The organism is Anabaena sp. UHCC 0451 (assembly GCF_034931405.1).
Classification (GTDB): Bacteria; Cyanobacteriota; Cyanobacteriia; order Cyanobacteriales; family Nostocaceae; genus RDYJ01.
This window is the reverse complement of the sequence record NZ_JAYGHA010000011.1, coordinates 1-52,360: the sequence shown is the minus strand read 5'-3', so window position 1 is coordinate 52,360 and position 52,360 is coordinate 1. Positions and strand designations below refer to the sequence as shown.

Here is a 52,360-nt window from a genome sequence, read left to right as displayed (position 1 = left end):
AATTTCTACCCGTTTGATGGAATCAATTCCTAAGTCGGCTTCCATGTCCATGTCGTATTCGAGCATTTCGATGGGGTAGCCTGTTTTTTCGCTGGTGATGTTGAGGAGATTTTTACCTATTTCGTGAATATTAATACTGGAGTTTGTTGGTTCTGAAATTAAGGCTATAGTTGCTACTGGCTCAGGTTGAGTTTCTACAATTGGGTCTGGTATTTCTATTACAGGTTCTGCAATTTTAGGACTAACAGTAACAACTGATTCTATTACTGGTTCTATTGCTGTTGCTGGAGTTTCTACAATTTTGGCGGTAGGAGGAACAACTGTTTCTGTAGTAGTTGGTTCTGGTTTTGGGGGCATCAATTCCCGTAGACTGTTGGTGTGTGTCTCGGTAAATTGAGGGGGAATTACGGGTTGAGTTGTTTCTGTCCCGTCAATTAGTAGAGAATATTCTTGTTGAATGAGTTGGAAAAAGTTTTTGGTGTATTCTACTTGTTCGCGCAGGTATTGTTCATGAATGCGGAGGGTTTCAGTTTGTTGGCTGTGAAACTGCATCATGCTCCGCTCGAAAGTTTCCATGACGACTTGCTTAAGTTGGGCAGTTTCTGAAGGTTTACTATTAATAAATAGGGCGTTCTGTTGCTGCATCAGTTGGAAAAATGTTTTGGCATATTCCATTTGATGATTCAGATATGTGCCGTGAATTTCTAGGTTATCACTTTGGTTTTCTTGAAACTGGTTCAAGAGGTTTTCTAAACTTTCCAAAACCTGATGAAAGTTATGTTGTTTATCTGGTGTTTCCATTTTCCCTCCTGGACGCTCTGCGATTGCATAAAGGGCTGTAGGTAATAATTCTTTGGTTGTTTGATTTGCAGGGTTAACAGAATTCATCTGAGGCTGATGTAAGGAAGTAACTACTGGGGTTTTCTTGTGTCCGTTGCCGTTATGGCCATTTTTAGTAGGAATTACAGGAGTTGTAGGAATTAGAGAATTCTTAACTTCTAAAGCTTTAGATTCTGGAATTTCTAAAGGTTTAGATTCCTGAATTCCTTGGATTTTGAAACCATCTTGCAATGCTTCTGTAAAGGCATTTTTGGTTTTTTCAGAAATGTAGTTAATGCCTCTTAATTTGACGTTTAAGGCTTTTTTTGTTTCAGCTACGGGTATGTTTGGAGGTAGTTGGTAAGGATCAAGATTATTCAAATTCATCCCAATAACGCGCAGTTGTATAGCTGCTTCTTTGAGGGAGCGATCGCTGTTTTTCTGTGTACTAGGATTGAGAGATATGGTAAAATGTGGACGTTCGCCTAAAATATCTTTTACCAAGTTGGTAAGAATTCGCTTTGGTCCAAATTCTACGAAGCAATAACCACCAGCAGCATAGATATTTTCAATCTCTTGCTTAAACTGCACTGAGCTAGAAAGATGACTTCCTAAAACTCTTTGAATTCCTGAAGGTTCTTGGGGATATTGTTTACCAGTGACGTTGCTGAAAACGGGAAATTTGGGATTTTGAAAGGCTACGGATTTAGTCGCAATCGCAAATGATTTTTGAGCAAATGCAATTAAAGGTGTGTGGAATGCAGCGGAAACTGGTAACAATACTGCCCCATATCCTAATTCTTGAAACCGCTGGTGAATTTTATTAATTTCCGCAGTTGCACCTGCTAAAACAACTTGTGTGGGAGAATTAAAGTTAGCGATCGCAATTTGGGGAAAATTCTTCAGCACTGCTTCTACTTTGCTGATATCTTCCTTCACAGCCAACATACTACCCGCATCATGGTCAGGGTCTTTCGGTGCAGCCATCGCTTGACCTCTAGACTTAACCAAGAATAAATAATCTTCCTCAGTCAGCACTCCCGCCGCCCACAAAGCCGTCAATTCACCAAAACTATGTCCGGCAGCAAAATCTGATTTAAACCCAGCTTGTTGGAAGATAGAATACAGCCCTGCACTAAACACCCCAATGGCAGGTTGTGCATATTCAGTTCTTTGTAAAGCTGCAATTTGAGCAGTTTTTTCCTCTTCTTCAAAAGTTGGATTCGGGAAAACAATTTGCGAAATTGGCTGCAAATTATCCTGAATTAACAAACTATCCATCTGTCCATAAAGACGACGTAAAGCCGGGAAATTCATCACCGCTTCTTTACCCATTTCTAGGTATTGAGAACCTTGTCCAGAGAATAAAGCGACAACTTTCCCGCCTAATTCCATCCCAGAAGAACGGTAATAAATACCTTGAGGATGTTCCCAAGAAACTGCTGAAGGTTTATTTTTCAGCAACTCAATACTAACTTTTAGTAACTTACAAGTTTCTGGTAAATTCTCAGCTACAAACCCAATTCTGGCGGCAGTTTTGGGAATAGTTACAGATTTCGATTCTTGAACTAATTGAGAGTAATATCTTTCCCCATCGTTAGATTGCAAATTATTAAAAGTTGCTTCTAACTTGTTGATTAATTCACTGGGATTGGCAGCAAATAATAACATCTCACTCGCCGCATTATGTAAACGATAAGCCTGTTGTTGTTCCGCTTCGTATTCTTCCAAAACAACGTGATAATTAGTGCCACCAAAACCAAAGGAACTTACACCCGCTCGTCTTGGTGTCTCCCCTTCTGCACGAATCCAAGGTCTAGTTTCTGTGTTCAAATAAAACGAAGAATTTTGAATATCGAGCTTAGGATTTGGCTCAGTAATATTGATAGTTGGCGGTAAAATCTTATGATGTAGCGCCAGTGCAGTTTTAATTAAACTTGCTGCACCTGCGGCGGCTTTAGTATGTCCAATTTGCGATTTTACACTACCTAAAGCAATATGCTGTTTTTTGTCATCATATTGACTAAAGAAATCCCGCAAAGAGCCAAATTCTGTGGGGTCTCCAGCCATTGTTCCTGTACCATGTGCTTCCATTAAACCTACAGTCGCAGGAGAAAATCCAGCATCATTGTAAGCACGTTCTAAGGCTTTAACTTGTCCTTCTTTACGGGGTGCATAAATACTCTTGTAGCGCCCATCGCTAGAAGTGCCAATACCTTTAATAACTGCATAAATTTTATCACCATCTCGTTCCGCATCTTCGAGACGTTTTAACACAATCATCCCGATACCTTCACCTAACATCATCCCATCAGATTTAGCATCGAAAGGTTTGACATTTTCGCTAGGAGTAACAGCGGGAGTTTTGCTAAAAGAAATGTAAGCCATGATGGTGTTATCGGTATCCACACCACCAGTTAGCATCATATCGCTACGATACTCAATTAGCTCACTAATTGCCATTTTTAAAGCACCGAAAGAACTAGCACAAGCTGCATCAACTACACAGTTTGTACCGCCAAAATTTAAACGATTGGCAATTCTTCCCGCCACCACATTGGCTAACATTCCAGGGAAAGCATTTTCATCCCATTTAATGTAGGCACTTTTGATTTTATCGACGATTTTTTTAGTATCTTCGTCAGACAAACCGCTGCTTTTGAGGACTTTTTCCCAAATCGGATATTCTAATCTGGCAGATAATGGCATCCCTAGCTGTTTAGCCATAGCCACACCTAAAATTACCCCTACATTCTCGCGGCTAAATTCACGAGATTGTCCATAACCAGCATCTTCCATTGCTTCTTTTGCAACTACTAAACTTAATAGTTGCGATACATCAGTAACTTCTAAAATGCTGGGAGGAATGCCAAATTCCATCGGATTAAAATCAACTTCAGGAATAAAACCACCACGTTTACAATAGGTTTTATCCTCTGATGTTCTGGGGTTAGGATCGTAGTAATCTTTAATGCTCCAATGGGTGTCAGGAACATCGGTAATACAATCAATTTTATTAACAATATTCGCCCAGTATTGTCGGAGGTTTCTGGCTTGTGGTAATAAAGAAGCCATCCCCACAATGGCGATAGGATTTTGTTGCAGTTGTCTGTTAATTTTGTGTGTTGACATTTGATTTTCTGACTTCATTTTTTTTCCCTCTATAAACCTAATCAAATCCTTTTCACAACTGTTAATAAGGCTCTCTAACTCTACCAAGGCAGTATTAATTGAATCAGCAGACATAATTGCATAGAGTAATCTTGGGGACTGTGAATTTTTTAGCTACAGAATTTCTGTAGCTTACGAATACATAATGAAGCTATTTCTTCTTAACAGTAGTAGTGACTTAGCTACATAAGAAATCAGACCGTTCATCTATCAACACCAGATGGTAAATACTGCTTTGATTTTCTATCTAAATAATTGCCATTTATGGTGTATTGATGAATTTTGGTAACTCTGTCATCCTGGAAAAATACTATACAATATTGTCTTCCCTTTTCTTGTTTTTTTAGAGACATTATGAGTAAATACTGGAGCATCGGAGAAAGATAAATTCTGTCCGCAGGATTTAGAAAACTCTACACAAAAAACTCTGGATATTGTAGAAACTGGTAAAATTTTCTGGATGTGCTTTAGGTACTAAATTGGTAAATTGCATCCCAATCAAGGGAAACTGAGGAGTAGGGATGAAATTAGAAATGTGTTTTTTTCTTGCCCTATCTGGATGATCTAGCTTGAATACAGAACTGTAATTAGTGTTAATCATAACGTCCTGTCTCTTGATAAATACCATAGCCAGTTTCACCGTCCAGGATAATCTATTTTATGCTATTCAACCAATAAAAGCTGCCAAATTCGTTACAGAAATAACACAACCTTGAATCTAAATTCATGCCATGTGAAAAAATACTTAAAGGGGTTTCTCATGAAAAACAGGGATGAGGTGATAGTATTTTTTCCTTTTTACTCTCAATTAATTTACTACTGGCCTTGCTGCTTTTAAATATTGAATTAATACAAAGACTAGCATGGTTTATAGAAATTGAATAGTTCATTTAATGTAAGTTTAGAAAAATATTTTTGGCGGTTGCGCTCACTTTTCAATACTCAATTAACAAAAACGTATTATATTTGACTATAATTCCTGTGGCAAAGGTCTGGGTAATTAGGTGTAATTTAGTCATTTTACCTGAGTTAATCAAGCTTTTTAGCAGAATTGTCTAGTTAGTCACAAAACATTAAATACACAGATAGTTATTTTGAACATAAATATCTATTTTTCAGAGAAACATCATAATTTAGCTTGAGTTTTTGAGGAATTTATAAGATAACTCAATTGGCTAATTAAAGTAGTTATTTATAAAGCAAATATTAATTTAAGGGATGTAATAGTATCAACACAAATAACTTCTTTTATCCTGTGCAAATGAGTGAATTTGTGATGAAATCTGGACATTATCACTTTTAAAAGCCTTGTTTGATAAGAGAAATACAGAATTAATGGTTAATTCATGAGCTTTTAATAGAATAGTCTATCTAAAAGAAATATTTTGAGTTATGTTTTTGAGTACAAGTTTTATTATTAATGCCCGCAGAATTAGGAGGATTTGATTGGTTGACAAATTTCGATATTTTTGGCAAAATTGAATTTGAGTTAATTAAGGTTTTTTGCTAGTTCATTGCCTCAACAATAAGTTACATCTGGAAAATAAAATTTTCAATTAGCAATCTGGTATTTCACGCTACTTCATGAAATGCCCCGTAAAGAATAAACTGAGGATAATTGGAAATAATATCACTGTTGATTGTAGCCTTTATCTTGTTACCTAGAGCGTCGATTCAGTAATGCTAGGTAATCTGTTTTTACCTTGTAGGGGCGAAGCATTCGAGTGATAACCTATCGCTGAAACCATTGATATTCTGTCCGAATGCTGATGCTTCCAGTCCCGTCAGGGATACGCCCTTACGATTAATGAATCGGTGTTCTAAAATAGCTACAAGCCCTAACAACAATTCATACAAAATAAATTCGGCTTATCTACTGACTCAAAGTTAAACCATAGAGAATAATTTCTCTTAGATAATCTCAGGATAAGTTGGCGACATTGCTATTAAGAATATCCCAAAGTAAAATAATTGGAATAAAAAGATGGCAGTAAAAAAAGAAAGCCAGTTCTTGAAAAAATCCGCTAGAAATTGGAAAATAATTTTAGCAGCTTCAGTTACTTTAGTTGCTGGTTTAGCCTCTTTCTATAGTTTTTCTCAATTGAAGGTCAAGCCTAATTCTCAGATTCAATCTGCTGCAATCAATTCTTCAACAGTAACTCCTATCAAATTAGCTGTAACTGCTTTGGGACGTTTGCAACCACAAGGCAAAATTACTTATTTATCTGCTCCCAAATCTATCAACGGTGTGCGTGTAGAAAAACTCTTGGTAGCTGAAGGAGATGAAGTAAAAGCAGGACAAAAATTAGCTTATTTAGAAGACTATGCTCGTTCTCAAGCTGCTATCAAACAAGCTTTTGATCAATTGCTAGTAGCGAAAGCTAAACTTGCACAGATAAAAGCTGGAGCAAAACCCGGAGATATTAATGCTCAAAAAGCAACAATTACCCGTTTAGAGTCACAATTAAAAGGTGAAGTTGCTGCACAAACAGCGGCAATTAACCGTATTCAAGCAGAAGTAGATAATGCTGAAAAAGAAAGCGATCGCTATCAGCAATTATACAAGGATGGGGCAATTTCCGCCTCCATTGCAGATACTAAAGCTTTACAACTAAAGACAACACAACAACAGTTAACGGAAGCTAAAGCGACTCTTGTCCGTATTCAAAACACATTACAAGATCAAATTAAGGAAGCAACAGCTAGACTCAATAGCATTAAAGAAGTACGTAATGTAGATGTGGTATTAGCAGAAAGTGAAGTCAAAAGTGCGGAAACTGCCATTCAACAAGCCAAAGCAGACTACGATTTAACTTACATCAAATCCCCCATAGATGCCAGAGTTTTAAAAATTCATGCCAAAAATGGCGAAGTCATCGCTACTTCTGGTTTTGCTGAACTCGGTAAAACATCAGAAATGAATGTAATTGCTGAAGTTTATCAAACCGATATTCAAAAAGTACGTGTTGGTCAAAAAGCAATTATTACTAGTGCCACATTTTCCGAAAAATTACAGGGAACAGTTAGGGAAGTAGGTTGGCAAGTTGATAAACAAAGTGTCTTTAGCATTAACCCCAATTCAGATACAGACCGCAGAATAGTCGAAGTAAAAATATCTGTTGATAATCCTGCTGACAGTAAAAAAATATCCCGTTTAACTAACTTGCAAGTAGATGTTTCTATCCAAATCTAGTCATTATAAATAGGAAACAGGTAATAGGGAAAATGGGATAAATAAATAACCCAATTACCGATTACCAGTTACCAATTACAAACTCCAAATTACCAAATATATGAATGTAAAAATTCCTTTAGCATGGCTACAGTTAGCCCAGCAAAAGTTTCGTTTTGTCGTAGCTGTAGCTGGAATTGCCTTTATTGTGCTGCTAATGTTCATTCAACTTGGTTTCCAAGATGCACTTTATTCTAGTGCTACAGCAGTACATCAAAATCTCAAGGGCGATTTATTTTTAGTCAGTTCACAATATAAATCCTTGACCTCTAATCAAAGCTTTTCTCGCAATCGTTTATACCAAACATTAGGTTTTAATGGTGTCGAGTCAGTTAGTCCCATGTATTTGCAATTTGCAAAATTAAAAAATCCTGCTACTGGTGAGAAATATTCAATCTATGTTATTGGTTTTGACCCAGGAAAACCAGTGATGAATATCCCAGAAGTTGAGCAGAATTTAGATAAACTCAAAATTCCTGATGTCATGCTATTTGATAGAAATTCGCGCCCAGAATTTGGACCAATAGCAGAAAAATTTGATCAAGGAGATACAGAGCAAACAATTGAAATCTTTCCCTTTGATTCTCTGCAAGGTTATCGAGTCAGAGTAGGTGGTTTATTCGGTTTAGGACCTTCCTTTGGTGTAGATGGAAATCTAATTGTTAGTGACTCAACCTTTTTCAGAATCAATCCTAATACTCGTCACCCAGAAAAGATAGATGTAGGTATTATTAAACTTAGCCCAGGTGCTTCCACAAATCAGGTTTTAGAAAATTTAAAAGCTAGTTTACCTAATGACGTACAGATTTTTACTCGCCCACAATTTATTAATTTTGAAAAACAATATTGGGCTGCCAGAACACCCATTGGTTTCATACTTAATCTGATGCTAACAATGGCTTCTGTGGTGGGTGTAGTTATTGTTTATCAAATTCTTTACAGCAACATTGCCACTCAATTTATTGCCTACGCAACTTTAAAAGCTATCGGTTACGCCAATGGTTATTTATTAAATGTGGTTTTTCAACAGGCATTAATTTTAGCTTTATCAGCCTACATACCAGGGTTTATTGTTTCTGTAGCTCTATATGATTTTGCTATGCAAGTAACTAAATTACCTATCATCATGACTTCCAATAATGCCCTAATTGTTTTAACTTCTACAGTTTTAATCTGCATAACTTCTGGAGCGTTAGCTATTAACAAACTCCGCTCCGCAGACCCGGCTGATATTTTCTAAATAAGTTAGATTCACCTCAGCCATTCTAGCTAAAAAAGTCCCTAAATTTTATTTACTCATCAATACTATGAATCTCAACAACAAAACTATTCTCATCACAGGAACTGACGAATTTATCGGTTTACGTGCAGCCGAGTTAGCTATAGCTCAAGGTCTAAAAGTACGCGGTTTACAAACTTCTTCAATACAGGATCAAAACCTGCAAAAATTAGGGGTTGAAATTATAGTTGGTAGCATCACTGACCCCAAAATTGCTCAAAAAGCTTGTCAGGGAGTAGATATTATTTTACACACTGCTCAACTGGCAGAAGAAGCGGGAGAACTTAAACATTTTCGGGAAATTAATGTTAATGGAACTTTGAATATAGCTAAAGCTGCTAAAGCCGCTGGTGTGAAAACCTTTGTGCATCTTTCTACTGTTTTGGTTTATGGCTTTAACTATGACAATGATATTACAGAAACTGGGTCAGTTTCTAGTGAAAATAACCCCTACTGTCAAACCAAAATTGAAGCAGAAACAGAAGTTTTAAAACTAAATTCATCACCGGATTTTGGTGTCATTATTATCCGTGCTGGAGATGTTTATGGACCAGGAAGTATTCCTTGGATAGTGCGTCCAGTATTGATGATGCGACAAAAATTATTTGCCTATGCAAATGATGGTAAGGGTGTAATGAATCATTTGTATGTAGATAATTTAATTGATGCTATCTTTTTAGCTATCGAAAAAGAAGCTTATGGTGAAATATTTAATATCACAGATGGTAAAGAAACTTCGTGGAAAGACTATTTTATTCACCTAGCAGCAATGGAAGGTTTACCTGCACCGATGTCTCTGCCTAAAGAGGAAATGAAGTTATTTTTGCGTGTGCGTCATCAAGGACAAAAGCTATTTCGGAAAAAAGCTGATATTCTTCCAGAATCAGTAGATTTTATGAGCCGTCCATACCCTTATTCTATTACTAAAGCTACAAGTATTTTAAACTATCAACCCAAAATTGACCTCGAAGAAGGCATGAAACGCACTCATCAATGGTTGCAAAAAACTGACCTTCAAAAATTGATGAAGTAGTAGCAATAAGATCAATGTGTGGGGGAATAGCGTATGTATAAATCTCATCCTCAATTAAGTATTGGACTACCTGTATACAACGGCGAAAAATTTATTCAAGCATCTCTAGATGCTCTGTTAAATCAGACTTTTAGTGATTTTGAATTAATTATCTCCGATAATGCTTCTACAGATAATACTGAAGAAATTTGTAGAAATTACGCCGCAGAAGATCAACGAATTCGTTACTATCGCAATCCTAGTAATATCGGTTGTGCTGGTAATTTCAATCGTGTGTTTGAGTTGTCTCAGAGTAAATACTTTAAGTGGGCAGCTTATGACGATTTACACGCTCCTGATTTTCTTAGTCAATGTATACAGATACTTGAGGAAAACCCGAATTATATCCTCTGCCATTCTCACACATATTTTATTGATCAACAGGGTGATTTTCTCCAAAACTATGATATTAAGCTCAATACTAATTCAGAAAAACCACAAGTTAGATTTGATGAATTACTAACTAAGCATCTATGTTATCAAATGTATGGAGTAATTCGTCAAAGTGCCTTAAAAAAAATTCCTCCTATGGGTGGTTATGGTAATGCAGATGGGATTTTATTATTAAGGCTGGCTATGATTGGACAGTTTTATGAAATTCCCCAATACTTATTTTTTGCCAGAATTCATCCCCAACAATCTCTAAGTATGTTTTTTCCTAATTACCTATCATTCACTAACAATCATCCTCAATACTCATTAGATATGCTACCAGATTTCTATGAGTATTCTATCTGGTTTGATTCAAGTAACAAAGGTAAAATTTTGTTTCCCCATTGGCGAATTTTCCGGGAATATCTACTTTCAATTATTCAGAGTCCACTAAATTTATATGAACAATTATCCTGTTGTTTAAGCATTGCTAAAAAGTTAGCTGGGACTGAATCTTTATTACTTAAAGATTTGTGGATGGCTGCTAAAATGCTGCACTTACACAAGTTAGCAATCAAGGATGCTTTAAGTTGAGCTAATTAATATTTAATCAATTAATCCACACTCACATATTTAGCTGCTTATGTTGAAGATATCTCGTGTTTCTTATCTATTGTTGGCGACTTTGTTAAGTCTCAGTTGTACTAACACTGTTCATGCAGAACCAACTACAGCATTAACTGTAGTCGTGAATGGTATTCGTAACCAAACAGGTCAAATTTGCTTGAGAGTTTACGACTCTGAAAAAGGATTTCCTCTGAGCAATTCTAGTGAAGTCAGAAGTGGCTGTACAAAGATTACTGGTAATTCTGTCAAGCAGGTATTTTCTGGTTTAAAACCTGGTACTTATGCAGTTGCAGTAGTTGACGACCAAAATGGCGATAAGAAACTTAATAAAGATTTTTTTGGTATTCCCCAAGAAGGTTTTGGGATTTCCAAAAATCCCACTGTTTCTATCCAAACTGGTACACCAAAATTCCGCAATGCCAGTTTTAAAATGACCAAAAATACAACTGTTAATATTACCATGAAATATTCTCTTGATCCATAAGGAACAGGGAATAGGGAACAGGTAACAGGGAATAGGTAAAGAAATTTCACCCCATCTCCCTATCCCACCAATCCCCAATCCCCAGTCCCAAATCCCCTAATTCTATGCAAGATTTGACCGCATTTCTATCTAAGTCTTTGATAAGTTGGCTAGTAATTCAGGTCTGTTTAACGCTGATATTTTTATTGTATCTGCGTTCATACAAACAACCATTACTATCAGATGACCAGCTACCAAAAACGGCAGTAATTCTTTGTTTACGAGGTGCTGATCCGTTTTTACCTAATTGTGTGCGATCGCTCTTAAAACAAAACTACCCAGAGTACGATTTAAAGTTGATCGTCGATAGTCCAGAAGATCCAGCTTTTAAAATCGCTAAAGAAGTCATCACTGAAATGGGTGCAACTAATTGTCAAATTAGCACCTTGAGAACAGTCCGCCACAATTGTAGTCTCAAATGCAATTCTTTAGTGCAAGCTGTTTCCGATTTAGATGACTCTTACCAAGTAGTTGCATTAGTCGATGCTGATACTATAGTTCATACCAATTGGTTAAGAGAATTAGTGAGTCCCCTCACCAATGAAAAAGTAGGACTAACAACAGGAAACCGTTGGTATGTACCCACAGGTAAATATTGGGGTTCCTTAGTACGCTATGCCGGTAATGTCTCCACCGTCGTGCAAATGTTCCTATTTCAAGTTCCTTGGGGTGGTAGTTTAGCAATTAAAAAACAAGTGCTAAACCAAACAGAACTACTGGAAAAATGGGGAGAAGCTTTTGGGGACGATATGCTCCTGCACAAAGTTATCAAAAAACACAAATTGCAGATTAAATTTGTCCCTTCCTTGTTAATGTTAAACCGGGAAGAAAGCGATTTACCCAACTTATTGATATCTCTCAAACGCTTAATACTTTGCTCCCGACTTTATCATCCCAATTGGTTAGCTTTAGTTAGTGATGCTATTTCTAGTATTCTATTTCCCATGCTCACTATCATCTTAGCTTTAGGATTGTTGTTAGCAACAGAATGGAATCAGGCATTTTCCTTATTTAAATCCTACAGCATCTACACCATCGGACTACTCTTATTAATGCTAGTCATGGAACTAGGAGTACAAGAAATAATTCGCGCTCAAGATCAACCAGTTCCTCAAGTTTCACTGACCACAATCATGAAAATGTTGCTTGCTATTCCCTGCACACAATGGGTTTATGGTTTAGCAATGTTATCTTCCATCAGGATGTCAACAGTTACATGGCGCGGACTTACCTATCGCATTCAAAGTCCTTGGCATATTCGCTTAGTTGAATATCATCCTTATCAATGGTTAGACCAACCAATTGATCCTAAAATTTCTCTGTAATTTCATTCGGGCATTTTATTAATTATCAGCGCAGAAACCAAGGGTTTCATGATAGTTGCTGCGTAAATCCTAAATCCAGCACATTCATGAAATAATTTCCCGCAACCATGACAAAACAACCTCTCCGCATCGCCTTATTTACTGGCTTATATGCTCCCTTTTTAACAGGAGTATCAGTTGCAGTGCATCAACGAGTTTATTGGTTGCTTGAGCAAGGACACGAAGTTTTTCTCATCCACCCACAAATCAATAATAAGTATTCTAAACAAGTCGGTAATCGTCCCATGTCGGGACTAGAAGAACTCCAACATTTTCCCAACTTCTCATCTTACGCTTTTCCCACAGAACCACTGATTCTCTATAAATCTCTACCCCAACCATTGAACTATCGCCATTGGAGCGATACCAAACTACTAGAAAAGTTTCAGCCTGACATCATCATCGTTGAAGAAGCTGCACAGATGAGAGGGTTATACTCATTTTTCCTACAAGGTTATGGACGGCCTGTAGGAGTTAATTATGCAAAACGAACTAAAACCCCAATCATCTCCATTTTTCATACCGATATCGTTGCCTATATCCGATATTATTTAGGTGATGTATTCTTCGGATTACTACGTCCCATAGTTCCTATTTTAGTTAAGCAGTTTAGTGATGCTTATAGTCTCAACTTATTTTCTTCTAGAGAACAACTAACTAAATATCAACAACTTAAATGTCAACGGGGTGAATACGTTCCCTATCAAGGCATTAATTGTGAAAAATTCCATCCCCGCAATATCTGTTATGATCCCATTCCTGACGATAAAAGACCAACACTTTTATTTGTTGGCCGGATCACACCAGAAAAAAATGTTACTCAACTTTTAGATGCTTATCCTTTGATTGCTGCTAAAATTCCTGATGTTCATTTAGTCATTGTTGGTAGTGGACCATTAGACAAGGAAATTAGTCGCCGCGCTCAAAATTATCCATCTGGTGTCACTATTTGGGGTGAATCTCACGGTACAGAACTTTTGGGATGGTTCGCCAGAGCAGATATTTTTATTAACCCTTCCGTCACAGAAAACTTCTGCACTACAAATAACGAAGCTTTAGCTTCTGGTACTCCTGTAGTTGCTGCTCTAGCTCCTTCAACTTCTGAACAAGTAATAGTTGGTTATAATGGCTTTCTTGCTCAACCCAACAGTCCCAAAGATTTTGCAGAAAAAATCATTGCAATTCTGGAAAATCCTGAACTAAAAGCTCAATTATCTCAGCAAGCTCGTCCTTCTATCTTAGAATTCGATTGGTCAGCCTGTAGCCAAAAATTTGAAGATAAGCTTTACCAGTTAGTGGATGTAACCCAAAAAGTTAAGTTGTCTTCATAATTATGATTGACCATAGGTCTAAAACAACGCCAATGTGGCTACATTTATTTGATTAGCTCTGGTAGAGTATTCAGGTAATTGACCTGTGGGTTTTTAGGTCGCCAGTTTGAGATATTCGCCAACTTGGACGGAGTTTTATCAGTAGAGTAATGACCTACTCTCACCTGATACAGCTTGATCGAAAATCAGTGCTAACTGATCAATGATCACTAGCAAGTTGCTTTAATTAGTATTTCTCTTAACTGTACCTAAAAATCGTTAGACCTTATAAGTTGTTACTTATAAGGTCTTTTATTATTTTCAGATGAATAGGGAAAATTATAGACAAAATATCTTTAATTATGTCTGAGTGTTTACGCAACTTGCACATTGGTAGGGTGCGTCAGACTGCATAAATCCCGCAAATAAACCGATTGTTGATATCTGACGCACCCTACAACAGATTTTTGGTGTAACACTTGCATAAGTCCTATTTATGAACAAAAATATCCCTGATTTTTTCAAGAAGTAGGATTTATGAGCTTGAAAATGTGTTATTTCTCAGACATAATTGCTGTAGTTATGTCTTAAACATTACTTTCATAAACTTGATTTTTTATATTTAGTCAGCAAAAATATAAACAGGTCTAACATCTTTTAGGCTCTCTTGGTGACAAATTAACCTTATCCAATGTCCATAGTCCGCAAATGCGGACTTTTTTTCTAACTGATAATTTTTGCTCTAAGCTGGTATTATTTTTTACCTTGGCAGTGATTTTACTTGTAATTTATTAAAGTCAGTCAAAAAAAAACTTGAAGTTACATATATTCATTTAGAAAAAATTCCAAAAATACCAAATATAATAATTTTGCCAACTGTAAATTCAGAAATTTTACTGATAACGTATAATGGAATAGTGAGTAAAATAGATTCTAAGTGTTAAATAAGTTTAAATACTTAAATATTGCTCTTTAGCCAATCCAATGGCTTAACCATTTATTCTCAAAAATATCAACAGGGTGTAAAGTATTAAATCAAGACCAAACAGATATTGTAAAACAATTACATAGGAAAACAAAGGATGCTATTCAGATCGTGAAAACAACAAACATATTATATTTTTGTCAATTTTTAGATCATGACTTACTTCTGGGTAGCTAGTATTAGATTCTCTAGAGGCTGACTTATTGATTCCAAGGAACAAAGTATGACCAACTCAGAACTCATAGAATCTCATAACTTATTAAATGAGTTTAAAACCTGCACTCAATTTCAATACAATGGCAAATTAAGTATTAAAGGTGCTAAAGACCGTCAATGGGCTTTCTACTATCGCCTCGGACGCATCGTTTGGGCTACAGGTGGTACTCATCCCTTTAGACGCTGGCGTAGACAAATGGCTCAATATTGCCCCGATATTGACCTAGAGAAGATTCGCTGTCGAACTGAAGATTTTGCTATCGACTACTGGGATTATAACCTCTTGGATATCTTGTACAAAAGGCAGAAAATCCAAAGAGAACAAATTCAATCTATTGTCGAAAACACAATTGCAGAACTTTTTTTTGATTTAGCACAAGCGGTTGATTTTGCTTCTGTAACTTGTCATCTCAGTCAGGACGTGATCTTAGATATGCCCATGAGCTTTACAAGTGCAGATATGTCTATTAAACAAATGCAGGACTCATGGGCAGTTTGGTCACAAGTCGGATTGGCTAATGTTTCTCCTAACTCATCACCAATCCTGCGGAGACCAGAACAACTCCAACAGATGGTTAGTGCCTCTGTATACAAAAACTTTGTCAATTTAATTAATGGCAAATACACTCTGCGAGAACTGGCAGTCAAAATGAAACAGGATGTAATGCCTGTCGCTCGTTCCTTGCTTCCCTATATACTCAAAGGAATTATTGAGTTAGTCGAATTACCTGATTTACCTCTACAAGCTAGTGATGGTGAAAACTCTACTCCTAGACAAGCCAGAAATCCAATGAATCGGAGAATTGTACCCCTGATAGCTTGTGTGGATGATAGTCCGCTGGTTTGTAAAATGCTGGAGGATATTATCACCACCAATGGACTCAGGTTTACTAAGGTTCAAGATGCTATTCAAGCTTTACCGATTCTGATTCAGGAAAAGCCAGATTTAATTTTCTTGGATTTAATTATGCCTGTAGCCAGCGGTTATGAAATTTGTACTCAATTACGGCGCATTCCAGCCTTTGCTAATACACCAGTAATTATCTTAACTGGTAATGATGGTCTTTTGGATCGAGTACGTGCTAAGGTAGTTGGCTCAACAGATTTTATCTCTAAACCAATAGTGGCTGATCGAGTTATGGGTATAATCCGTAAGTATTTACCCGTACAGGCTCAATCAAATGTTAGAAATACAGCTAATTTAGAAACTTCTAGTTAGGCTGATGTTTAATTTATACTTGGATTAAGTTTATCTATAAACTATACATTTGATTGTGAGACACTTGTAATCAAATTGTCTTTTATTCTCTGTTGAGCTTTTGAGGGAGTTTTTAATAGCACTGACAATCATGAACTTAGATCATGTAAATTTATGTTGAACACGTAAGTTTCCTGATGGAAATATCTATACAATGGTTCAAGATATAATAACAGTACAGACTAGTGCTATATTAATCTGTCTGATTTCATATCTAAGTCTTTATTTCCCCGTTGAAAACATAATTTAATAGGTAGTTATCATGAGTACTGTTTTAGTGGTTGAAGATGGCTTGACTGATATGGAAATTATTAGTAGTTACTTGAAGCAAGCAGGTTATTCTGTAATTTCTGCTACTAGCAGTGAAGAGGCACAAACAAAAATAGATGCTAATAAGCCTGATGTCATTCTACTGGATGTCATTCTACCTGGTAAAAGCGGTTATGAAATTTGCAGAGAATTACAAAATAACCCCAATACTAATCAAATACCTGTAGTTTTCTGCTCTACCAAAAATAGTGAAGTAGATAAAATGTGGGGTAATTTGTTGGGCGCTAAAGCCTATTTATCAAAACCAGTAGATAAGGAAGAATTAGAAAAGACTTTGAAACAATTGATCAACAAATAGAAAATAGCTGAAATTCAGGAGCGAATATTCAGAAGGTTTGTCAAATTACAAATTTTCATGATCAATTTTTTCTGAACTCTATTAATATTAGCTTCTGAATTTTATGTTTTACCAGCAAATTTCAGGAATTACCCCAAAAAATGGTCACTATTTATAATTTAGTTTTCAACATTAAATAGAATAGTGACTGCAAAATCATCAAGGAAGAAGAAAAGTGACTTTGGAAACCAAACAAAAATTTTTAAGTTTTAATTTGGGAGTTAGAGACCAAGCCATAATTTCGTTACAGCATATCACGGAGGTATTACGAATATCACTAACTGAAATATGCGTAGTTCCACAGATGCCTAATTGTGTATTGGGTATTTATAGTTGGCGTGGCGAAATGCTGTGGTTAGTTGATTTAGAAGAAATGTTAGGTTATCCACCTCTGTTGCAAGGTTCAAATTTACTCACTAAAATGATGGCAGTTGTGCTAGAACATGAGGGTAAATACTTGGGTCTTTTGGTGCGTCAATTGACAGATATTGAGTGGTTGGATACCCAAGAAATGAAAATTCCCTCTCCTGATTTATTTTATCCAGCCATGTCACCTTTTTTGCAGGGATACTTGACGAATGGCTCAGAGCAGATGATTTTCAATTTAGATGCTATGGCGATTATCCAATCGCCAATGTGGAGTAGCCATAACTAACAAATATCCTTGTGACAACTAATAAAATAGTTAAATTGCATCGTAGGATTGAAGATTTTGTGACTCGAAAGTTCCAATTATTAGTAACTTAAAAAGTATTGAGGTTAAGCAAATGACAACTTTATATCAAAGTAATGAAGACCGAGGCAATATCTTTGCTGAAGTAGAGAAATCAGACAAACAAAATGGTAACACAGGCGAAAATATTAATCGTAATGATGTGTTGACATCTCATGCTATTTCTCAGGAATTTAAAGTCTGGCGACAACGTTTTCAATATATAACATCGCAGATGCGTCAAGCCCCAGACTTAGATTCTTTACTAAAGGTAACTGTTGCCCAAATTAGGGAGAAAATTGGTAATGATCGCGTTTTAATTTATCAATTTACTAACTCTGATGCTGGTACGGTTTTAGCAGAATCAAGAACCACAGGTTGGACACCATCCTTAAGTGAAAATCTACCGGCTATTTTGTTTGGTTTATATACCAATCAAGATTATATTGAAGCCGTAGTCATAGACGACATTAATCAAATTCAAGTTACCCCATATCAAAAGCAACTACTAGATAAATTTCAAGTTAAAGCCAGTTTAAGTCTGCCGATTTTGATAGATAATACAGTATGGGGTTTATTGGTACTCCATAGTTGTGGATTAGAACGACAATGGCAAGAGGCAGATATTACTTTACTTGCCCAAATTAGCACAGAAATTACCTACAGATTGCAGGGACTAGAACTACAAAAAGAACTGAAACAATCAGTATTAGCCAAACAATCAGTAGCTAAAGTTATCAACAAGATTTTACAACAGCCAGATGTAGATAAAATCTTTCAAACCACGACACAAGAAGTCCGTCAATTACTAAAATGCGATCGCGTTGGTGTTTACAAATTTAACCCAGATTGGAGTGGACAATTTGTCTCCGAATCAGTGGGTAACAATTGGATAAAAATCGTCACCCCTGATTACAAAATGGTTTGGGAAGATACCCACTTACAGGAAACCAAAGGTGGAAGATACGCCAAGGGTGAAACATTTGTTGTTAATGACACCTATAAAATTGGTTTAGCCCAGTGTCATATTGAAATCTTAGAACAGTTTGAAGCCAAAGCTTATATCATTGCTCCCATTTTCTCAGGAGAAAAATTGTGGGGTTTACTAGCAGCTTATCAAAATACTGGAGCGAGGGAATGGCAAGACTGGGAAGTTAGCTTTTTAACTCAAATTGGTTTGCAATTTGGTGTGGCTATCTCCCAAGGAGAATATCTAGAACAAGTGCGAAAACAATCTGAACAATTAGAACAGATTGCTAAACAAGAAAAAGCCTTAACTAAGATAGTTAACCGCATTCGTCAATCCTCAGCACTAGAAGAAATCTTCAAAACCACCACTCAAGAAGCTCGTCAAGCTCTTAAATGCGATCGCATCGCCATTTATAAATTCAACCCAGATTGGAGTGGTAATTTCGTTGCTGAATCAGTAGCAACTGGTTGGGTAAAACTTGTCGGTTCAGATATCAATACCTTAGTGGAAGATACCTTCTTACAAGAAACTCAGGGAGCTAGATTTGGCAAAGGTGAGAGCTTGTGGGTAAATGATATCTATCAAGAAAATATTACTCCCTGCTATCTAGAACTATTAGAGACATTTGAAGCCAAAGCCTATATCAATGTCCCCATCTTTTTTGGTGATCAATTGTGGGGATTACTGGCAGCTTATCAAAATTCTGCCCCTCGTCAATGGCAAACCTCAGAAGTCAACTTTCTGACTCAAATTGCCTTGCAGTTTAACCTAGCTAAATCCCAAATAGATTATCTGCAAACAGTCCGCTTAAAAACAGAAGAATTAGCACAGATAGCGGAACAAGAAAAAACTATCAACAAAATAGTTAACCGCATTCGTCAATCCTTAGATGTAGAAGATATATTCAGAACTACAACGCAAGAAATTCGCCAATCTCTAAAATGCGATCGCGTTGCCGTTTATCAATTTACACCTGATTGGGGTGGAGAATTTGTAGCTGAATCAGTCGGTACTGGTTGGACAAAATTAGTCGGGCCAAATATTAAAACCGTCTTGGATGATACCTACTTGCAAGATACCAAAGGTGGTAGGTATGCTAAAGGGGAAAACTTTGTGGTTAATGACACCTATAAAATAGGTTTAGCCCCTTGCCACATTGCAATTTTAGAACAGTTTGAAGCCAAATCTTATGTAATTGTGCCGATTTTCTTTGGTGATCAATTATGGGGTTTATTGGCAGCTTATCAAAACACTGGACCCCGTGAATGGAAAGATTCAGAAATCAACTTTTTGCAACAAATTGGTTTGCAATTTAGTCTAGCTAAATCACAGTTAGATTATATAGAACAAGTAAAATTGCAATCTCAGGAAATCAGTCAACTGGCTGAACAGGAAAAAACTGTCAACAAAATCGTCAACCGCATCCGTCAATCTTTAGATTTAGAAGAAATCTTCAAAACAGCTACACAAGAAGTCCGTCAGGCACTAAGATGCGATCGCGTCGGTGTTTATCAATTTAGCCCTGATTGGAGTGGACAATTTATTGCTGAATCAGTAGCAAGTGGATGGATAAAAGTTGTCACCCCTGACTTTAAAATGGTTTGGGAAGATAGCCACTTGCAAGAAACCCAAGGTGGCAGATATGCCAAGGGTGAAAACTTCGTTGTCAACGACATTTATAAAGTTGGTCATGCCCAATGTCACGTAGAGATTTTAGAACAGATTGAAGCTAAAGCTTACATGATAGTTCCCATCTTCTATGGAGAAAAATTGTGGGGCTTACTCGCAGCTTATGAAAATTCTGGAATGCGTGAATGGCAAACCAGGGAAATTAACTTTTTAGAACAAATTGGCTTGCAAATTAGTCTAGCCAAATCACAGATAGATTATCTAGAACAAGTACAGTCTAAATCTGAAAAACTAGCTCAGATAGCTGAACAAGAAAAATCCTTCACCAAAATAGTTAACCGCATCCGTCAGTCTTTAGAAGTAGAAGAGATATTTAAAACCACTACTCAAGAAGTAAGACAATTACTAAAATGCGATCGCACAGTTGTCTATCAATTTAAGTCCGATTGGGGTGGAGAATTTGTTGCTGAATCTGTCGCTAGTGGTTGGGTGAAACTGGTGGGTCCAGGTATCAAAACAACCCTAAATGATCCTTGTTTACAAAAAACTCAGGGAGGCAACTATAGCAAAGGTCAAGCCTTGGTGGTGAATGACCTTTATCAAGCTAGTCTTGACCCCTGCTACATTGAGATATTAGAAGGTTATGAAGCCAAAGCCTATATCATCGTTCCCATCTTCTTTGCAGAAAAACTTTGGGGCTTACTCGCAACTTATCAAAACTCAGCACCTCGTGAATGGGAAGAATCAGAAACTAACTTGCTCTCACGGATTGGTGATCAATTGGGACTAGCTTTACAACAAACAGAATACTTAAAACAGCTACAAACTCAATCTGCCAAACTTTCAGAAGCCGCCCAAAGAGAAAAAGCCGCCAAAGAATTACTGCAACAACGTTCCATCCAACTACTTAGAGCCATTAGCCCCGCACTTAGTGGTGATTTAACAGTCCGCGCTCCCATTACCGAAGATGAATTAGGTACAATTGCTGATGCTTACAATGGCACGCTGCAAGCATTACAGCAAATCGTCATTCAGGTACAAACCGCTTCTCAACAAGTTGCCCAAACCTCTATTACCAGTAATTCTTCACTCATAGGATTGACTGATTTAGCCAAGGAACAGTCCGACGAAATCACTCAAGCTTTAAGCGATCTGCAACAGATGGTAGATTCTACCCAAGCGGTAGTAGCCAACGCCCAACTAGTACAAGTCGCCGTACAACAGGCCAACAAAACTGTAGATTCTGGTGATACCGCCATGAACCAAACAGTAAATGCTATTCAGGCCATTCGTGAAACCGTCGCTCAGACCAGTAAAAAGATTAAACGTCTGAGTGAATCATCACAAAAAATCTCCAAAGTTGTGAACTTGATTAGCAACTTTGCCTCACAAACCAACGTACTGGCTTTGAATGCTGCCATTGAAGCTACTCGCGCCGGTGAATATGGTAAAGGCTTTGCAGTCGTAGCGGATGAAGTGCGTTCTTTATCTCGTCAGTCAGCAGCAGCCACCATCGAAATTGAAAAATTAGTCCAAGAAATTCAAGCTGAAACTGGGGAAGTTGCTGTAGCAATGGAAATGGGTATTCAGCAAGTAGTAGAAGGAACTAACTTAGTGAGTGAAACCCGTCAAAACTTAAATGCCATCGTTTCTGCAACTGCGGAAATTAGTCAACTAATTGAGCGTATTACTGAAGCAACTCAAAAACAAATGAGCCAGTCAGTAACGGTAACAACATCAATGAATGATGTAGCCTCAATTGCCAACAAAGCCTTTGGCGAATCTCAGGAAATTGCGACTGTGTTCCAAAATTTATCGGGAATGGCACAGGATTTATTAACGACTGCTGGCAAATTCAAAGTCAAGTAAAAGATGGGTAATAAGGAGCAGGGAACAGAGAACAATTACATTTTTCCTGACTCCTGTACGGGCGAAGCATTCGGACTTCAATATTGGGCAAAAATTGAGAATTGATCAACCGAATGCTTCGCCCCTACGATCCTGACTCCTTTGTTAATTCCTACACTTAAAATCAAAACTTATGATTACAGACACTGAAATTCGCGAACAAGGTTATGCCTATTTTTTGGCTGAAGCCCCAGAATTATTACAAGCAATTGAACAAGATTTATTTGGCTTTTTAGAAGATCATAGCAAAAATAAAGTTCATAACTTAATGCGGGCAACTCATACAATCAAAGGAGGTGCAGCTACTGTTGGGTTAGATACAATTAAGATGATCGCCCATTCTTTAGAAGACATCTTTAAAGCTTTATATAGTCCTGACGTAGTTATAGATACTGAATTACAAACCCTACTCTTAGAAGCTTATGAATGTCTTCAATTAGCTGTCACCGCAGAATTGACATCAAATAATATTAATCGTGATGAACTTCTGCAAAGGGCAACTTCTGCATTTGCTCAACTACAAACAAAATTAGGTGATGCTTTTGGGGCTGAAGATCATATTCCTACTTCTGAAGAATTAGGGTTTGATATTGTCCAGTCTATTTTTGAAGTAGGTGTAAAACAACGGTTAGAAAGTATTACTGAAGCTATTAATAATTCACTAAATAATCAGGAATTAGCTGAGTTTTTAAACTCTCAAGCTGAGGTATTTCTAGGTTTAGCTGAATCCTTAAATCTACCTGGTTTGAGAGAACTATCTCAGACAATTATCACTGCACTAGTAGTTCATCCCCAGGAAGCATTTCAAGTAGCAGAAATCGCTTTAGCTGATTTACAAGCTGCACAAAAAGCGGTTTTGGCTGGCGATCGCACCCTTGGAGGTTCACCTTCTGCTGCTTTGCAAGCACTGACAAAGCTGGAAAAAGATGAGTCACCTGTAACAAATACTCATAGCTCTTTAGCTACAGTTCCCAAACAAAATTCAGCTATTGTCCATACTAACAACACCTTTGCTAACAAATTTTTTAGCCTCACCACCGAATTTTATCAATTTTTAACTACATCTAGAGACAGAAATAATGAGCCTCTAAAACCAGCAAATGCTAAATTTTACTTAAAGGTAATTCGCTATATTTTTGGCTGGTTTAATCACCAAAAACAAATACCAGAGTCTGACCTGAATTTAGATTTATTAATTCCTCAAGATCCTGGATATAATTCCGAAGATTATCTACAAACTTGGCTTAATGACTTTCTGGATTTTCTTGAAGATAAACAAGATCAACAAAACCTTTGTCTTTATCGTCGGGGTGTTGTGTTCATAATTCTCCTAGCAGTTGCTGAATTTGAATATTCAGTTAAAAATAATGATAATGCTATCTTAGTTATCAGCACACTCAGAAAAAAAATCCGTAAATTAGGAAAAGAATATAAACAGTATCCATCTGTCACAGAGGAAGAAAAAAAATGGCTTGACCATCCTAAGTTGCAAGAATTATTAGTGATTAAAGAAACAAATACCTCGGTAGTTACCCCGACTGACTATAATCTAGTAGAGGAAATATGGGGAGGAGACACTATCCCAGAAGCAGCCGAGCAATCTTTAGCAACTCATACCGCAGAAGAAGTTAAAAATGATCATTATTTAGAAAGCGTCACATCATCAGTTGTTAGTGATCCGGTATTTACAAATACTCCTGATTCAACCTATGAACTGATTACTGATGATACCGAAACTAAGAATAGAGAAGTAGAAGATAAATCCTCAGCATCCCCAAATAAAAATTCTCGACAATCTTCATTTGTACGTGTAGATGTAGAGGGATTAGAACGCCTCAATTACTTAACAGGTGAATTGCTGATTTATCAAAAACGGCGCACATTATATGATGATCAAATTATAGAATTAATTGAGCAATTAAGTCAGAAATTAAGCAAACATCAAGCAGTTTTACAACAATTACGCGATTTGCCATTGCAAGGCAATAATTTTTCCATAGAAACCAGCCAAAAAGTATCTGCCGTAAAATTTGATGCTTTAGAAATGGATGTCTATACAGAATTTAATCTGACATTACATGAAGCTCTAGAGGAAACACTGCAACTACAAGAAACATCTGAATCTCTTGATTTACTCATTAAACAATCTGCTCAAATTAGTGAGAAAAAATATAATTTAACTCTTAGCATTATAGATAACCTAGCAGAAGCAAGAATGCTACCTTTAGGAACTATCCTCAATCGCTTTCCACAAATGGTCAGCAAGCTGGGAAATGTCTATGCCAAAAATGTAGAATTGAAACTCACAGGTACACAAGTTCTCATAGATAAAGCTATTGCCGAAAAACTCTATGATCCGTTATTGCAATTAGTTCGTAATGCTTTTGATCATGGCATAGAATCTCCAGAAATTCGCCGTGAACTTTGTAAAAAAGAACAAGGTTGCATAGAAATTTGTGCCTATCATCAAGGAAATCAAACTATAATTGAAGTTCGAGATGATGGTCAAGGTTTAAATTTAGAAAGTATTCGCAACCGAGCTATTGAACTTAATCTCATACCAGATGATCATAACCATCAAGACTATAATTACAACCAGACTGAATCCGAACTGATCGATCTCATGTTTTCTCCTGGATTTTCCACCGCTGCTAAGGTGAGTGAAATTTCTGGACGTGGTATGGGATTAGATATTGTTCGTACTCAGTTGCAATCTCTTAATGGCGTGATTTCAGTACAATCATCGCCCCATCAAGGAACAACATTTATACTTAAAATCCCCTTTTCTATGACCACAGATAAACTCATGCTAGTCCAGTCCGGGGGTATTGTTTATGCTTTACTGCTAGATAGTATTGAGAAAATACTAATTCCCTCTGAACAGCAAATCAAAGACTTTGAAGGCAAACAAATTTTATATTGGCATTCAGGGGAGGATGAAATTGTCGTCAACCTCATTAAACTTGAAAGTTTAGTGTATTACAATGGTTCAGTGGTTGGCAGCAATTATTTAAATAACATACCCAGAAGTGCTGATACCGAAATAATGAAAAATCCTGTGCTTCTACTCAAACGAAATCAGGGGATTTTGGGTTTAGAAGTTGATCAAATTATTGGTGAACAAGAATTAGTCATCAGACCTTTAGGTAGTGCCATTAGTCCACCCAAATATATTTATGGATGTAGTAGTTTAGCTAATGGCAGCCTGATTTTAGTCATTGATGGCACTATGTTGATAGATTCTCAACAGATGCAGGCCACACTTGATGTGAGGAATCTACCAACAACTTCTGAGTCTCAGAAACAAGCATTACCAATGTCGGCTGATCATAATCATATATCATCTACACCACTACTTACTGCATCTGTTGCCCTGAATACTATTGAATCTCCACCAAATTATTATGCAGGGATAACCCCAAAATTAGCCAAAGTAGTTTTAATCATCGATGATGCTATTAGTGTCCGACAAACTATTGTGATGACTTTGCAAAAGTATGGCTATCAAGTATTTTCAGCCCAAAATGGTGTAGAAGCAATCGAACAGTTGGAGTTACATCCAGAGGTGGAAGTGATTATTTCTGATTTGGAAATGCCCAGGATGAATGGATTTGAATTATTAAGTCATATCCGTCAACATCCAGCTTGGTCTAAAAAACCAGTGGTGATTCTCACTTCTCGTAGTTCTGAAAAACATCGTCAGTTGGCTCAAGAATTAGGTGCGACGGCCTATTTGACCAAACCCTATTTAGAGCATGAGTTCCTCTCCACTGTTGAGAATTTAGCTAATAAAAATTAGCATTATTTCTCTCTCCTCCTGTTATGGAAGTTTCGTTTTTGTCTCGCAATTCCTCTCATCACCTCCCTTGCGGATAGGTGAGAGGCTTCTACTGTTTAAGCAAGCTAAAAATCAAAATAGATATAGGGTAAGCTACCTTCAGGCGCTAGTAACCAAACGGCGTAGAAGCATAAAGGTACAAAAACAAGTTTGATTGGCCAACTAAGCTCTAACTTCATTCCTTGCTTAAAGACATAGGATATACCCATTAGCATAGCTAAAGCCAGCAGTAACCATGATATTTGCTGTGGGCTGCTGTTTAGAGCTTCGATATAGACTTTTTCAAGAAACTGTGCATCAGCAGTACGACCCCAAAGATTTTGGATTACTAAAACAGAATCTTGAAGACTAGGAAGACGAAACCAAATCCAGGAAGTGAAAACCATGAACTGGGTTAATAACCAAGCAAAAATTAGCCCTAGAGGGTTTTGCCAAAATAGTTCGAGAATTTTCCAGCGATCGCTCATCACATCCGTGAGACGATGAACCGCTAAGGCTGTACCATGCAATGCTCCCCAGATCATAAAACCCCATGCTGAACCGTGCCAGATACCAGCAACTAACATGACTATCAATAAGTTTCCGCAGGTACGCATCAATCCCCGACGGGAACCACCCAAAGGAAAGTATAGATAATTACGCAACCAGTCACCTAAAGTTATATGCCAACACCGCCAAAAATCAGCAATGCTGGTGCTAAAGTAGGGAAAATCGAAATTTTCAGGGAGAACTAAACCAAAAAGCAAAGCACTACCACGAGCAATATCAACATAGCCATTGAAATCTAAATATAACTGCAACCCATAAGCCAAAGTAGCTAACCACAAATCGGTACTTCCTGCTCTTTGTAAGTTACCGAAACATAAATCCACAAAAATTCCCAGATTATCGGCGAGAATACCTTTTTTAACTGCTCCTCTAGCAATTAACCATAAAGCCTCTGCTAATTTATCTACACTGGGAAATCGTAGTGTATTGAATTGAACTGCTAAATTATGGTAACGAGTAATTGGTCCAGAAATTAGTTTAGTGAAAAATAATTTATAAGTAGCAAATTTCAAAAATTGATCAGTAGCCGGCGCACCACGATAGACATCTACTAAATAAGCGATACACTCAAATGTAAAAAATGAAATTCCCAAGGGTGAAATTAATTTAAAAGGTGCATCTGGTGAATCTAAAGGCAAGTTAAATATCCATTTCAACAAAATAGGTAGATATTTAAAACTTAGTAGTAGTCCTGCATTTAAAATTATCCCAAACCACAAAATCTTGAGACGATTAAGATTCCAGTCAGCTTGAGCAATTCGCCATTCTTCATTAGAAATTTGCCAGTCTTGGGAATGTTTACCTGGTGAGGTATTTTTACCAATTTCTAGACCTAGACGAAAGTTAATAAAAGTAAGTACCAGGAGTAAGGGTAAATACTGGATGTGCCAAGATGAGTAAAATACAATACTAGCGATAAGCAGTATCCACAATCGTAACTTTTGTTCGGTTACAGTCCAGTAGATTCCCAGGGTACTCAGTAAAAACAGCCCGTAAAAAATTGATATAAACTTCATTTTTTAGTCATTAGTCAGGGAATAGGCAAAATGTAAAATGTAATTAATTTTCCTCATCTTCTCATCTTCCCAGTAACCATTTATTTAACAGTCCAAGGAATCATGGGGTCAACTGCCAGCTTTTTAGAGACTTCATAAGCTCCGTAGCGGTTTAGATGACTGGGGTCAGAAAAGTAGTCATTTGCTTTGAGCCAGATTTTGCTTAAATCGCGGTAGATAAAGTTGGTATGAGTAGTAGAAGCATCTAACATATATTGTTGAAATTCTTGCTCGTATTTTGTCCGCACTGTGTCTAAGTAATCTGCTGTAAGTGGCATATTTACAAACACTAGAGCTATTTTTTGGGTTTTGGTAAATTCTATCACTGATTGTAAAGCAGACTCTTGCTCACCTACTAATTGGAAAGATTTATAGTCATTGTCATAACTTCCCGATACCTTGGGATGATTTTGATAGTATGTAGCAGGATTAAAACGAATAGATAATGGCAAAAAGCCATCAAAATCAACTGCTAATTGGGAATTATCCTCTTCAGGATTGGTTGTTAGGTTAGATTTTGGTGTAACTTGCTGATAGTTATTAGTAAATGGTAAATAGTTGAGTTGTTTTTGAAGTATATTTTTAATTTGGTCACGATTTGTGTAACTTGCAGATATACTAGCTAAATTTTGATTTAGCCATTCATTAGCAACTTGATAGCCGTTAACACTGACTGCCTCATCTTTAATGATTTCATTTTTCGATGCGGTTACTTCTTGGGTAGATGAATTATTGTTAGTAATTGGTTTTGTGGCTTTTTTTAATACTTCTTGATAGCCTTTAGATGCGGCGATCGCATTAAAAGTGATATCTTCACGACCACTATTAAAAGCTCTAGAACCATCTGCCCAGATAATAAGTTTAGGTAATTCTGATGGGTCTAAAACTCGACGAATGATAAAGTCTACAACTTGTGCTGTAGCACCATTAATACCAAAGTTAAATACATCAGTTTTTGCATAACCCTGAGTTACTAAAGCTTTAGAAAGAGCAACAGGATCAACTCCTCTCAAGGCGCGAGAAGAACCAATAATCAGCACATCTGGTGGTTTGCCGGTGGTTGCTAAACGTTGTTTATAAAGTGCTAGTTGCTCATCTAGTTGCCTAGCATTAAAACTGGGCATTTGCGATCGCGCTGCTAATAGAATAGCCGTGGCACTGGCTTTTTGTTTTAATGGTGCAGATGGCAATTTTTCCGCTGGACTATCATTTTGAGTAAAGCCAGAAGCATTAAAAGCCGAATTACCAAACTGAGAAGATGTTGCGTTATTGCTGTTAGTAAAAAATGATGTTTTCTGATCTTGTTCTTCTCCTGATTTTAAAGAAGATTGAGACTGTGAAGATGATGAAGATAAAGCATTATTAGCTGGTGGTGAATTTGGGATAGTGCGAGTAATTACGTAACCTAACATCCAATCACTTTGGACGGTGAGGATTAATCCCAATGCTACCCATACTAGACTTACCCATAGTCCTTGTTCATCAGGATTATGCTCGTTTGACTGGTTAGTTTCTGCAAATAGTTGAGTTCCTAAAAATAATTTTCTAATTTGTTTATGGGCAGTTTCTAGCCAATTTTGCGCTACTTCATTCACCAAATTTTGAACTTCCTGGGTTGTTAAGTCAGGGCGTAAAATTGGCTCATTAGTTTCATTTGTGAGTAAATCACTGACATATTCAGCGGTAGCAGCAAATTCTGGTGTAGCTTCTGGCACTAATCGGTGGCGTTGTCCAAAATCAATGCCGTGATGCCAAACAGGTTGATTATCTCCAGCACGACGACCATAAACTCTCACGCCGGCAATGCCAACAATATTGAGTTGGCGAATAAATTGAGTGACTTTGCTGGCTACTTGCTGTCTTGTGGGACAATTAGGGGCATCACACATCACGTGCAGTAAATCCCCTTTATGCAGCAATAAGACGCGAATACCGCCTGTTTTTAACCGCCACTCCATATCCTGATTTAGCAGACGTTCCAATAGAAAAATCATAGCTGGTTGATCCCCAGCAGTACCTAATTCCAGCGTTGATGTGGCTAAAGCGGGATGTTGTGCAGCGGGCAAAGACAACCAATTTACCCAAGCAGGTTGCTTATCATCTGTTTTTTGCCCATATACAGCAGCAGCAAGAATACCTTGGGGAGCGATCTTTTCTAGGTGGGTGAGAATTAACTGGCAACAAACCTCTTTATCTGGTGGCGGTGCAGTCTTTAATGGATCAACAGATGGAGTGCAAAAAATATGTAGGGTAAATTCTTTTAAAGAAGCTTGAACGGCAACTTTGAAATCTGACAAGACTTCAGTTAATAAGCGAGCGATCGCTTGTATATCCCCCCAACGCGCCCACTCTTTGAGCATTGTTTCTTGTGGGGTTAAATCCACCCGTAACCGCCAATCAGGCTCACTCTCACCCCGAACTTGAGAGACAATAACAGCATCTTCATAGCCGGCCAGCTTGAGATGTCGTAACTGTTGGGCTACTGGTTCTGCTAATAAAGTGGCATCAGGGCTATAACTTGATTGGCAAAATATCCAGAGACGATTACCTATTTTTTGGGCGTTGGCTTTGGACTGATAGGGCTTACTTTTAACTTGTACTGCCACACCTAAATTACTCAGGTTTTCACTCAAATAACGAGCGATCGCATCTGGGTTGCCTTGGCGTGCCAAACTTTCATTAGAGACAATCAGCGCCCCACCCAGTAGGTTTGATTTTTTGGCTGCTGATAACAGTGCTTGCTCTACCTGCTCTAGATGTCGATCTAATTGATTCAAGTAGACCCGATGACACCATTGAGGACGATGTTCTCCTTTCTTTCGACCATACACCAATACTTGGTATATTGAGGATTGTCCCTCATCTGTGAGGCTATCTAAATCGGTTTGCCCAAGTGCTTGTAGTAAGTCAGAAAGAGTGTGCCAACGTCTTGGACAGTCTGTACCTTCACAAAGGATATGCAGGTCATTTCCCAGCAACTGGACTTTCACCCCGAAAGTGCTAATCCCTGTTGCTTGGCTTACCCACTGTACTAAGGTTTGCTGGCGATCAAGTAATAATGTTTTCATTATGAAGCTAAATTAAACAGGAAACGAGTATGGGGGAATTTTGCCTGTACTTGTAAACTAGAATCATAGAATTATCACATTTTGCAGTTTTTTTTTAACAATTTTGTTACCTTTGGAGCTTGCAAAATGGGCAAAGATAGTCTTATTAAGGTTACACGTCTTCTGAACATTGAGTTTTGCCTCTATTTTACTCATCTCCCCATTACTAAGAATTAGCAATGTCACTTGTAACCCAACACCCATCACCCAATCCGGGATTAAATCTGATTTTGTTTAGTATTCCCCAATCTTGTCTTTTACAAATAGCTACAGCATCTATGCTACTGCTACTTGTAGCCGACAAGGCAACTGGTCAGGCACTGGCAACTTTAGGCACAGCCAGTGAAGAAGTATTTCGAGGCGATCGCCTCCCCATTCTCAACTTCCCAGATCAACAGGAACTAAACCAAAGCTGACAATTACAACAGCGGTGAGCAGTAAAATCCTCTTGCTGCATGAGGAAAGCACATAAATTGTGTACTTCATGTACCTGCAATACGCTGTATACATAACCTTTATCGGTTCTGGGTAATCATCATCGAGCTAGAAATAGCAACCAGTAAAAAACTAGAATTGCAAACAGTAATTGGCTTTAATAGAGCAGAGAATATGGGTTCCCTTTTATACTCTTCATCGCCAACAGCGAATATCTACCCCATGTCTGAAAATTTTTACTTACGTCATCGTCTACAGGTCGTAGAGGAATTGTGGGAGTCGGTTCTTAGGCAAGAATGCGGCCAGAAAATGGTGGATCTATTGCGGCAGTTACGCGATTTGTGTTCACCAGAAGGACAAGCTACAAATGATCAAGCCGCCTCCGCTGTGGAATTGATTGAACAGCTAAATATTAACGAAGCGATTCGTGCGGCTCGTGCATTTGCTCTTTATTTTCAGCTAATTAACATCATTGAGCAGGAATACGAGCAAAAACAGCAATTGACCCGCTATTCTGATTCAGGCACTATAGATCAGCAAAATCTTCCCAATATTATTTATTCGACTAACCAAAGAGAAGATGAATTACCTGTCACCAAGGCGTTAGAAGCAGACGTGGTGACACAAAGTTGGACGGACACTACCCCAGTTAAACAAAAGGGTACATTTGCGGCTCTATTTCCCCTGTTATTCAAACTGAATGTACCACCTCAGCAAATTCAACGGCTGATTTCTCAACTTGATATCCGCTTGGTTTTCACTGCACATCCTACAGAAATTGTTCGTCATACGATCCGCGATAAACAACGCCAAGTAGTAGACCTCCTCCAACAACTAGATAGTTTAGAAAATCGTTCTGGTGGTTATCCTTGGGAAGCCGCAGAAGTGAGAGAGCGGTTGTTAGAAGAAATTCGTTTGTGGTGGCGTACAGATGAACTGCATCAATTTAAACCTACAGTGCTAGACGAAGTAGATTATGCTCTGCACTACTTCCAGGAGGTGTTATTTGATGGTATTCCCCAACTTTATAAACGCATCAAATACTCCCTAGCCCAAACGTTTCCTTGGTTAGAACCACCCAGTACAAATTTCTGCTCTTTTGGTTCTTGGGTCGGTTCAGACAGGGATGGAAACCCATCGGTAACACCAGAAGTAACTTGGAAAACTGCTTGCTATCAGCGCAAGATGGTTTTGGAAAGATACATTAAGTCAGTGAAGCAACTGATTGAATTATTAAGTGTGTCTATGCACTGGAGCGATGTGTTGCCAGATTTGCTGGAGTCGCTAGAGTTAGATCAATCTACTTTGAGTGATGTGTATGATGCTCTGGCTTTACGTTATCGTCAAGAACCTTATCGGCTAAAGCTGGCCTATGTACTCAGAAGACTGGAAAATACCAGCGATCGCAATCTGGCTTTATATAAGCGGGAAACTCCCACAAATGAAGATGCTCCCATGTACCGTTCCGGGGCTGAATTTTTAGCGGAACTGCGATTAATTCAACATAACTTGACAGAAACAGGTTTAAGTTGTCGAGAGCTAGAAAATCTGATTTGTCAGGTGGAAATTTTTGACTTTAACCTCACCCAGTTAGATATTCGTCAAGAATCATCTCGTCACTCGGATGCACTCAATGAAATTCTGGAATATTTGCAAATTTTACCCCAAGCTTACAACGAACTATCGGAAGATCAAAGGGTTGCTTGGTTAACGGGAGAACTGCAAACCAGACGGCCGTTAATTCCGGCTGAATTACCATTTTCGGAAAAAACTAATGATGTAGTTGAAACTTTCCGGATCGTGCGATCGCTACAACAAGAATTTGGCCTCAACATCTGCCAAACTTACATTATTAGTATGTGTCGGGAAGTCAGCGATGTTTTGGAAGTTTTGCTCTTAGCCAAAGAAGCAGGTTTATTTGACCCGGCTATAGCTGTAGGATCAATTCGAGTTGTACCGCTGTTTGAGACGGTAGAAGACTTACAACGGTCTAGAAGCGTCATGCGACAACTGTTTGAACTCCCCCTTTATCGAGCTTTCTTAGCAGGTGGCTATGAGGCAATTAATCCAGAACATACCGCTCCATCTTCCCAGCCTCCCAACTCCCCCTCTTCCCTCATCCTCAACCCCAACTTACAAGAAGTGATGCTGGGGTATTCTGATAGTAATAAAGACTCTGGTTTCTTAAGCAGTAACTGGGAAATTCATAAAGCTCAAAAATCTCTTCAGAAAATCGCTGAAGAATACGGCTTACAATTGCGAATTTTCCACGGTCGCGGTGGTTCTGTCGGTCGGGGTGGTGGACCTGCTTATGAGGCGATTTTAGCTCAACCAGGACACAGTATTAATGGACGCATTAAAATTACTGAACAAGGGGAAGTTTTAGCTTCTAAATATTCCTTGCTAGACTTGGCTTTGTATCACATAGAAACTATTACCAGTGCAGTAATACAAGCTAGTTTGTTGCGAACTGGGTTCGATGATATTGAACCCTGGAATGAGATTATGGAAGAATTAGCTCATGCGTCGCGTCAGCATTATCGCGCTCTTATCTACGAACAACCTGATTTTATCGACTTCTTCCACCAAGTTACCCCAATCGAAGAAATTAGCCAATTGCAAATTAGCTCTCGTCCAGCACGACGACCATCTGGTAAAAAAGATTTAAGCAGTTTGCGAGCTATTCCTTGGGTATTTAGTTGGACACAAACCAGGTTTTTGTTACCTTCCTGGTATGGTGTGGGTACAGCCTTACAAGAGTTCGTAAATGAACAACCGGAGGAACACCTCAAATTACTCCGTTATTTCTACGTTAAGTGGCCATTCTTAAAAATGGTAATTTCTAAAGCAGAAATGACCTTGGCTAAAGTAGACATGGAAATGGCGCGTCATTATGTACAAGAATTGTCTAACCCAGAAGATAAACCCCGGTTTGAGAAAGTGTTTGAGCAAATTGCTAGTGAATTCTATCTCACCAGGGATTTAGTCTTAAAAATTACTGGACACCAACGACTTTTAGATGGTGATCCTATTTTGCAGCGTTCAGTACAGTTACGTAATGGAACAATTGTACCGTTAGGTTTTATCCAAGTTTCTCTGCTCAAACGTCTCCGACAGTATAAGAACAGTAGCACCCCTGCTATCATTCATTCCCGGTACAGTAAAGGTGAGCTACTACGAGGAGCATTATTAACTATTAACGGTATTGCCGCAGGAATGAGAAATACAGGTTGATGGGGAGATGGGGAGATGGGGAGATGGGGAGATGGGGAGATGGGGAGATGGGGAGATGGGGAGATGGGGAGATGGGGAGAAAATTCTTTACCTGTTACCTGTTACCTTAACCTTATTTCCCAATCACCAATCACCAATCACCATGACTAAGAAACGCATCCTAATTTGTACTGTTGTGGCACTATCATCCGGCTTTTTTGGTGGTTTGACTGGTGGACAAATTATTTCAATGCTTCATAATCAAAAATGCCAAAATCAAACTTGGGGTCTGAAAATGATGTGTAATGCTTGGGTGACACCAGGGGCAATTTGGCAAGGTAGCATTGCCGGAATTTGGACAGGTACAATATTAGGGGCGTTTGTTAGCGGTTCAATAACACGCAAAATTTATTAGTTAGGTAATTGGTAATTAGGAAAGAAGGGTACAGGGAAGAGGAAACAGAATTTTTGACTTTTGACTTTTGACTTGATTCTCCCCAGTCCCCAGTTTCTATTCCCTTTGGGTGGTAGAGGATTGTAATTTGCTGAAAGATTGCCAAGTATTTGTGCTGGTATCAAAACACCGCCAATTTCCCTTTCGTTCGTCTTTGTAGCAAAATAAAGTGCGATCGCGATCTTCAAAGTTATCAGTTAAAAAATATACCATTCCTCGAAACGGATAAGTTTTACGACTCAGGCGCTTTGCTACAGCTTGATTCGGACATTCAACAATAAAAACTGATTCTCCATTGATTTGAGCGAGGGAGAAAAAGCACATCCGCAAAATTGCTCTCAGCCAGCTTTCAGAATTCTCGAAGTAATCATCGATAATTTTGTTAGTTAGAGCTTGTTCGAGGCTGCGGTCTTTGTTGCGAGGAGTTTGGGCATCAGACATAGCATCACCTAAAATGGCTATACCGCTGGTTTGAGATTAAACTAAAATTTCCCAAAGTGGCAAGTGTGGGGGACTGGGGATTGGGGATTGGGGATTGGGGATAGGTGACAGGTGACAGGTGACAGCGAAGAGGTAGGGGAGTAAGGGGAAGTTAATAACCCAATGCCCAATGACCTGGTAATATATACTTATACTTTGAGAATATATCGCCATGACTACCGAAATTAATGTAGGCAATCAAACTACCACAGGTGCTGATGCTATTGATGTAGCGATCGCACAAGGAATTGATTTTGACGGTTCTCCTATTCCCACTGTTAAATTAGATTTATATAATCAGGTTATGGGTTTAGAAGCAGGTAGACAACGCAGTGGAGTATCTAATACTATGCGTTCTCGCATCGTTCGCATTGGTGCCAAGCATATTCCCCAAGCCGAACTAGACCAAAAGCTGGTTGATGCTGGTTTTGCACCTTTGAAAGCAAAAGAAATTGCCTTTTTCTACGGTAGCAAGTAATTTTTGTTATTCATGCTTAGATCCCAACTTCTTCAAGAAGTCGGGTATCTTGTTAACCTGATAGTCAATAATTTAATTCTCCAAAGTTCTCACCGTCACCACTTGCGGGGGTGTAGAATCAGGTGGATAAATTACATCTAACTGCATCATGCGTTTAGTCCCAGGTTTTAACACCACTTTCACCAAAGGATCTAAAACCTGGCCTGTACGATGCCATAAATGTACATAGCGCGTTTGTTGCTTACCATCATCATCTGTATATTTTAGCCGCACTGTACCCCGGAAAAAGGGAAAATCTAAAGACGGTTTTCTAAAACGCACACCTTTTTGAGATAATTTATCTTCTTTCAATGGAGTTTCTAAAGTAACACTTACAGTTTGATTTTTATTTGTATTATTACTTAAAGGCAGACTCAAATTATATTCAACTCCATAATTTCCATGTGCTTCATAAGCTGTGTCGGGATAGCGTACCAACATTTTTGCAGTTTGGCTTTGTTCAGTTCCTAACCTACCACTCCGTAAAGTTGCGATCGCATAGGAAATTGCTTTACCAGGTTGGGGAATAGTCAAAGTTTGGGTTTTTGGGTTATCCGCTAGATTTGCTTTCCAAGTCGCACCCTCCGATACACCAGCGACACGTCCGTAAATCAATTGACCGCCTTTAACATCAGGTGGTGTAGGAGTTTTATCCCTTGGTCCTGCAAAATTACCATTTTTTAATAAATTTTGCCATTCGGCTAAAGTTGGCGCACGGTCAGTACCATCAGTATTTTTCTTAGCAAACATAGCTAAACTAGCGGTATAAACTTTACCACTACTACGCAAACGGAAAAAGCTAGATCGACCATTTACAGGTTTTTCTAAATTCCGCACGGGGATAGGATGGTTTAATAACATCCGACTTCCCCCAGCCGGAATGACCAATTTAGCTGGAAAATCTTTTTGACGTACTCCCCTCAGTACATCAGCTACCGCCCTATTTCCTGGACCTGCAAAAGCTTTACCATCGTTATTTTCAACATAGGGCGCTAAGGTTACAAAAGGCGCATCGACCATTAAATAACTTGCACCTTGTAAAATATCCACAGTGATAGCTTTTTTACCAGGGTTCTGTAAAATTACACCCAAATAAAGGGTTTGCAAATCTTTGGGAGTGTGGGTATAGTGGTGAGCAAATAAATCAAATCTTCCTTGAAAGGGAAAATTCAAATGTGCGGCGGGAACTTTTTTATGATTAGGTGTAAAAGTAGAAAGTAAAACCCCTTCAGTTTTTACCCATTCTGGACTGTTGCTGTTAAAAACGGGTATTTTGTCTAGGCTACCAGGTAAAGGACGAATTTCTCCATCTTGAACTATTTCTTGAAATGCTGGTTTAGTTAACGTTTGGGCATCTGCTGTATTTTCGCTATCATTTGAATTGAATGTTGTACAGCCAATGCTTTGGGTAATCGCAAGTCCTGATATGAGTATGAATACAGGTTTGATGAGTTGATTTTTTAGTTGACTAATTTGCATAAGTCTGATGTTCCAGAAAGCTATGGTCTTGAAAATATGCAGTTATAGATACAGGTTCTGAAAAGCGGATTTCTGATGATCATAAATGCTATATTCAATTTTCTATAAGTAGGGTAAATTTAAAGTAATCTTGGACTTTCGACTCAGGAGTTAAATTGATGGATATACTCATTGAATCGACAAAGGATTTTGAGAAGGATTTAGAACAGTTTACAGATACGGAAAAATTTAGAATTATTAAAGAAATGAATCGTAATTTTGAACTTATCTCATCTGAAAATAATTCTTTTTATGAACACAGTGAACAACTCAGAAACATCAAACTAAATCATGACTATGATTCTACTATATATTGTTTAAAAATTAATGAGCAGCAAAGAATAATTTTAACTATTGATGATGATCCTATTTTTGGATGTATATTAATTACTTTATTTAGAATAGTTAATCATGAAAATGCCCAAAAAGCCTATAATGCTGTTGCGGAAATGATTTATCAAGATTTCACAGTGGAAGAAAATCAAGATATAGAAATTCCTTGTTGTTAATGGCACAAATTAAACCTCTTCTAGATGAATATGGTGTGATTCATGAAGCGATGAATATTTTGCCAGAGGATTTAAAAATTGATTTTCTGGAAGCTTTAGCTGAGTTGGAAGATAATGAATGTCACAGAACAAGAACGTTTCCAAAAACAAGATTACATAAGGTGACGGGTATTAAACAAGCTATTTATCGTGCGGATATTGATAAAATATCAGGTTGGCGTATTCATTTACAATATATTGATGGAAAAATTCATCTCAAAGATATTATCGGTGGTCAACATCATGATAATGTGATGCAAGTGATTAAGTTGAAAAAAGATAGATACGATTAAAAAAGGAGTCAGGAGTAGTAGGGGCGAAGCATTCGGAAAATAGCCTTGGACAAAAATTGATAATTGGTCGCCCGAATGCTTCGCCCGTAGAGGAGTCAGGAGTCAGGAGTCAGGAGTCAGAATATTTTAAATCATAAAATCTGAGGTTAAAAATCTCTATCCTAAAATACTATCAACTTTAATTTTAATTTCAGGAAATACGAGGATATCTAGAATTTCACCACGTTGAAAGGTTTTGATTTCACTATAACCATTTTCTGTAGGTTGACGATAAACGATGATTTTTTGTTCGATGATATCAACTAACCAGACTTCTACAATACCATTAGCTGCATAAAGAGGAATTTTGATATCTCGATCATATTCAAAACTACTATCTGCAACTTCTATTAATAAAAATGTATCCTGTGCTTGAGGATGTCCAGATTCATAAAAGTCTGCACGGGGTTTAAGTAGTGATATGTCTGGTTGGGGTTCTGAAAGATTATCTAAAATTATTGGATTTTGTACAGCAACAATTACTCTTTTACCTAGTAAATCTGAAAAAAGAGAGTTTAACCGATTTACACAAGCACTATGTTTTCTTCCAATGGGTGACATTTCAATAATTTCTCCGTTGATTAATTCCACTCTATCATCTTCTAAAATGATACCAGCTTCATTCATTTGATGATATTGTTCAACTGTGAAACGTCTGGTTACTAATTGAATAGACATAATTCACTCTCTTTATTAATGCTATTTGTTAATTATAGCAATTATGGTGGTTTGAGGAGATAGATCCCCAATTTATTGGATAATTCGGGGAATTGAGTTTACAAATAATCAAAAAAGACTTCTGGGACTAATCTTAATTCTCCTGATTTAAATTTGGCAATATCTATCCATAAAGCGCGATGTTTTTTTTCTGGTGTTTCCGAAAATGTTAAACTTTCGATTTGGTAAAATTTGGGATCAGCAAAATCGCATTGATAAAGTTGAATAATTTCGTGTCCTTGTTTACCGTCGAAATTAAATAGATTTTCGATACAATTCAAGTAGAGAATGTTGGTTAAATCGGCTTGAATTTCTTCTTGAAATTCTCTCTCTAAGGCTATAAGACTGGTTTCACCAAATTCTACACCACCACCTAAAGCGCGGTAAAATGTTGATTGTTTGGTGGGATCATATCCTTCAGAAACAAATATTCTGTCACCATCTCTTATTAATGCTAAGACTATGACGCGAATTTGACATGGTTTATTCATTGTTGCTATTAGTTACTATTAATTATCGTAAATTGAATAGGCGCGAGTTTCACTATCTTCAACTGGCCAATTTTCGTTTTCACCACCGATATATAAGGCTTCAATGGTGACGTATTCTTCACTTAATTGAGTGAGGGCGTTGATGAGAATATCTAAGGAAATGGCATCACTAGTTCCTAAATCAAACCAACACCTGCCCCATTCTCCTTCATATTCAAATTCTCCCATGTTGTGCATCAAAGCCAACAGGCTTTTATCATAACCTTTTGGATCATAATCCATGTAGCTGATTTCTAAACCAGTGTCTTGCACTTGCAAATTTTCGGCGTTAAATCCACCTAATTTACCTATATAAAACCAGGAATTAAAAACTTCTTCTATATATTGTTTTTCACGTTCAGAAGGATTGTTGCTGAACTTCAACCAAATCCAGACATCAAAAGGATTAACTTCGCGGAATTGAATGTGCATTTTTGGGGATTGGGGATTGGGGATTGGGGATTGGGGATTGGGGATTGGGGATTGGGGATTGGGGAGAAAATCAATAATTACGAATTTCCTTCTCCCTGTTCCCTGTTCCCTGTTCCCTGTTCCCTGTTCCCTGTTCCCTTTTTTCTTAATGACTAATTATCATATATTATTGAGACGTTTTGTAGCCTGGTTGCGTTCGTATTCAATTTGTTTAACTAAACTAGCAGGAAGTTGGGATTTTTTGGTTAAAGCTTTATCAAAATTAGCGATCGCATCCTTAATTAAATCCTGGCTTTTTTCTTTTTTACCCTTTTCATGGAGAATTTGGGCTTTGAGATAATAAATTTCTGGGTTGTCAGCAGTTGTTTTTAAAGCCCGATTAACATAATCTAAAGCTTGGGAATATTTCTTTAAATCCCGATATGCTAAAGCAATACCCCTCTCTACTAAATATCTCGGTGCTGCATTTTGTTCTAGTTCTTCAATCGCTTGATCTGGACTAACAAAAGGTAAATTAACGGCTAACATTAAATTCATATAGCCCCGAATTAAGTTTAACTCTGGATCATTAGCATTGATCGCTTCTGCTTTGTTTAAATATTCATAAACTTTTGTCAACCGACTCAACGCTTTTGACGCACCATTGACATTTCCTTCTCGGAGAAGAATGACTGCACCCTCTAAAAAGTTACCTACACCAGTGTATAAATTTCCCCGTAATGGATCACTAGCCATCAGCTTTTGTCCAGCTGCTAAAGTCTGTTTGCCGTACTTATTTAAGCTGACTAAATCTTGATTACCATAAGCTAAAGATGCCTTCAGCGCATAAGCTAAAGGTTCATCTGGTTCATCGGAAATGGCTTTTTTAAGATAATCTGCTGCTGCTGGATAATTTCCCTGTTGGAAAATGGCTTGAAAAGCTGCTTCAGTGCGATCGCCAATTTTATGGGGTGCGCTATTCCGAAAGGGATCACCAGCTAATGAGGGGTTTATCCATAAATTTAACGCTATAGTAGTAGCAAAAGTTACTTTAGCAACTATAGGAAATTGAAAAAACATTGTTAATTGAGGAATTAAAAACTGTTTAGACATAGGAATCACCTGAATAATTACGGTTGAATTTGTCATCAGTTTTACTTAAAATGCAAAAATGACACTTGCGTAAGTCCTAAGTTATTCACTGACTTTTTGCTAATTTTAACAAATGCTCTATCTTAGAAATCTAACTTATCATCCCACCGCTTGTCCTTCAGCAATTCTCAAATCTATTAACCTGGAATTACCACCCCAGCAACTAGGTTTGATTATCGGTCCTAGCGGTTCAGGTAAAAGCACCTTATTAGAAATTTTATCAGGACTGGCTGAACCTACCTCTGGTGCAGCTTTTTGGAGAGAACAGCAACTAATAGCCGAACAACTACAACAACTGGCGGGGATAGTCTTTCAGTTTCCCGAAAGGCACTTTTGCGGTGGTACAATTTTAGAAGAATTGCGTTTAGGTCATCCCGAATTAGGAACTGAGCGAGTTCACCAAGCATTAAGCGAAGTGGGATTAGATCATTTATCACTTTCTGCATCACCTCATGCTTTAAGCGGTGGACAACAAAGACGTTTAGCTTTGGCGGTTCAATTAATTAGACAACCAAATTTATTACTTTTAGATGAACCTACAGCAGGTTTAGATTGGTCAATGCGTCAACAATTAGTAAATTTATTAGCAAAATTAAAAAAAGATTGGACTTTATTAGTTGTTACGCATGACGCTGGGGATATGTTGCCAATAGCAGACCGTTGTTGGACTTTAAATCATGGTGTTTTAGAATCGGTTGATCCGAAAACATTAGAAAATAAAATTACAGCAGCAGTGAAGTGAAAAATCAAAAATTTTCTTATAACCCAGATTCCGCACACAAACAATTGATTAAATAAACATGAATTTAGAATCTGTATCTAGTTTACCAGAAATGCTAGAAATTTGGCAAAAAACATTAAATTGGCAACCTACAAATCAGCAACAAAATCAGTTTGAAAAACTTTATCAATTAATTATTGAAGGAAACCGTAATTTTAATTTAACTCGCATTACTGAACCTGAAGAATTTTGGGAAAAACATCTGTGGGATTCTTTACGAGGAGTTGCACCAAAACAGCATTTTATTGATTCTCTTCATCAAGGTGCATCTATAATTGATATTGGTACAGGTGCAGGTTTTCCTGGTGTACCAATTTCTCTGATTTTTCCCAATTGTCAAGTAACTTTGTTAGATTCTACTCTCAAAAAAATAAATTTTATTGAGACATTATTAAATAATCTTTCTCTAACCAATGCTAAAACTATTGTGGGGAGAGTAGAAGAAATTGGTCAGGAAAATCAACATCGTCACAGTTATGATTTAGCTTTAATTCGGGCTGTAGGTACAGCTTCTGCTTGTGCTGAATATAGTCTACCTTTGGTAAAAAAGGGTGGTTTAGCTGTAATTTATCGAGGAAATTGGACAGAGGAAGAAAACCAAAGTTTAGAAAATGCGGTGAAGCAGTTAGGTGGAAAAGTTGAATTAATTGAAGAATTTACAACTCCTTTAACTAACAGTATTCGTCATTGTTTATATTTGCGAAAGGTAGGAAATACACCTGTTAATTTTCCTCGTGCAGTAGGTGTACCAAAGCAAAAACCTTTGTAAAATGAGGTAGGGTTTTAGCATTGCTAAAACCCTCCTAAATTATGCTGTATTAACGTACCTCTTTCAAGCTATCAACTTGCTTGGTAAACATCTCTGTAAATAAACTCAATACACTTCTTTCTTCACGGACTTTAATATTAGCAGTAATCGACATACCAGACTGTAAGGGAATGCTTCTACCTTGAGCTACTATGCTTTGTTTATCCAAACTAACTCTGGCTGGAAATCTATAAAATTGATGAATTTGATCTGGTGGTAAAGCATCTGAACCAATATCAATTACCTGACCTTTAATATCTCCAAACTGACTAAAAGGAAAGGAATCAATTCTCACATCGACTTTCATCCCTTCCCTGACAAATCCAATATCTTTATTGGTAATAAATACATCAGCAATATATTTATCATTGGGGACAATTTGTAATAATGTTTGTGTAGCATTAGCAACAAAACCAGAATTTTTAGCTTGCATATCAAATATTATCCCCCCTACAGGAGCGCGGAGTTCTTGATATCTGACATTTAATTGTGTCTGGGAAATCTTACTATTAATATCTGCTAATCTCTGCTCATTATCCAGAATAATCCTCATGAATTGGCTATCAATTTCTGCAATTCGCTTTTTATTGTTAGCTATCTGATCTAGAACATTTTTATCAGTAACTGCTACTGTATTTGTGACTTGCTGCTGTCCTTTTTGAATATCAAACTCAAGGCGTTTTTCTTCTTCAAATAATTGCTCTATTTCTGCTTTGAGAGTTTGTACTTGCTGTTGTTGATTCAAATATTGCAGTTGGGAAATTCCTCCTTCGACTGCTAGAATTTTGAGTTTATCTAAAATACCTGCTTGAATTAATAAACTAGCTTGATTATCTTTTCTTTTTACTATTGTCTGCGAGAGTTGTTTTCTGATTTTTTCAACTTCTAATTTAGCCGCCGCAGACCGGGAATCTAACTCTGTTTTAGCAGCGATGAGAAGTTGTTGTTCATCAATTCCGTTACCAACATCTGGTGTTGTGTTTCTTAATTGAGAACGCAGTAATTCATTTTCTGATACTAAGGATGCTCGACTTTTGAGCAGAAAAGCTGATTCTGCTGGCAAGTTACTACGTAAAAAATCTAATTCTGAAGCAATACCTGTGCTTGCTCCCATGAGACGACGATAAATATCATTTTCTTTGGTTAACGCAACACGAATCTTATTTAAGGAACTTAATTCAGCGAGGGTAGCAACTGATTCAAATGTTAAAAGCAAGTCTCCCGCTTTTACTTCTTGTCCATTTTTCACATAAACAGATTTGACAACGCCACTAATGGGAGCTTGTACTTCTTTAACTGTTCCTTCTGGCTTTAATTGCCCTGTTGCGGGAACTACTTGTTCAATTTTGGCCAAATAAGCCCAACCAATCCCAAAACAGGCTACAAGCATCAGAGTAACCATAATGGTACGAGACCAAACAGGTGATTGACGTAAGACTATAGATTGTTCAAAGTTATCTTGATAGGCAATAGTCGAAGACTCTGTTTTCGCTTTTTTGGGAGGTGCAAGCAACCCTAGATTTTGTTTTTTACCGTTGCCGTTGCCGTTAATTTGATTACCATTAAGTTGAGTCATAACAATTTTAGGTTTGAGGTTTCAGATTGGATATTGAAAATTTATTAAGTGCTAATACAGATTTATTATTCAGTTATCAATTGTTAATTAGTTTCATCAACTGATAACTGAAAAATAACTAATTACAAATTGACTTCTTGCTGTTGATAGAGGTAGAAATAATGACCTTTAGCAGTCATTAATTCTTGATGGCTACCTTGTTCTATCACTCGACCACCATCCATGACAACAATTGTATTAGCATTACTCACGGTATTGAGACGGTGAGTAATAAAGAAGACGGTTGTTCCTTGAAATGCCCTAGCTAAATTGAGGCATATTTGTCTTTCGGTGGGATAATCTAAGGCGCTGGTGGCTTCGTCCAGGACTAATAATTTGGGTTTTTGCAAAATGGAACGAGCGATCGCAATTCTCTGTCTTTGTCCCCCAGAAAGGTTTGACCCTCTTTCACCTACTCTAGTGTTATAACCATTAGGCAAGTTCATGATAAATTCATGAGCAACAGCAATCCTGGCAGCTTCAATAATCTCTTCAGTTGTGGCATCAGGATTTGTTAGGGCAATGTTTTCTTGAACTGTGCCATCAAACAAAAGTGGATCTTGAGGAACGACACCAATTTGTCTACGCACAGAATAAAGTTCTACTTTGCTGACATCGTAACCATCAATTAAAATTCTGCCAGACTCGACGTTATAAAGTCTCAGCAGTAATTTCATCATTGTGCTTTTACCTGAACCGCTTTGTCCCACAATCCCGACAAATGTACCAGCGGGAAAATCAAGACTGACATTGTTGAGTTGCAGTGGTCCACTAGGTGCAAATCGGAAGGAAACATTTTCATATTTAACAGCCCCAGAAATGCCGGGTAAGGGAATGTTATCTCTGTCTGCTTCTGCTTCTTGGGGTGTATCGACAATATCACTTAATCGTTCTAAAGATAATCCAGTTTCTTGGAAGTTTTGCCAGATTTGAGCTAAACGTAAGATGGGACTTGTAACGTAACTGGAGATAATTCTAAAGGCGATTAATTCCCCTAAAGTTAACTCTCCTTTTAATACTAAATAAGCTCCCACCCACAGAACTAATAAGCCACTGAGTTTATTGAGAAACTGACTAGTTGAATTAGCTAAGGTGGAAGTAATGACTGTTTTAAAACCTGCGGACACAAATTTAGCGTAACGTTCTTGCCAGGAAAAACGCGATCGCAATTCAATATTTTGCGCCTTCACTGTTTGAATACCTGACATCACCTCAACTAAATAAGATTGAGTTTCCGCATTGCGTTCAGCTTTGGCTCGCAACTGTCGGCTCACGGTGGGGGCAGCAATTAATGTAATCACCACAAATAACGGAATTGTTCCTAATCCCACTAAAGTCAGTTGCCAACTATAAAACAGCATCACAATGATATAAACCACCGAGAATACTGCATCTAATCCCACTGTTAAAGCCGTACCTGTGAGAAACTGACGAATATTTTCTAATTCATTGACACGAGTTGCCAGTTCACCTACCGGTCGGCGTTCAAAATAGCGTAATGGTAATCTGAGTAAGTGGTCAATAATTTGTGACCCTAAACTCATATCAATGCGGTTAGTAGTATCTACAAATAAGTATGTTCGCAATGTAGTGAGAATTGCTTCAAATACACCAACTGCTAATAGTAAAACTCCTAAAATATTCAGGGTACTAATACTATTTTGAACGATGACTTTATCAATGATTAACTGAATAACAAGGGGATTAGCTAAGGCTGCCAGTTGGACGAAAAAGGAAGCTATAAATACTTCTATTAAGACTCGACGGTAACGTGACAGATATGGGAGAAACCAGCTTAAACCAAAGCGTTGTTGTGGTGTTTCTTGAGTCGCACTGAATAATAATACCCTCAGTTGCGGTTGCAAATTTGTTTCTTCAGTTTCTATCTCTTCCAGTAGTTTGGCTGGTTTACAATTAATAATGCCTTTTGATGGCACAGCTAAAACTACTGTGTTTTCTTCTACTGCATAGATGACAGCATAGCTATCTCGATATTGAATTAGTGCAGGTGTGGGAATGCGTGTAATTGCCGCAGCAGGAACATCTACTAACTGGGATTTGAGTCCAATTAATTCTCCTAAATAAGCGCAAAGCTGAAAAGATATCCCACCTTGGCGTTTAATGTTGTCATTTAAAATCCGACGTACTACTTCTTTTCTCAAGGGGATTTCTAAATGCTTGGACAGCATTTGAAAACAAGCTAAGGTGGAATTTATTTCGCCTTGTCCGCGAAAAAATGGGTATTTCTGATGCTTTTGCTTGATTTCTGGTGTCGGTGTGGCTGAGGGGACAACTTCTTCAGTTTTGGCGTAGGGAATCTCTAACTGATCTGTGATTTGTTGTTGATGATCATCTGTCAGTGCTGCTTCTAGTTGCTCTTGATTCAGAAACGATATGTTGGCGGGATTGATACCTAACAAACGTGCAGGACTGCTGCCTGTTACTTCTAAAATATCTCGATTATTAGTAGATTCTAACTGAGAACCAGGGGGAAAATTAGCTACTGTACCACCACCACTAACGAGCCAGATTTTATCACTTTCCAGTTGTGTTAAGGAGGATCTTCCTGGTGGTAGGTAATGGATTTTCGCTCCTGATAAAACTTCTTGGCTAATTTCTTTGATATTTAAATTAGCATTAGCTTGTTGAGCTAATAATGGACTGAGAACATCAAATACTTCTATGATGTGACTACGGTTTTGACGCTCATTAGCAAAGCCTGGATTTTGAAAAATCAGGCTTAAATAATCTGCTGTACTGAAGGTTAAACAGATGACTTCAGTAGATGCGATCGCTGTTTCACAAGCTATCTGCCGCAACAAACTAATTTCGCCAATTATTGCTCCCGGTTCTAGTATTTTTAAGGTAACTGGTAATTGAGTCTGGGGGTCATATCCTAATAATCTTACTTTCCCTTCGTAAAGAATTGCTATGCGGTCGGGTAGTTTTTCTTTACTAATTATTTTTTGACCTATGCGGTAGCGTAAAGCTTGCTGTTGTGATAGTAAATTATTTCGTTCTGTTACCGATAGTTGTTCAAATCCGGCAACGGTGGCGAGAAATTCGGCAAAGGCGTTATTACTATAAGTCATGTTTATGAAAGTTAATTAATTTACTGTTATCTATGGGTGAGTAATTGACTTGATCAGGTACAGAAACTAGGACAGAAACCCTTTAGCAGTTCAGGGCTATTTTAATCTTCTGACTGCTTAATTTGCCAATTTTGTGCAGCTACTTGTGTTTGCAACCAACCCTGAAAACGTTCATTGAGTAACCTTTGCCGTAAATTACGATCCAACTGCGCCGGTAGTAATTTTTCTAGGCGCACAATTACTATCCACTCTCCTATTTGAGTCGGTGGTGAAAGTTGCTGTGGTTGGCTCACAGACAAGACTTTCGTTAATAATGGATGAAGAGATTGTAATTCCACAGGACCGACTAAACCATCTGTTTGGGCTTCAGGACCTTGGGCGTATTGTCGTGCTAATTGAGCAAAAGACTCTTCCCCTTCTTGGATGCGGAAATATATTTCTTGGGCTATACCAATATCAGAAGTGGTTATCAGGGAATAGATAACTCGATCCAGTTGGGGTTTGCGTTGGTAAAAGTAAGAGTCTAAATCTTGTCCCCAGGTAGCTTCTTTAAACTTTTCCAGTTTGAGTTGGCGCAGAGCAATATTATTTAACTGCTCGGAACTTATTCCCTGTTCTTGTCGCCCTTGATATTGTTGGGCTAACTGTTCACAAGCGAGTTGCTCTTCTTGTGGCGTACACTCAATTTGGGCGATCGCTTGGTCAATGACTACCTCTTTAAGAAATGGCGATACTAGTTGGTATTTTGCCAGTAATTGTAGGACTTCTGGGGCTGTGAGTATGCGATCGCTTCGCTCGCCGGAGGCATCGCCAAATTGCAGAACTGGATTCATATCACTTGTAAGCAGGTTTAGCACCTTTATAGATTGTTGTTAAAAAAATAGTATCAACAGATTACAGCAAGTTTATCTGCTGGTTAAGATCATGTAATATTTTGCACCTTATTCCCTTGCATTTAGTTTTTTGTGCGTAGCTGGTTACTGAACATCGTGGTATAAAGCGAGTATACTATTGTTAGTGCTAGTAACAGTAGCGTCAGTATTTAGAGATATCGTACCAAATTATCATAATTTTTGGAAATTGCAACCTCAAACTGCCATTAAGTCAAAAAGCTGAGTAATTTAGCCTGTAAGCACCAGCTATTAATTTTTACATCTGTGGTTAAAATAGGTTCTGTAATTTTAAAAAAATTTAAAACGCAAAGGGTAAAGGAAAATTACACAGTTTTCCTTTACCCTGATGCTTTTATCTACGTCTTCACTATTGATCAACTAAACAAAATACCAGACCTACAAAAAGATGCGTAGTACGGGTAAGTGCTTTAGCTTTAGATAATAATCACAATGTCCGTATTATTGATAGCAAGCGTTCCTGATAAAGTTGCCAGCTGGATACTAGCTCCAGCACCATTACCATCAGCATCAAAGAACAAAGCACCATTGCTAGTGTTGTAAATGAATCGATGGGCAGCATTACTGGCTGTAGTGATACCTGCACCAGAAACGAAAGCTGAAGCATCTAAAACACCAGCAACTAAACTACCACCAAAACCAGTGTCTGATACTTCAATCGTGTCATCAATACTTGAAAAGTTTTGAATTGTATCAATTCCTTCATTCGGATTATTAAATCGGAAAACATCGTTACCGAGACCACCAATTAGCAGGTCATTACCTAAACCACCAACTAGCAAGTCATTACCACTAGCACCAAATAGAGTGTCGTCACTAGCACCACCAAATAGGGTGTCGTTACCAGCACCACCATCAAGGCTGTCGTTACCAGCGGCACCAATTAGGGTGTCGTTACCACCAAAACCACGCAGTATATTATTGCCAGCAGGATTAGCGACGATCCTGTTATTTAGGGTGTTACCGCTACCATTGAGAGCGGTTCCACTCAAAATCAGGTTTTCTAAATTGCTTGCTAATGTAAAATCTACCGAGGATCTAACTGTATCAGTACCACCACCAGCAGCTTCGACAATAGTATCAATCAAACTATCAATGATATAAGTGTCATCCCCAGCACCACCAACCAGAGAATCAGTGCCGATACCACCAACTAGTGTGTCGTTGCCGTCTCCACCAAATAAGGTGTCGTCACCAGCACCACCTCTAAGCGTGTCGTTACCAGCACCACCTGTCAGGGTATTATTGCCACTATTGCCGTATATCTCGTTATCCAGGCTGTTACCTGTGCCATTGATATTAGCACTTCCATTCAAAATCAGATTTTCTATGTTGTCTCCCAAAGTAAAATTCACAGAGGAAGTAACCAAATCTATACCACCACCAACATCTTCGGTAACTGTGTCACCCAAATCATCAACTTCGTAACGGTCATCACCAGCACCACCAACCAGAGAGTCAGCGCCTGTACCACCCTTGAGCAAGTCGTTGCCAAGACCACCAAATATGGTGTCATTACCACCACTACCATTGAGTGTGTCATTACCATCTCCACCTCTGAGGAGGTTATTCTGTCCATTGCCGACAATGGGATTCCACAGCACAGAAACAGTGTCGTCAAGTTCGTTGGCCACTACAATGTCAGGGGAACTATTGCCATCTAAGTCGGCTACAGCTACAGCACGAGAACCATTGCCCACATCATAGTTAGTAGCAGCACCAAATGTACCATCGCCATTTCCTAATAGCACGGAAATGTTATCATCCGCACTGTTTGCTACCACTAGGTCTAAATCGCCGTCACCGTTGATGTCGACTATTTTAACTGAGCGGGGTTGCGCTCCCACAGCAAAAGAAGTTTCAGTAGGATCGAAAATTGGCGCACCAGACAATAAATCTGTACCAGTCCCGAAGCGGATGTAAACGTTGGGGTCACCACTTCTGACTAGTGCCAAGTCTCTAAAACCATCACCGTTCAAGTCACCGAGATCAAGGCTACGGGTAGTCCGACCAATTGTATATGTGAAAGGAGTGGGGTCGAAAGTACCCAGTGGTCCGAATTGATCACCCAAATAGACTGAGACATCATCATTGTCAAGTGCGCCTGCGGCTACGTCTAGAATGCCATCATTGTTGAAGTCTCCTAATGCGATCGCACTCAGTCCATCAGGAACAGCAAAGGGAGAACCTGCGGCTGCGCTAAAAGAACCACTACCATTGTTCAGAAGAATTGAGATATCGCTGGCGGGAGATGTGTTGGCAGGATTTAAAATGAGTTCAGGCAGATCAAAATTTGCTGTTGCTATGTCATCGTCGCCGTCCCCGTCGAAGTCTCCTACAAATACGTTAATTGGATTAAAAGTTGATCCCACAGGCACGGTAGAAGCAGTAAAACCACCGACTCCATCACCTATTAGGACTGTGACAGTTTTACTTGCAGGGTTTAGATCACCAGCGTTTGCTACTACTAAATCTGGAATGCTGTCTCCGTTAAAGTCTCCTACAGCTACAGAATAGGGATTAGTACCGACTGTAAAGTTGCTGGGAGTGCTAAATGATGTCATTATTGTTTCCTTGTAAATTTACTACACAATGTATTTAAACTTAAAACTGCTTTATCTGTCCAGATCATGATCACTAGGACTAAGATAATGTAACTTTAGCCTCTTGGCAAATCTTGCATTTTTTTTACTTGTCACCAATCAGTGTAAGCTAAAAATACTGAATTTTTGAGAAATTAAATGCAACTTTTATTAAAAATTTATAATCTTGATGCCAAAAATTAAGCACAGAAATAGCCTCCTTGTAAATACTTACAAAGAAGCCGAAGCTAAATTTGTTCATAATTGCTTTACCGCCAAAAACCTAGTCAATAATACAGTTTATGTAAGGATTCAGAATACAGAATAGCCTACGGTAAGACTACGCTTGCATGATAAATTCAGGCTTTTTGAATCGATATTGATAATTCTTGAAAAATTTGCTCATCTATACTCCTGAATATCAGCAAATATTCTGATTTTTGAGTTCTGAATTCTTAGTATTTGATTATCTGAATAGTCGAGGATTCAAAATAGTACGGTTTTGGGGTGGGGACTGACGACCAATTGATACACCATTTCTTAGGTTAGTAGCTGTACCACCATCTTCGGGTGCTAAGAAGGGTTTTAAATTAATACCATTTCTGGAGGAAGTAGGGCGATTATTAGCACCACCAAGAAGTGTACGACCTAAATTGTATAATTCATTTACTCCTCCCTGACCACGATTGGCATAGGTGTTAACAGCCGTGGTTTGCTGTCCGTTGTCGGCGCTGGCTAGGTTGCTGAAGATACTACTACGGATAGTTTGGGGGTCTTTATTCCGTGGTACTGTCAGCAGAATGCGACAACCAGGATTAGCTTCTGTGGTTACGCAGATAATATTTTCGTTGTTTTCTCTGGCTATTTGCAATTCTTGTAAGCCGTCTGGGCGGTATAATTCTAACCGATTAGCGATCGCCTCACAACGATTTTGAGCGGTCCAACCACCACCTAAAGCTTGCGGTGCAGCCCAAGCAAAAAATTGACCTTGTCGGCTTTGGGGTTGATACATGACTGTATATTGACCGTTGTAATATTGACAGCTAAATCTGGTGCTGCTGTCTATAGGAGTAGTAGAGGTTGGTGGTATATTGGTGGGTGAACCTGATGGTACTGTTGTAGTTGAGCCTGATGGTACTGTGGGAACAACAACACTATCGCTTTGAGCAAAGGCTACGGAGTTACCAATAAATAAGGACATGATCAGACTACTTGAAAGTAAAAACTGACGTGATTTTGATGACATAACTTTAGATAGCTCCAATATATCTTCTTACCTCCAGTGACGAAGAATTTGATTTTTAGTTCATCTGAAAATAGTTAATTTTTTTATTCTTGCTAAAATTGCTACGTCACCTATTGCATCACTACTAGTAGTAAAGTGTATATGCTCGTTTTTTTCTATTAATTAGAGTATAGCCTGGCGACTAGAAGTCGCGGCTATACAGACAAAACCCACCTCCGTGGGTTTCAAACCCTTGATTTTTCATTAGTCCACGCAGGTGGTGAGACCAGTCCTGTAGGCTGATTTCCCGCCGTAGGGAACTTGCAAAAAGATGGATACATTCATTAAACTAGGTTAGTTAGATATGATGCCTTTA

Annotated in this window: 34 protein-coding genes; 20 read left to right on the top strand and 14 right to left on the bottom strand. The window is 38.0% G+C overall.

Annotation, left to right across the window (positions count from 1 at the left end; translation table 11 throughout):
- On the bottom strand, positions 1-4,065 hold a 4,065-nt coding region (locus tag VB694_RS09550), incomplete at its 3' end, for a beta-ketoacyl synthase N-terminal-like domain-containing protein (RefSeq protein ID WP_323360080.1).
- 1,909 nt (positions 4,066-5,974) lie between these two features.
- Between VB694_RS09550 and VB694_RS09545 the strand changes: the two genes are divergently transcribed.
- From VB694_RS09545 to VB694_RS09490, 12 genes are all read left to right on the top strand, one after another.
- Entirely contained in the window at positions 5,975-7,183 is a 1,209-nt protein-coding gene (locus VB694_RS09545) for an ABC exporter membrane fusion protein (protein WP_323360079.1), read from the top strand.
- A gap of 100 nt (positions 7,184-7,283) precedes the next feature.
- Positions 7,284-8,462: an ABC transporter permease DevC gene (devC, locus tag VB694_RS09540; protein ID WP_323360078.1), complete on the top strand. Its 1,179-nt coding sequence runs from the start codon at positions 7,284-7,286 to the stop codon at positions 8,460-8,462.
- 67 nt (positions 8,463-8,529) lie between these two features.
- Positions 8,530-9,534: an NAD(P)-dependent oxidoreductase gene (locus VB694_RS09535; RefSeq protein WP_323360077.1), complete on the top strand. Its 1,005-nt coding sequence runs from the start codon at positions 8,530-8,532 to the stop codon at positions 9,532-9,534.
- Positions 9,535-9,567: 33 nt separating this feature from the next.
- Positions 9,568-10,539 carry a glycosyltransferase family 2 protein gene (locus tag VB694_RS09530; protein ID WP_323360076.1) on the top strand — a complete coding sequence of 324 codons (972 nt, stop codon included), beginning with the start codon at positions 9,568-9,570 and terminating at the stop codon, positions 10,537-10,539.
- A 49-nt stretch (positions 10,540-10,588) separates the two neighbouring features.
- Positions 10,589-11,056 carry a DUF2141 domain-containing protein gene (locus tag VB694_RS09525; RefSeq protein ID WP_323360075.1) on the top strand — a complete coding sequence of 156 codons (468 nt, stop codon included), beginning with the start codon at positions 10,589-10,591 and terminating at the stop codon, positions 11,054-11,056.
- 104 nt (positions 11,057-11,160) lie between these two features.
- On the top strand, positions 11,161-12,420 hold the full coding sequence (locus VB694_RS09520; RefSeq protein ID WP_323360074.1) for a glycosyltransferase family 2 protein: 1,260 nt from the start codon (positions 11,161-11,163) through the stop codon (positions 12,418-12,420).
- A gap of 107 nt (positions 12,421-12,527) precedes the next feature.
- Entirely contained in the window at positions 12,528-13,790 is a 1,263-nt protein-coding gene (locus VB694_RS09515) for a glycosyltransferase (protein WP_323360073.1), read from the top strand.
- Between the two features lie 1,187 nt (positions 13,791-14,977).
- Complete coding sequence (locus VB694_RS09510) at positions 14,978-16,189, top strand: response regulator (protein WP_323360072.1); 1,212 nt, start codon at positions 14,978-14,980, stop codon at positions 16,187-16,189.
- 301 nt (positions 16,190-16,490) lie between these two features.
- Positions 16,491-16,856: a response regulator gene (locus VB694_RS09505; protein WP_323360071.1), complete on the top strand. Its 366-nt coding sequence runs from the start codon at positions 16,491-16,493 to the stop codon at positions 16,854-16,856.
- Between the two features lie 220 nt (positions 16,857-17,076).
- Positions 17,077-17,550 (top strand): chemotaxis protein CheW, encoded by a 474-nt coding sequence (locus VB694_RS09500; RefSeq protein WP_323360159.1) that lies wholly within the window; start codon positions 17,077-17,079, stop codon positions 17,548-17,550.
- Positions 17,551-17,662: 112 nt separating this feature from the next.
- Entirely contained in the window at positions 17,663-22,075 is a 4,413-nt protein-coding gene (locus VB694_RS09495) for a GAF domain-containing protein (RefSeq protein ID WP_323360070.1), read from the top strand.
- Positions 22,076-22,247: 172 nt separating this feature from the next.
- A complete protein-coding gene (locus VB694_RS09490) occupies positions 22,248-25,913 on the top strand; it encodes a hybrid sensor histidine kinase/response regulator (RefSeq protein ID WP_323360069.1) in 3,666 nt (1,221 codons plus the stop codon).
- Between the two features lie 104 nt (positions 25,914-26,017).
- Here the strand turns inward: VB694_RS09490 and VB694_RS09485 are convergent, their stop codons facing one another.
- Complete coding sequence (locus VB694_RS09485) at positions 26,018-27,517, bottom strand: MBOAT family protein (RefSeq protein ID WP_323360068.1); 1,500 nt, start codon at positions 27,515-27,517, stop codon at positions 26,018-26,020.
- 80 nt (positions 27,518-27,597) lie between these two features.
- Positions 27,598-30,624 (bottom strand): DUF1574 domain-containing protein, encoded by a 3,027-nt coding sequence (locus VB694_RS09480; protein WP_323360067.1) that lies wholly within the window; start codon positions 30,622-30,624, stop codon positions 27,598-27,600.
- Between the two features lie 218 nt (positions 30,625-30,842).
- On the opposite strand from VB694_RS09480, the gene VB694_RS09475 reads away from it, so the two are divergent.
- The 3 genes from VB694_RS09475 (at position 30,843) to VB694_RS09465 (ending at position 34,726) form a co-directional block, all read left to right on the top strand.
- Positions 30,843-31,079 (top strand): hypothetical protein, encoded by a 237-nt coding sequence (locus tag VB694_RS09475; protein ID WP_323360066.1) that lies wholly within the window; start codon positions 30,843-30,845, stop codon positions 31,077-31,079.
- Positions 31,080-31,272: 193 nt separating this feature from the next.
- Complete coding sequence (ppc, locus tag VB694_RS09470) at positions 31,273-34,332, top strand: phosphoenolpyruvate carboxylase (RefSeq protein ID WP_323360065.1); 3,060 nt, start codon at positions 31,273-31,275, stop codon at positions 34,330-34,332.
- A gap of 142 nt (positions 34,333-34,474) precedes the next feature.
- Complete coding sequence (locus tag VB694_RS09465; RefSeq protein WP_323360158.1) at positions 34,475-34,726, top strand: hypothetical protein; 252 nt, start codon at positions 34,475-34,477, stop codon at positions 34,724-34,726.
- 96 nt (positions 34,727-34,822) lie between these two features.
- Here the strand turns inward: VB694_RS09465 and VB694_RS09460 are convergent, their stop codons facing one another.
- Positions 34,823-35,206 (bottom strand): hypothetical protein, encoded by a 384-nt coding sequence (locus VB694_RS09460; RefSeq protein WP_323360064.1) that lies wholly within the window; start codon positions 35,204-35,206, stop codon positions 34,823-34,825.
- A gap of 211 nt (positions 35,207-35,417) precedes the next feature.
- Between VB694_RS09460 and VB694_RS09455 the strand changes: the two genes are divergently transcribed.
- Positions 35,418-35,723, top strand: coding sequence for a DUF4090 family protein (locus VB694_RS09455; RefSeq protein WP_323360063.1), 306 nt, complete (start codon positions 35,418-35,420; stop codon positions 35,721-35,723).
- Positions 35,724-35,795: 72 nt separating this feature from the next.
- Here the strand turns inward: VB694_RS09455 and VB694_RS09450 are convergent, their stop codons facing one another.
- A complete protein-coding gene (locus VB694_RS09450; protein ID WP_323360062.1) occupies positions 35,796-37,241 on the bottom strand; it encodes a DUF3370 domain-containing protein in 1,446 nt (481 codons plus the stop codon).
- 158 nt (positions 37,242-37,399) lie between these two features.
- On the opposite strand from VB694_RS09450, the gene VB694_RS09445 reads away from it, so the two are divergent.
- Together VB694_RS09445 and VB694_RS09440 are read left to right on the top strand one after the other, a co-directional pair.
- A complete protein-coding gene (locus VB694_RS09445) occupies positions 37,400-37,789 on the top strand; it encodes a hypothetical protein (RefSeq protein WP_323360061.1) in 390 nt (129 codons plus the stop codon).
- Positions 37,789-38,121 (top strand): hypothetical protein, encoded by a 333-nt coding sequence (locus VB694_RS09440; protein ID WP_323360060.1) that lies wholly within the window; start codon positions 37,789-37,791, stop codon positions 38,119-38,121. The genes VB694_RS09445 and VB694_RS09440 overlap by 1 nt, the downstream gene beginning before the upstream one ends.
- Before the next feature lie 156 nt (positions 38,122-38,277).
- Here the strand turns inward: VB694_RS09440 and VB694_RS09435 are convergent, their stop codons facing one another.
- From VB694_RS09435 to VB694_RS09420, 4 genes are all read right to left on the bottom strand, one after another.
- A complete protein-coding gene (locus VB694_RS09435) occupies positions 38,278-38,838 on the bottom strand; it encodes a Uma2 family endonuclease (protein WP_323360059.1) in 561 nt (186 codons plus the stop codon).
- A gap of 98 nt (positions 38,839-38,936) precedes the next feature.
- Positions 38,937-39,368, bottom strand: a complete 432-nt coding sequence (locus VB694_RS09430) for an NUDIX hydrolase (protein WP_323360058.1) — start codon at positions 39,366-39,368, stop codon at positions 38,937-38,939.
- Positions 39,369-39,386: 18 nt separating this feature from the next.
- Complete coding sequence (locus tag VB694_RS09425) at positions 39,387-39,839, bottom strand: DUF3531 family protein (protein WP_323360057.1); 453 nt, start codon at positions 39,837-39,839, stop codon at positions 39,387-39,389.
- 159 nt (positions 39,840-39,998) lie between these two features.
- On the bottom strand, positions 39,999-40,931 hold the full coding sequence (locus tag VB694_RS09420) for a Sll0314/Alr1548 family TPR repeat-containing protein (protein ID WP_323360157.1): 933 nt from the start codon (positions 40,929-40,931) through the stop codon (positions 39,999-40,001).
- A gap of 112 nt (positions 40,932-41,043) precedes the next feature.
- Between VB694_RS09420 and VB694_RS09415 the strand changes: the two genes are divergently transcribed.
- Positions 41,044-41,712 (top strand): energy-coupling factor ABC transporter ATP-binding protein, encoded by a 669-nt coding sequence (locus VB694_RS09415; protein ID WP_323360056.1) that lies wholly within the window; start codon positions 41,044-41,046, stop codon positions 41,710-41,712.
- A 58-nt stretch (positions 41,713-41,770) separates the two neighbouring features.
- The gene (gene rsmG, locus VB694_RS09410) at positions 41,771-42,520 is read left to right on the top strand and encodes a 16S rRNA (guanine(527)-N(7))-methyltransferase RsmG (protein WP_323360055.1); all 750 of its coding nucleotides are present in this window, start codon (positions 41,771-41,773) and stop codon (positions 42,518-42,520) included.
- Positions 42,521-42,569: 49 nt separating this feature from the next.
- Here the strand turns inward: rsmG and VB694_RS09405 are convergent, their stop codons facing one another.
- From VB694_RS09405 to VB694_RS09385, 5 genes are all read right to left on the bottom strand, one after another.
- Positions 42,570-44,135, bottom strand: a complete 1,566-nt coding sequence (locus VB694_RS09405) for an HlyD family efflux transporter periplasmic adaptor subunit (protein WP_323360054.1) — start codon at positions 44,133-44,135, stop codon at positions 42,570-42,572.
- Positions 44,136-44,257: 122 nt separating this feature from the next.
- Positions 44,258-47,266, bottom strand: coding sequence for a peptidase domain-containing ABC transporter (locus VB694_RS09400; protein WP_323360053.1), 3,009 nt, complete (start codon positions 47,264-47,266; stop codon positions 44,258-44,260).
- Positions 47,267-47,367: 101 nt separating this feature from the next.
- Positions 47,368-48,099, bottom strand: a complete 732-nt coding sequence (locus VB694_RS09395) for a peptidylprolyl isomerase (RefSeq protein ID WP_323360052.1) — start codon at positions 48,097-48,099, stop codon at positions 47,368-47,370.
- Between the two features lie 494 nt (positions 48,100-48,593).
- The gene (locus VB694_RS09390) at positions 48,594-50,741 is read right to left on the bottom strand and encodes an FG-GAP-like repeat-containing protein (RefSeq protein ID WP_323360051.1); all 2,148 of its coding nucleotides are present in this window, start codon (positions 50,739-50,741) and stop codon (positions 48,594-48,596) included.
- Positions 50,742-51,225: 484 nt separating this feature from the next.
- Positions 51,226-52,005, bottom strand: a complete 780-nt coding sequence (locus VB694_RS09385) for a COP23 domain-containing protein (RefSeq protein WP_323360050.1) — start codon at positions 52,003-52,005, stop codon at positions 51,226-51,228.
- Positions 52,006-52,360: the final 355 nt, after the last annotated feature.

What these genes read in the sequence shown, in the direction of transcription:
- VB694_RS09545 (WP_323360079.1), top strand. Translation starts at nt 5,975, where the DNA reads ATGGCAGTAAAAAAAGAAAGCCAGTTCTTGAAAAAATCCGCTAGAAAT.
- devC (WP_323360078.1), top strand. Translation starts at nt 7,284, where the DNA reads ATGAATGTAAAAATTCCTTTAGCATGGCTACAGTTAGCCCAGCAAAAG.
- VB694_RS09535 (WP_323360077.1), top strand. Translation starts at nt 8,530, where the DNA reads ATGAATCTCAACAACAAAACTATTCTCATCACAGGAACTGACGAATTT.
- VB694_RS09530 (WP_323360076.1), top strand. Translation starts at nt 9,568, where the DNA reads ATGTATAAATCTCATCCTCAATTAAGTATTGGACTACCTGTATACAAC.
- VB694_RS09525 (WP_323360075.1), top strand. Translation starts at nt 10,589, where the DNA reads ATGTTGAAGATATCTCGTGTTTCTTATCTATTGTTGGCGACTTTGTTA.
- VB694_RS09520 (WP_323360074.1), top strand. Translation starts at nt 11,161, where the DNA reads ATGCAAGATTTGACCGCATTTCTATCTAAGTCTTTGATAAGTTGGCTA.
- VB694_RS09515 (WP_323360073.1), top strand. Translation starts at nt 12,528, where the DNA reads ATGACAAAACAACCTCTCCGCATCGCCTTATTTACTGGCTTATATGCT.
- VB694_RS09510 (WP_323360072.1), top strand. Translation starts at nt 14,978, where the DNA reads ATGACCAACTCAGAACTCATAGAATCTCATAACTTATTAAATGAGTTT.
- VB694_RS09505 (WP_323360071.1), top strand. Translation starts at nt 16,491, where the DNA reads ATGAGTACTGTTTTAGTGGTTGAAGATGGCTTGACTGATATGGAAATT.
- VB694_RS09495 (WP_323360070.1), top strand. Translation starts at nt 17,663, where the DNA reads ATGACAACTTTATATCAAAGTAATGAAGACCGAGGCAATATCTTTGCT.
- VB694_RS09490 (WP_323360069.1), top strand. Translation starts at nt 22,248, where the DNA reads ATGATTACAGACACTGAAATTCGCGAACAAGGTTATGCCTATTTTTTG.
- VB694_RS09485 (WP_323360068.1), bottom strand. Translation starts at nt 27,517, where the DNA reads ATGAAGTTTATATCAATTTTTTACGGGCTGTTTTTACTGAGTACCCTG.
- VB694_RS09480 (WP_323360067.1), bottom strand. Translation starts at nt 30,624, where the DNA reads ATGAAAACATTATTACTTGATCGCCAGCAAACCTTAGTACAGTGGGTA.
- VB694_RS09475 (WP_323360066.1), top strand. Translation starts at nt 30,843, where the DNA reads ATGTCACTTGTAACCCAACACCCATCACCCAATCCGGGATTAAATCTG.
- ppc (WP_323360065.1), top strand. Translation starts at nt 31,273, where the DNA reads ATGGGTTCCCTTTTATACTCTTCATCGCCAACAGCGAATATCTACCCC.
- VB694_RS09465 (WP_323360158.1), top strand. Translation starts at nt 34,475, where the DNA reads ATGACTAAGAAACGCATCCTAATTTGTACTGTTGTGGCACTATCATCC.
- VB694_RS09460 (WP_323360064.1), bottom strand. Translation starts at nt 35,206, where the DNA reads ATGTCTGATGCCCAAACTCCTCGCAACAAAGACCGCAGCCTCGAACAA.
- VB694_RS09455 (WP_323360063.1), top strand. Translation starts at nt 35,418, where the DNA reads ATGACTACCGAAATTAATGTAGGCAATCAAACTACCACAGGTGCTGAT.
- VB694_RS09450 (WP_323360062.1), bottom strand. Translation starts at nt 37,241, where the DNA reads ATGCAAATTAGTCAACTAAAAAATCAACTCATCAAACCTGTATTCATA.
- VB694_RS09445 (WP_323360061.1), top strand. Translation starts at nt 37,400, where the DNA reads ATGGATATACTCATTGAATCGACAAAGGATTTTGAGAAGGATTTAGAA.
- VB694_RS09440 (WP_323360060.1), top strand. Translation starts at nt 37,789, where the DNA reads ATGGCACAAATTAAACCTCTTCTAGATGAATATGGTGTGATTCATGAA.
- VB694_RS09435 (WP_323360059.1), bottom strand. Translation starts at nt 38,838, where the DNA reads ATGTCTATTCAATTAGTAACCAGACGTTTCACAGTTGAACAATATCAT.
- VB694_RS09430 (WP_323360058.1), bottom strand. Translation starts at nt 39,368, where the DNA reads ATGAATAAACCATGTCAAATTCGCGTCATAGTCTTAGCATTAATAAGA.
- VB694_RS09425 (WP_323360057.1), bottom strand. Translation starts at nt 39,839, where the DNA reads ATGCACATTCAATTCCGCGAAGTTAATCCTTTTGATGTCTGGATTTGG.
- VB694_RS09420 (WP_323360157.1), bottom strand. Translation starts at nt 40,931, where the DNA reads ATGTCTAAACAGTTTTTAATTCCTCAATTAACAATGTTTTTTCAATTT.
- VB694_RS09415 (WP_323360056.1), top strand. Translation starts at nt 41,044, where the DNA reads ATGCTCTATCTTAGAAATCTAACTTATCATCCCACCGCTTGTCCTTCA.
- rsmG (WP_323360055.1), top strand. Translation starts at nt 41,771, where the DNA reads ATGAATTTAGAATCTGTATCTAGTTTACCAGAAATGCTAGAAATTTGG.
- VB694_RS09405 (WP_323360054.1), bottom strand. Translation starts at nt 44,135, where the DNA reads ATGACTCAACTTAATGGTAATCAAATTAACGGCAACGGCAACGGTAAA.
- VB694_RS09400 (WP_323360053.1), bottom strand. Translation starts at nt 47,266, where the DNA reads ATGACTTATAGTAATAACGCCTTTGCCGAATTTCTCGCCACCGTTGCC.
- VB694_RS09395 (WP_323360052.1), bottom strand. Translation starts at nt 48,099, where the DNA reads ATGAATCCAGTTCTGCAATTTGGCGATGCCTCCGGCGAGCGAAGCGAT.
- VB694_RS09390 (WP_323360051.1), bottom strand. Translation starts at nt 50,741, where the DNA reads ATGACATCATTTAGCACTCCCAGCAACTTTACAGTCGGTACTAATCCC.
- VB694_RS09385 (WP_323360050.1), bottom strand. Translation starts at nt 52,005, where the DNA reads ATGTCATCAAAATCACGTCAGTTTTTACTTTCAAGTAGTCTGATCATG.